General features: G+C 38.5%; 53 protein-coding genes and 1 rRNA gene (1 of these 54 running past the window's edge). 13 read left to right on the forward strand and 41 right to left on the reverse strand.

Going from position 1 to position 57671, the window contains the following annotated elements:
- The 6 genes from ZA06_RS15455 to ZA06_RS15480 form a co-directional block, all read right to left on the reverse strand.
- Positions 1-110 (reverse strand): 16S ribosomal RNA (locus ZA06_RS15455); the annotation flags it as partial.
- 616 nt (positions 111-726) lie between these two features.
- Complete coding sequence (locus tag ZA06_RS15460; RefSeq protein WP_053978404.1) at positions 727-2694, reverse strand: putative porin; 1968 nt, start codon at positions 2692-2694, stop codon at positions 727-729.
- A 212-nt stretch (positions 2695-2906) separates the two neighbouring features.
- Positions 2907-4802, reverse strand: coding sequence for a S8 family serine peptidase (locus ZA06_RS15465; RefSeq protein WP_053978405.1), 1896 nt, complete (start codon positions 4800-4802; stop codon positions 2907-2909).
- Positions 4803-5026: 224 nt separating this feature from the next.
- On the reverse strand, positions 5027-5830 hold the full coding sequence (locus ZA06_RS15470) for a hypothetical protein (protein WP_053978406.1): 804 nt from the start codon (positions 5828-5830) through the stop codon (positions 5027-5029).
- 17 nt (positions 5831-5847) lie between these two features.
- Positions 5848-7251 carry a RagB/SusD family nutrient uptake outer membrane protein gene (locus tag ZA06_RS15475; protein WP_053978407.1) on the reverse strand — a complete coding sequence of 468 codons (1404 nt, stop codon included), beginning with the start codon at positions 7249-7251 and terminating at the stop codon, positions 5848-5850.
- Between the two features lie 11 nt (positions 7252-7262).
- Positions 7263-10217 (reverse strand): SusC/RagA family TonB-linked outer membrane protein, encoded by a 2955-nt coding sequence (locus tag ZA06_RS15480; RefSeq protein WP_053978408.1) that lies wholly within the window; start codon positions 10215-10217, stop codon positions 7263-7265.
- Positions 10218-10419: 202 nt separating this feature from the next.
- On the opposite strand from ZA06_RS15480, the gene ZA06_RS15485 reads away from it, so the two are divergent.
- From ZA06_RS15485 to ZA06_RS15500, 4 genes are all read left to right on the forward strand, one after another.
- The gene (locus ZA06_RS15485; RefSeq protein ID WP_053978409.1) at positions 10420-11022 is read left to right on the forward strand and encodes a ribonuclease HII; all 603 of its coding nucleotides are present in this window, start codon (positions 10420-10422) and stop codon (positions 11020-11022) included.
- 118 nt (positions 11023-11140) lie between these two features.
- The gene (locus ZA06_RS15490) at positions 11141-13567 is read left to right on the forward strand and encodes a DUF3352 domain-containing protein (RefSeq protein WP_053978410.1); all 2427 of its coding nucleotides are present in this window, start codon (positions 11141-11143) and stop codon (positions 13565-13567) included.
- A gap of 241 nt (positions 13568-13808) precedes the next feature.
- Positions 13809-14858, forward strand: a complete 1050-nt coding sequence (locus ZA06_RS15495; RefSeq protein ID WP_053978528.1) for a nucleoid-associated protein — start codon at positions 13809-13811, stop codon at positions 14856-14858.
- A 52-nt stretch (positions 14859-14910) separates the two neighbouring features.
- Positions 14911-15279, forward strand: coding sequence for a hypothetical protein (locus ZA06_RS15500; protein ID WP_053978411.1), 369 nt, complete (start codon positions 14911-14913; stop codon positions 15277-15279).
- 90 nt (positions 15280-15369) lie between these two features.
- Here the strand turns inward: ZA06_RS15500 and lipB are convergent, their stop codons facing one another.
- The 3 genes from lipB to ZA06_RS16825 all read right to left on the reverse strand — a co-directional run bounded on the left by lipB (position 15370) and on the right by ZA06_RS16825 (position 17069).
- Positions 15370-16086, reverse strand: coding sequence for a lipoyl(octanoyl) transferase LipB (gene lipB / locus ZA06_RS15505; RefSeq protein WP_053978529.1), 717 nt, complete (start codon positions 16084-16086; stop codon positions 15370-15372).
- Between the two features lie 2 nt (positions 16087-16088).
- Positions 16089-16832: a hypothetical protein gene (locus ZA06_RS15510; protein WP_053978412.1), complete on the reverse strand. Its 744-nt coding sequence runs from the start codon at positions 16830-16832 to the stop codon at positions 16089-16091.
- A 78-nt stretch (positions 16833-16910) separates the two neighbouring features.
- Positions 16911-17069 (reverse strand): YqaE/Pmp3 family membrane protein, encoded by a 159-nt coding sequence (locus tag ZA06_RS16825; RefSeq protein ID WP_076663302.1) that lies wholly within the window; start codon positions 17067-17069, stop codon positions 16911-16913.
- Between the two features lie 176 nt (positions 17070-17245).
- On the opposite strand from ZA06_RS16825, the gene lysS reads away from it, so the two are divergent.
- On the forward strand, positions 17246-18937 hold the full coding sequence (gene lysS, locus ZA06_RS15520) for a lysine--tRNA ligase (protein WP_053978414.1): 1692 nt from the start codon (positions 17246-17248) through the stop codon (positions 18935-18937).
- 307 nt (positions 18938-19244) lie between these two features.
- Here lysS and ZA06_RS17205 read toward each other — a convergent pair whose 3' ends face one another.
- Positions 19245-19376 (reverse strand): hypothetical protein, encoded by a 132-nt coding sequence (locus ZA06_RS17205; RefSeq protein ID WP_262493456.1) that lies wholly within the window; start codon positions 19374-19376, stop codon positions 19245-19247.
- Here ZA06_RS17205 and ZA06_RS15525 point away from each other — a divergent pair.
- Positions 19375-21729: a zinc-dependent metalloprotease gene (locus tag ZA06_RS15525; RefSeq protein ID WP_240472320.1), complete on the forward strand. Its 2355-nt coding sequence runs from the start codon at positions 19375-19377 to the stop codon at positions 21727-21729. The genes ZA06_RS17205 and ZA06_RS15525 overlap by 2 nt on opposite strands.
- Before the next feature lie 75 nt (positions 21730-21804).
- Here ZA06_RS15525 and ZA06_RS15530 read toward each other — a convergent pair whose 3' ends face one another.
- On the reverse strand, positions 21805-23457 hold the full coding sequence (locus tag ZA06_RS15530; protein WP_053978416.1) for a dipeptidyl-peptidase 3 family protein: 1653 nt from the start codon (positions 23455-23457) through the stop codon (positions 21805-21807).
- Positions 23458-23679: 222 nt separating this feature from the next.
- On the opposite strand from ZA06_RS15530, the gene ZA06_RS15535 reads away from it, so the two are divergent.
- Positions 23680-24132: a hypothetical protein gene (locus ZA06_RS15535; protein WP_082332055.1), complete on the forward strand. Its 453-nt coding sequence runs from the start codon at positions 23680-23682 to the stop codon at positions 24130-24132.
- A 127-nt stretch (positions 24133-24259) separates the two neighbouring features.
- Positions 24260-24586: a hypothetical protein gene (locus ZA06_RS15540; protein WP_053978418.1), complete on the forward strand. Its 327-nt coding sequence runs from the start codon at positions 24260-24262 to the stop codon at positions 24584-24586.
- 61 nt (positions 24587-24647) lie between these two features.
- Here the strand turns inward: ZA06_RS15540 and hemL are convergent, their stop codons facing one another.
- The 4 genes from hemL to ZA06_RS15560 are packed head-to-tail and all read right to left on the reverse strand — an operon-like array spanning position 24648 to position 28020.
- The gene (gene hemL, locus ZA06_RS15545; RefSeq protein ID WP_053978419.1) at positions 24648-25937 is read right to left on the reverse strand and encodes a glutamate-1-semialdehyde 2,1-aminomutase; all 1290 of its coding nucleotides are present in this window, start codon (positions 25935-25937) and stop codon (positions 24648-24650) included.
- 2 nt (positions 25938-25939) lie between these two features.
- A complete protein-coding gene (locus ZA06_RS15550; RefSeq protein WP_053978420.1) occupies positions 25940-26770 on the reverse strand; it encodes a glucosaminidase domain-containing protein in 831 nt (276 codons plus the stop codon).
- Positions 26771-26777: 7 nt separating this feature from the next.
- On the reverse strand, positions 26778-27692 hold the full coding sequence (locus tag ZA06_RS15555) for a 1-aminocyclopropane-1-carboxylate deaminase/D-cysteine desulfhydrase (RefSeq protein ID WP_082332056.1): 915 nt from the start codon (positions 27690-27692) through the stop codon (positions 26778-26780).
- Positions 27682-28020 (reverse strand): hypothetical protein, encoded by a 339-nt coding sequence (locus tag ZA06_RS15560; protein WP_053978421.1) that lies wholly within the window; start codon positions 28018-28020, stop codon positions 27682-27684. The genes ZA06_RS15555 and ZA06_RS15560 overlap by 11 nt, the downstream gene beginning before the upstream one ends.
- 48 nt (positions 28021-28068) lie before the next feature.
- On the opposite strand from ZA06_RS15560, the gene ZA06_RS17030 reads away from it, so the two are divergent.
- The 3 genes from ZA06_RS17030 to ZA06_RS15570 all read left to right on the forward strand — a co-directional run bounded on the left by ZA06_RS17030 (position 28069) and on the right by ZA06_RS15570 (position 30749).
- Positions 28069-28233, forward strand: coding sequence for a DUF5522 domain-containing protein (locus ZA06_RS17030; protein WP_168155238.1), 165 nt, complete (start codon positions 28069-28071; stop codon positions 28231-28233).
- A gap of 165 nt (positions 28234-28398) precedes the next feature.
- The gene (locus tag ZA06_RS15565) at positions 28399-28938 is read left to right on the forward strand and encodes a DUF4136 domain-containing protein (RefSeq protein ID WP_053978422.1); all 540 of its coding nucleotides are present in this window, start codon (positions 28399-28401) and stop codon (positions 28936-28938) included.
- 158 nt (positions 28939-29096) lie between these two features.
- Positions 29097-30749 carry a SulP family inorganic anion transporter gene (locus ZA06_RS15570; protein ID WP_053978423.1) on the forward strand — a complete coding sequence of 551 codons (1653 nt, stop codon included), beginning with the start codon at positions 29097-29099 and terminating at the stop codon, positions 30747-30749.
- A 34-nt stretch (positions 30750-30783) separates the two neighbouring features.
- Here ZA06_RS15570 and ZA06_RS15575 read toward each other — a convergent pair whose 3' ends face one another.
- The 20 genes from ZA06_RS15575 to gldB form a co-directional block, all read right to left on the reverse strand.
- Positions 30784-32853: an alpha-ketoacid dehydrogenase subunit alpha/beta gene (locus ZA06_RS15575; RefSeq protein WP_053978424.1), complete on the reverse strand. Its 2070-nt coding sequence runs from the start codon at positions 32851-32853 to the stop codon at positions 30784-30786.
- Positions 32853-33920 (reverse strand): branched-chain amino acid aminotransferase, encoded by a 1068-nt coding sequence (locus tag ZA06_RS15580; protein ID WP_053978425.1) that lies wholly within the window; start codon positions 33918-33920, stop codon positions 32853-32855. The genes ZA06_RS15575 and ZA06_RS15580 overlap by 1 nt, the downstream gene beginning before the upstream one ends.
- Positions 33921-33923: 3 nt before the next feature.
- Entirely contained in the window at positions 33924-35207 is a 1284-nt protein-coding gene (locus ZA06_RS15585; protein WP_240472321.1) for a dihydrolipoamide acetyltransferase family protein, read from the reverse strand.
- Between the two features lie 66 nt (positions 35208-35273).
- Complete coding sequence (locus tag ZA06_RS15590; protein WP_053978427.1) at positions 35274-35867, reverse strand: acyltransferase; 594 nt, start codon at positions 35865-35867, stop codon at positions 35274-35276.
- 3 nt (positions 35868-35870) lie between these two features.
- Positions 35871-36626 (reverse strand): enoyl-CoA hydratase/isomerase family protein, encoded by a 756-nt coding sequence (locus ZA06_RS15595; RefSeq protein ID WP_053978428.1) that lies wholly within the window; start codon positions 36624-36626, stop codon positions 35871-35873.
- A gap of 18 nt (positions 36627-36644) precedes the next feature.
- Positions 36645-39146: a phenylacetic acid degradation bifunctional protein PaaZ gene (gene paaZ, locus ZA06_RS15600; RefSeq protein WP_053978429.1), complete on the reverse strand. Its 2502-nt coding sequence runs from the start codon at positions 39144-39146 to the stop codon at positions 36645-36647.
- A gap of 1 nt (position 39147) precedes the next feature.
- A complete protein-coding gene (gene pcaF / locus ZA06_RS15605) occupies positions 39148-40353 on the reverse strand; it encodes a 3-oxoadipyl-CoA thiolase (RefSeq protein ID WP_053978430.1) in 1206 nt (401 codons plus the stop codon).
- Positions 40354-40508: 155 nt separating this feature from the next.
- The gene (locus tag ZA06_RS15610) at positions 40509-40913 is read right to left on the reverse strand and encodes a PaaI family thioesterase (RefSeq protein ID WP_053978431.1); all 405 of its coding nucleotides are present in this window, start codon (positions 40911-40913) and stop codon (positions 40509-40511) included.
- The gene (locus ZA06_RS15615; RefSeq protein ID WP_053978432.1) at positions 40913-42067 is read right to left on the reverse strand and encodes a 3-hydroxyacyl-CoA dehydrogenase NAD-binding domain-containing protein; all 1155 of its coding nucleotides are present in this window, start codon (positions 42065-42067) and stop codon (positions 40913-40915) included. The genes ZA06_RS15610 and ZA06_RS15615 overlap by 1 nt, the downstream gene beginning before the upstream one ends.
- Complete coding sequence (locus ZA06_RS15620) at positions 42068-42847, reverse strand: enoyl-CoA hydratase-related protein (RefSeq protein ID WP_205625722.1); 780 nt, start codon at positions 42845-42847, stop codon at positions 42068-42070.
- Between the two features lie 2 nt (positions 42848-42849).
- A complete protein-coding gene (locus tag ZA06_RS15625) occupies positions 42850-43236 on the reverse strand; it encodes a VOC family protein (protein WP_053978434.1) in 387 nt (128 codons plus the stop codon).
- Positions 43237-43245: 9 nt separating this feature from the next.
- Entirely contained in the window at positions 43246-43746 is a 501-nt protein-coding gene (gene paaD / locus ZA06_RS15630; protein WP_053978435.1) for a 1,2-phenylacetyl-CoA epoxidase subunit PaaD, read from the reverse strand.
- A gap of 63 nt (positions 43747-43809) precedes the next feature.
- Positions 43810-44562 carry a 1,2-phenylacetyl-CoA epoxidase subunit PaaC gene (gene paaC / locus ZA06_RS15635; protein ID WP_053978436.1) on the reverse strand — a complete coding sequence of 251 codons (753 nt, stop codon included), beginning with the start codon at positions 44560-44562 and terminating at the stop codon, positions 43810-43812.
- 121 nt (positions 44563-44683) lie between these two features.
- The gene (gene paaB, locus ZA06_RS15640) at positions 44684-44971 is read right to left on the reverse strand and encodes a 1,2-phenylacetyl-CoA epoxidase subunit PaaB (protein WP_053978437.1); all 288 of its coding nucleotides are present in this window, start codon (positions 44969-44971) and stop codon (positions 44684-44686) included.
- 10 nt (positions 44972-44981) lie between these two features.
- Positions 44982-45938, reverse strand: coding sequence for a 1,2-phenylacetyl-CoA epoxidase subunit PaaA (paaA, locus tag ZA06_RS15645; RefSeq protein WP_053978438.1), 957 nt, complete (start codon positions 45936-45938; stop codon positions 44982-44984).
- Positions 45939-46013: 75 nt separating this feature from the next.
- On the reverse strand, positions 46014-47087 hold the full coding sequence (gene paaE / locus ZA06_RS15650) for a 1,2-phenylacetyl-CoA epoxidase subunit PaaE (protein WP_053978439.1): 1074 nt from the start codon (positions 47085-47087) through the stop codon (positions 46014-46016).
- A 160-nt stretch (positions 47088-47247) separates the two neighbouring features.
- Positions 47248-47820, reverse strand: a complete 573-nt coding sequence (locus tag ZA06_RS15655; protein WP_053978440.1) for a TetR/AcrR family transcriptional regulator — start codon at positions 47818-47820, stop codon at positions 47248-47250.
- Between the two features lie 34 nt (positions 47821-47854).
- Positions 47855-48475, reverse strand: coding sequence for a DUF4230 domain-containing protein (locus ZA06_RS15660; protein WP_053978441.1), 621 nt, complete (start codon positions 48473-48475; stop codon positions 47855-47857).
- A gap of 158 nt (positions 48476-48633) precedes the next feature.
- Positions 48634-48972, reverse strand: coding sequence for a gliding motility protein GldC (gldC, locus tag ZA06_RS15665; RefSeq protein WP_053978442.1), 339 nt, complete (start codon positions 48970-48972; stop codon positions 48634-48636).
- Positions 48972-49931: a gliding motility lipoprotein GldB gene (gldB, locus tag ZA06_RS15670; protein WP_053978443.1), complete on the reverse strand. Its 960-nt coding sequence runs from the start codon at positions 49929-49931 to the stop codon at positions 48972-48974. The genes gldC and gldB overlap by 1 nt, the downstream gene beginning before the upstream one ends.
- A 91-nt stretch (positions 49932-50022) precedes the next feature.
- On the opposite strand from gldB, the gene nadE reads away from it, so the two are divergent.
- Positions 50023-50811: an NAD(+) synthase gene (gene nadE, locus ZA06_RS15675; RefSeq protein WP_053978444.1), complete on the forward strand. Its 789-nt coding sequence runs from the start codon at positions 50023-50025 to the stop codon at positions 50809-50811.
- Between the two features lie 149 nt (positions 50812-50960).
- A complete protein-coding gene (locus tag ZA06_RS15680; RefSeq protein ID WP_053978445.1) occupies positions 50961-51596 on the forward strand; it encodes a response regulator in 636 nt (211 codons plus the stop codon).
- Here ZA06_RS15680 and dnaG read toward each other — a convergent pair.
- From dnaG to rlmN, 6 genes are all read right to left on the reverse strand, one after another.
- Positions 51593-53554, reverse strand: a complete 1962-nt coding sequence (dnaG, locus tag ZA06_RS15685) for a DNA primase (RefSeq protein WP_053978446.1) — start codon at positions 53552-53554, stop codon at positions 51593-51595. The genes ZA06_RS15680 and dnaG overlap by 4 nt on opposite strands.
- Before the next feature lie 98 nt (positions 53555-53652).
- On the reverse strand, positions 53653-54747 hold the full coding sequence (locus tag ZA06_RS15690; RefSeq protein WP_053978447.1) for a hypothetical protein: 1095 nt from the start codon (positions 54745-54747) through the stop codon (positions 53653-53655).
- Positions 54748-54838: 91 nt separating this feature from the next.
- Positions 54839-55639 (reverse strand): ABC transporter permease family protein, encoded by an 801-nt coding sequence (locus ZA06_RS15695; protein ID WP_053978448.1) that lies wholly within the window; start codon positions 55637-55639, stop codon positions 54839-54841.
- Positions 55626-56189: an RNA polymerase sigma factor gene (locus tag ZA06_RS15700; RefSeq protein WP_053978449.1), complete on the reverse strand. Its 564-nt coding sequence runs from the start codon at positions 56187-56189 to the stop codon at positions 55626-55628. The genes ZA06_RS15695 and ZA06_RS15700 overlap by 14 nt, the downstream gene beginning before the upstream one ends.
- Positions 56190-56263: 74 nt before the next feature.
- Positions 56264-57241: a polyprenyl synthetase family protein gene (locus tag ZA06_RS15705; RefSeq protein ID WP_053978450.1), complete on the reverse strand. Its 978-nt coding sequence runs from the start codon at positions 57239-57241 to the stop codon at positions 56264-56266.
- A gap of 88 nt (positions 57242-57329) precedes the next feature.
- Positions 57330-57671 carry the 3' end of a 23S rRNA (adenine(2503)-C(2))-methyltransferase RlmN gene (gene rlmN, locus ZA06_RS15710; RefSeq protein WP_053978451.1) on the reverse strand. The gene runs 699 nt beyond the window's last position, so only the last 342 of its 1041 coding nucleotides appear in the window; the start codon falls outside the window, past its right edge; it ends in the stop codon at positions 57330-57332.

The following is a 57671-nucleotide window of genomic DNA, read 5'->3' on the forward strand; positions in this document are numbered from 1 at the left end:
ACGCACCCGTGCGCCACTCGTCAGCCACCGAAGTGCTGTTACCGTTCGACTTGCATGTGTTAGGCCTGCCGCTAGCGTTCATCCTGAGCCAGGATCAAACTCTTCATCGTTAAATCTTAAATATTATATAGACTTTCGAAACGGAATTTTCTGGTTCTCAAAATGGCTTGTTCTTTGTTCGACCGGATCTCATAAAAAGGTCCAATCTTACGCTGTCAATTCAATATGTTAATGAACTTGTCTTCTTTGTTTTCCCTAAGCTTATCGCTTAAGCGGGTGCAAATATAGAACCCTTTTTTGAAGCTCGCAACAGTTTCGGTTATTTTTTTAAAAGTTTTTTTTTCGTGGCGCAATCACCTCTCAAAACACTTATAACCGATACTCTCAATGAACTCCTCTCGCCTTCGCAGCACTCGCTGTTTTTGCGGCTGCAAATATACCGCCTTTTTGGATATCTGCAAGCCTTTTTTGAGGTTTTTGGAAAATATTTTGAAGCAAGGAGTTTAGAGGGCTGGAATTGAGGTGTTTGGATGTGGAAATATTTTATGGCTTATAGGAAGTAGCGTGTTGACCTTTTCCTATATGCATATGCATGCTACTATTATATATAGGGTATACCACAGGAATAAATTCAAAAGATCCCTTTGTCTTATATATAAAGGATGTCCTAAACAAAAAAGACATACCATATGGCATGTCTTTTAAATATTTCATAAATCACTTTTGCTATAAAAAGAAGTTCCAGACCAGACCAAAGCGAACAATAAAATCTCGATATGGATAATTGGGAGCGGAATAGAACTTATACCCAGTCCATGCTGAGTTGAAATGTTCTGCCTTCAAATATATCCTCATTGTTCTCACTTTTGCATTCACGAAAAAGTCAAGCATTGGAAAGTTTCCAATTTTAGTATCATTTTGAACATAGAATTCGGCAAGTAATGGATCGTAACCATTCATATTATATTCAGTGAAATACTTAAAGGTAATTCCGGTTTGTAAAAAGAGGGCTTTCTTTTTAAAGAAATGGTTGGAATAGTAAAAGGTATTTCTTGTGATGAATTGGGGTACGTTAAAAATATTATCACCATTCAATACATTTTGGTACATAAAGGTGTTGTCTAAGGCAAATTTTCCAAATCGAATTTCCCTATTGAGCTTCAATCTCAAATAATTTACTGTATTGTCAGTCTGGAATGGTTTAACGCCTTCAGTTACTTCATCCTTTGCGAAATAAGTATAATTCGTAATATTTGAATAATCAAAAGAGATATTAGCCAATTTTTCAGACTGCAATTCCACTGCTAATTGCTGTGTTTGCACATTGTCGAATGTACTGGAATTATCCCAATTGTAATTGAGATAGTCACTGTGATATAGCAAATAATTATAGTTAGGCGCCTTGGAACTAGAATTAAAAGAAGCACTAAACTTGATATCATCTGTAAAACTATAGTTTGCGGAACCCTTAAAGAAATTGCCATCTAAATCTCCTGAAACATTTATACCAAATTCCCCTAAAAAATTAAATTTACCAAAACTATTAGCGTAACTTCCTCCTGCCTCTAAAACATCACCCTTTAAACGATTGGTAATTGCATTGCCTTCCAAAATTACCAAAGCATCATATCCGTAATTATAATTGTAATAATCTACATTTACCTTAATATTACCCAATGTTTTCTCTTTGAAATGAACATAAAATCGATTTCTAAAATCTTCCAAGGTCACTTTGTCATTTATTTTGTTTGTCAAAAATGCTTCGCCAAAAAAATCGTTTCTGGAGCTTTGCACAAATTGATAATACTTATCCTCAAAGGAAATAAAATGCCCAACATAAAAGTTTGGCTTTTGAAGTGAATCATGAGCTTTCGTAATTTGATATTGGTGCTCTAGATGAAAACGCTTTCCTTCCAAAATATTTTCGGCATTTTCAAAAACAGGATCAAATACGGACCTATCCTTAAATTCCTTATTCCCCGATTCAAAATTAACCAAATCTATATCCCTTAAACCACCGTTTTCCTCATTCATTAAATCCTGCATGACAATATGCCCTCTCATTTTATAACGATTATTCTTGGTGGAATAATTGGTAACAAACCTAAAATTACCAGTGCTTGTAAGTTGATGCTGGTATTTCCCTAAAGAGCGTAAACCTTTATAGGCTAAAGTGAAGTTAAGCTGTTTAGAAGTGTTAACACTGAATAAGGCGTCCAACAAATGGCCTTGCTCAAAGACCGTTTTATAACATAACTCTGTAAATGGTGTGGCAACTTCGTAATAATAAATATCTTCAATTTCCATATAATTGAAATGTCTTGCCCTAGCTCCAAATACAGGCATCACATCTGTATTTGAAACATTATAACTTAGAGAATTGAATGTTTGCCCAGTATTCAAGAAATTGATACGTTCAAAATTATCCTTTCTTAGGTAATTAAACTTGTAGTCTTTTTTAATGGTAAGTGAGGTATCTACAAAAGTGGTGTCATTTTTATAGGACACCATTTTGTACATGTCGATGGTGGCAGATTTATCTTTTGACTTACTTTTTTTGTCTCCGTTTATATTGGCCTTTGTTGTATCAATAGATGTCCTTCCTTCATTAGCTAATGGCTTCTCAAATTTCTTGACCTGAGCACTCATTAAAGTCGTTACCAAAACAAAAACACTGAAAAGTAATTTCCTCATACCTGTAGTAAAATATGGAGCAAAAATAAGTATTTAAAACGAAAATAAAGTTAGAATATTATAGGCAAAACCAAGAGAACAATGTCTTGATATTCCTTCAAAATGATGTATCTCATGGAGTCAACAATAAAAAAACCGCAATAAGGAATTCCCTATTGCGGTTTTTTTTACTTAAAACTCAACTCTAAGTTAAGTTCTATTGCAACTAAAAATTATTCAATAACAATTTTCTTGTTAAAGGTTTGTGTACCATTTTCAACGTTCAAGAAATAAACACCAGTAGAAAACTCCTTAACATTAATAGTATGCAACAAACTAGAAGATTTTAAGCCTCCATGATAAACCATACGTCCATGAATATCATATAAACTAACTTTAGAATTGTTTTCTACAGAAGTTAATTTTAAATTGATAAAATCTTTAGCTGGGTTTGGCCAAACAGCGACATTTTGAATTTCGTTATCCTCAACCCCCAAAGTAGCATCTATTCCTGTTACGATTAAAGAAAAGTTTTGTAAACCTCCTTGCAAGGTTCCTTTATGAGAAACTGTGATAGTATACTCTCCACTTGCATTTGAAACTTCCACTTTTTCTACATTATCTACACTATTATCAGCTTTAGTGGCAGCATTTCCAGGAGATGCCACATTTAATTTCCAAGGATAATTAACTTCTGATCCTTTAGTTACTCTAACATCCAAATCATTTATCAACATTGCAATAGGATTATCTAACATCTCAGCTTGAGTCCCACTGAAAACATTTCCTTTAGGATCCGTCCAACAAACCGTTACTACCAAAGCCTCCCCTCCTAATGCAGTAACACTTGTAGAAAAAGTTTCGCCATTAGCAATTGATGTTTCAGATATTATTGAAGAGGCTCCCTCATTTGTAATAGCGTTTGCAGCTGCCTCTGCATTTAATAGTCCCCAACCAAATCTGTAATCAGGCCCATTTCCAAACCCTGCCTCATTAGCTGTGTGAATAGCCAAACCTTTAGCTGTAGCAGCCAACATATAATTATCGTTCAAGTTATGATAATGCTCCTGCAACAAAGCCAATGTTCCTGTAACACTTGGGGTAGCCATTGAAGTACCTTGAAAACTAGAATAGGCAGTATTACTTGTAGCTACAGAGGATAGCACAGCTACACCTTTAGCAACAATGTCCGGTTTAATTCTTCCATCATCAGTCGGCCCCCAGTTACTAAAATTACTCATGCTAACACTTAAAGAACTTGTATAATTGTTAACCTGATTAACAGCCCCAACAAGTAAGGCATTTTTAGACATGGTATGACCACATAACATATCATACCCTCCTTTATTGGTTGCCAATGCACTTGATGCTCTATCATTTCCTGCCGCAATAACCGGTAAATAATGAGGTGCATTATAAAGCAAATTATCCATATCCCTAGAATTACTATCATATTTACCAAACCAATATACAGGTACTTGTAACTCTCCAGCTTTATTAAATACAGCTGTTCCATAAGAGTGATTTGATAAAATCATTCCAGAAGCTGCTTCATTGGTCATTTCGGACAAATCATCCGCCCAATCATAAGCTATAATTGAAGCTTCATAGGCCATTCCTTTTGCGTCAGAATTAACTCCAGAAGCAATCATGGTACCCGCCACGTGAGTTGCATGGTTTGTTTCATCATTAGCCTGAGTAAACAATAAAAAATCCTTTTGATCAATTCTCCCAGTTAATTCCTGATGAGTTTTTCTTACAGCATCCCCTTCCCACAAGCCTAAGGTTAATCCATTACCTGAAAGATCTAAACCAAGTGAACCTCCTTCGTATAATTCATCTGCTTTAACTGTAGTAGCAGCGCCAGCATTAAAACTAGTAATATAGATAGGACTTCCATCAATACGTACACCTTTTAAAGTAGCATGTTTCCCATTAATGGATATAGTATCCGCATACTTTTTCCTAGCTTCCTTTAAAGATCTATCAGAAGAGATTTTAATTTTTTCTGATAATTCGATTAATTTTACCTTATCCTCTTGCTTTAGATATTTCTCTATACTCTTTGCATCTTGTGCCATCACACTAACTTGTGCTAAGATTAGAGCAATCAATGTAATTTTTTTCATTTTGTAGGTGTTTTTTTAAACCGGCCAAATATAACCTTATAGATCAGATAAAACAAAAAAGGAAGCCTTTTTAACGCTTCCTTTTTTGTTTCCAAATCTTTTAACAATAAATGTTACTAAACCGTTAATTACATCCTATAGTAAATTTTATAAACTTAATTTTAAACATAAAAAAGCCAGAAAATCTATCAACTTTCTGGCTTTTCATTATCTGTATCTTGATTTTAATAAAGAGCTAATTCAACCTCTACATTAAAAGGCTGGGTGAATAAGCCTTGTGTCAAACTTAGATAAATAGTTCCTGTAGCTTGATTATACTCACCAGTACTATCTTCATCACCAGCAACTGCATTCGTAGTTGTAGGCGTTACATCCACACTAAAATCACAACCTATTTGGATAACAACAGGATAATAATACTGCCCTAAGTAATCATCAGACCCTGTGGCCGCAGCTACAAACTCTCCCCAAGCATTATCAACAGCATACTCATTCAATCCGCCTGTTGGCACTAACTCTCCTTCAAAGTTATTAACCAACGATGTACCAATATAAGCAGAGCCATTAAATGATGTTCCAGGGATATCAATCAAACAATATTGATTTAAGCTTAAAAGATAGGTATTGTCAAAACCAGCAACTTCACCTTCCTGCATATCAACTAAATCTATCGCTAATGTTGACCCATCTGTTGAGATGGCATCAAAATTTCCATAAACTTCAATATAGCCAAGATATTCATTTGCAGGAATAGTAAATGTATATGACTTAAACTCATATTGATCAGGTGTTGCAGTAGTTAAACCTTCATTCACAGCCACTGTAAATGTTCTATCTGAAGAAGAAGCTTTTGTAACCCCAACAACTATCTGAGTACTTGATTCAGCAGTATCTTCAACAAAAAACTTACTGGAAGTACTTTCGGTAAAATATAATAAACTGTTACCATTATATACTTCCGCCTCTTGCTCCTCACACGAAGTCAAGAAAAGCGAAAATATAGACAGTATAAATAAATACTTTTTCATTTTTTTATTCTTAAAAATTAATATTGATTGTTTTGTTGAATAACATCATTGGCAAAAATTTCCGCTGACGGAATAGGCAATGCCATTCTGTAATCAGTAGCATCTAATGCACAAGGGTCAGCAGCTTGAGAACAATCGTCAGCATTTCTGTTTACACCCAATCCATATCTTCTTAAATCAAAAGATCTATGCCCTTCGAATGCCAATTCAAAACGTCTTTCTCCTAAAATGTCATTAACTGCGTTACTTACATTAGTATAAGATACAGTTACTGCTTCCCCTCCAGGTACTACACGAGCATTTCTTAAAGTTTGTACATCTGCCGCAGCTAAATCTAAAGATCCAGTTCTAGCATAAGCCTCTGCTCTAATTAAATATTGCTCACCAGTTCTGAAAACTTTAATATCGTTAAGACCAAAATTAGCATCTGAACCTAGATATTTACCAACCATAAGGTTATTTTCATCAAAATTAGCAACATCAATATTTACATAAGTTCTAATATCATTTGTGAAACCATTTTGAGCCATATGATAGTACAAGCCATAAGATAAGTTAAAAAACACATCTCCGTTAGTATCTGTAAACAAAGTTCCTACAGAACCATCACCAGTAGTTCTAGCTAATTTAAAAACAACTTCCGTTTCCACTTGATCTGTAAAAACTCCCTGAAACTCAGACGATGTAGCCAAAGGGGATGCATTAATTACTTGAGTCGCAAAGCTAATAGCCGAAGCATAATCCTTTTCATATAAAGCAACTCTTGCTCTTAAAGCAGCAATACCAGTTTTAGTGAATCTTGTATTATCTGTATAAGATGCACTCAACAAATTATAGGCTTCTGCTAAGTCAGTTTTTACAAAACCAAACACCTCGCCTACAGTATTTCTAGGGAATTGCTCAAAAACATAAACACCATCAATGATTGGCACAGCTAAAGAAGCTGATTCGTAATCTTGCGCATACAATCTCATCAAATCAAAATGTTGCATTGCTCTAATAGCCAAACATTCAGCTTTAATTCTTTGCATTGTAGCTTCTTCCTCTTCATTTAAAGGAGAAATTTTATCAATTGCCTCCAATAACCTGTTCGTTCTTGCAATAACGTTGTACATATTACCCCATAAACTTCCTACTTCATCAGTCCCTGGGTTGATAGACCATCTATGTACCTGAATTCCTTGTCCTCTATTTGTTTCACCAATTCTACAGTCATCTGAAAAACGTGATGACCAACCAATGATATTAGAACCAGATATACCAGCATAAACACCGTATACACCTCTTTCTAAATCGTCAACATTCGTAAAAGAATTTTCCTCTAAAATTTCATCATCTGGATCTACATTGTATGCATTCTCACAAGAATAAGCAAAGCCAAGGAGTAGAGCCAACAATAGATATTTTGATATTTTTTTCATATTATTTTTTTTTAAAATTTAAGATCCAATCCAACTGTAAAAATTCTTGGTGTTGGATACTCATACTGTGCAATATTGTTACTATCCTCTGGATCGAAACCAGTAAACTTAGTCCAAGTATATAAGTTTTGACCTTGAGCGTACACTCTTAATCCAGTGATATATCCAATGCTATCAATATATCTTTGTGGTAAATTATAAGCTACCGTTAAATTTCTCCACTTTGTAAATGAAGCGTCTTCAATATCCTTAGAAGAGAATTCTCTATTATACAAGTAACTTTGTACTTCTGTAATATCTCCAGGTTGTTGCCACATATCTAACATGATTGTTGACAAGTTATACTGAGCAAAGTTAGGGTTTTCTTGGAAGAATGTTTGGTTGTTAAATCTATAATAATCAGCGGCAAAACTAAACAAAGTAGATACCTCAAATGCTTTGTACTTCAATTTAGCACCAAAACCACCAGTCCAAACTGGGTTATAACTTCCAAAGTCAGCTACTGAGTTAGCTTCACTATATACATTGGTTACATTTCCATCAATATCATAATACAATGGCTCACCATTTGCTGGGTTAACTCCTGCCCATTTTACAATATAATGAGAACCTAAAGGTAAACCTTCTCTAATAATTGAAGTTCCTTGTTCAAATTGGCTAACTTGTCCTAAATCCAAGATTTCGTTCTTGTTATAGTTGAAGTTACCATTTACCTCAAACTCAAAATCATTAGTTCTAACAAGAACCCCAGTTAAACTTACATCAACACCTGCATTTCTCATAGAACCTGCATTAGCTTGGATACTAGATACTCCAGAAGAAGCTTGAGACAAGTTATAAGTTACAAATAAGTCTGTAGTTTTATTATTATAGTACTCAACTGTACCAGACAATCTGTAATCAAATAAATCATAATCAATACCAACGTTAAATTGGTTAGAAGTTTCCCATTTCAAATCCTCATTTCCAATTCTTCCAAAAGCAATACCTGTATTTCCATTATAAGAAGTTTGACCATATTCGGTAGCATAAGCAAAATCAGCTACTGCGTTTTGGTTACCTGAAGTACCATAACTTGCTCTAAGTTTTAAATTGTTGATTGTTCTATTACCTGACAAGAAGGCTTCATTAGAAATATTCCATCTACCAGCAACAGAATAAAATGTCCCCCATTGATTCTCATCTGAAAATTTAGAAGAAGCATCTCTTCTCAAAGAAACATCTAAACCAAAACGACCATCATAATCATAATTTGCAACACCAAAATATGAAAATAAACCACGCTCAGTTACAGAACCACCTACTGAAGGAATTAACTCATTTTCAGGAGTACCTTCACTAATACCTGCTGGAACTCCTGGCAAGGTAGGGTTGATACCATAACCAGTAAAACTACTAGATCTAGCATGTGTTTTTACGTACTCCATAAATACCCCTGCAGTAAAATTGTGCTTGTTTGCGAAAGTATTTTCATACATCAATCTTGTTGTAGATGTAATATTTGCATAATAACTATTAGCCTCTGTATAGAATCCTGCAAATCCAGGCTCAGTAATACTACCATAATAAGTTGAAGGGTCAGCAAATCTAAAAGTATTATCTTGACTATAATCAACCCCCAAATCTGTACGCGCACTAATATTCTTAAACAATTCTCTTTCTGCAAAACCAGAACCTACAAATCTGATCTGCTTGTTCTCTCTCCCGTTTACATGAAGATTCTCCAAGGCATTAGCACCTACATTACCATTACTTGTGTTATAACTTCCATCTTCTTTGTAAGGAGTATAGTAAGGAGAAGCCAAGTATACAGCTGCATAAGGGTTTTGCAATGTAATTGAGCTTTCTGAGTCAATCAAATCTGATATAGCATAAGCCACTAATGTATTCAAACCAATCTTAGTTTTGTCATTAGGTCTTACTTCATAGTTGTTACGTAAAGTAAAGCGTTTCAGGTTTGATCTATCAGCTATACCTTCTTGATCGAAGTAACTAATGCTGCTATAAAAACGAGATTTTTCAGAACCTCCAGTCATCGCTAATTCATGACTTACAGTTTGACCTGTTCTAAAAAAGTAATCTTCCCAATTAGTATTGGTTTGAGATAACTCAGCAATTTCTGCATCAGACAAGCTTGCCCCCGTACCTCTACCCACTAACTTTTGAAAGTTAAGCAATTGAGAAGAATTCATTAAATCAAAACGAGAGTTCCCAACATGAGAAACCCCGTACTGAGTTCTATATGTAAAACGTGTCTTTTCACCAAAAGCTCCTTTTTTAGTAGTAACAACAATTACCCCATTAGCTCCTCTAGAACCATAAGGTGCTGTTGCACTAGCATCTTTAAGAATAGAAATGTTTTCAAAATCATTAGGGTTGATAGCGGCAAAATCTCCTGCAGAAACTTGAATACCATCTATAATATACAACGGATCATTACTTCCATTGATAGACCCATTACCTCTAATTCTTACTCTAGCAGATGCTCCTGGTTGACCAGAACCAGCAGAAATCTGAACCCCTGGCGCCTGACCTTGTAGAATTTGATCAAAAGAAGCCAACGGTACTTGTTCAATAGCCTCTGCATTTACAACAGAAACCGCCCCAGACACTTTAGTTTTGTCTTGGGAAGAATACCCTACTACCACAACTTCTTCTAACGCAGCAATATCTTCCTGCATTGAAACATTTATAGAATTACTTGTGCCTACTACAATTTCAACAGCTTTCATACTAACAAATGAAAACACCAAAGTTTCACCTACATTTGCGGTAATAGTATAATTACCATCAAAGTCAGTTTGAACACCTCTAGTAGTTCCTTTTACAATTACATTTACACCAGGCAATGGCAAGCCATCTGCTTCTGATATAACTGTTCCAGTGACCGTTTTTTCTTGCGCGAAAGAAAACTGCATCACTAACGCCATAAATAGCGTCATTAACCATGTTAACTTTAATTTCATAAAACAATTATTTGAGTTAGTCTTGCGCAAACATCATAATTAAATATTAAATAAACAAGTTATTTTATTAAAATAATGTTAACACTCAACACTCTCAAAACCAGCATAAACACTGGTCCTATTAAAATAATTATTCATAAAAATTTAAATTATAATTACATTTATTCAGAACAAAATATAATATCATTAAAATTTTAACATTTTGACTCTTAAATCTAATTTTTCAAAATTCTCAATAGAATGTGGAACCGATGAAGCTGGCCGTGGTTGTTTGGCAGGACCTGTAACAGCCGCTGCCGTTATTTTACCTTCTAACTTAAAAAACGATTTGATAAATGATTCAAAAACTCTTACAGAGCACAAACGACTGCTTCTTAAACCTGTTATAGAAGAAAAGGCTGAAGCATTTGCCTTTTCCCATATTTGGCCCGACGAGATAGACAGCATCAATATTCTGAACGCCTCCATATTGGCGATGCACAAAGCAATTGAGCAATTGCATACTCAACCAGAATTCATCATAGTGGATGGCAACAGATTCAAACCTTTTAAGGATATTCCTTTTGAAACAATTATCAAGGGAGATGGTAAATACCTAAGTATCGCAGCTGCTTCAATTATTGCCAAAACGGAACGCGACGCCTATATGGATAAAATCCATGAAGAATTCCCAATGTACAATTGGAAAAAAAACAAAGGTTATCCCACCAAAGAACACAGAGAAGCCATTAGAAAATATGGCATTACCAAATACCACAGAAAATCTTTTAGGCTACTGCCTGAACAATTAAAATTTGAACTATAACTGAAAAAATTAACCTTACCTATATATAATGGTATACACCTAAAACGGTGAATCACTTTTTTTGATTCTGTTTCAGTATATTTGCCTTGAAAAGTCCATTTTCTCAAAACCCCTCTTAATGAAATACGTTTTTGCAAGTCTCCTGATCCTGCTTTTTTTTAGCTGCGATTCAAACTATACCAAGCAGACCAAATTAAGCCACCTAATTCCCGAAAACACCAGTGTTGTTCTAAAAACATCAAACCTTGGCAATCTGAGAAGCAATTTTAAAAACAATGATTTAATTGAAGCACTTTCAGAAAACAAAAATACCAAGAGCTCTTTCAAACACCTTGAATTTTTAAAACACCTCAACACAGACAACCCTGTATTAATTTGTTTCAGCTCCAACCCTAAAGACAGTTTAGGCGTTACGTTAATCACCAAAAACACCCCTACCTTAATAAAATTCGATTCCCTAACAAAACATAAAGACGAGGTTCTCAAAACCAAAAATAGAACCATCCATAAAACCACGGTAGAAGATCAGATATTTTACAGCACCATTATTGACAGCATATTGTTTGCTTCCAATTCTAAAGAAACCGTTGAATTGGCCACCCCAAAACCAATCACCGATTTAGAATTTCAAAAAGCGTTAAATGCTTCATCAAACGACAAAACGGTTTCTGCTATTTTCACATCCAACAAGCAATTCCCTACTATTTTTCAATCGGAAGAATTGTCTAAAGCAAAACTCTCAGACTACCTCATGGTAGACCTAACCATGTCCCAAGACGACGTTAACTTAAACGGAATCACCAAAGCTCTGGATTCTACCAAAAGTTTGATTAACATTTTCAAAAATACCATTCCCCAAGAAAACAAAATAAGCCACGTATGCCCGCCTGGAACAGAGGCTTTTTTGAGTTTCACCTTCAATAACTATAAAACTTTTCACGAACAACTAGAGCTGTTTTCTAAAAGAGATTCCATAACAATACAAAATCCTCTTTTTGAAAACATCAATGAAGTTGGTGCTATTGACGAAAATGGCTCTAAAGCAATATTCTTAAACTCTATAGACCCAACTTCCACTTTGGAACATTTAAAAGAAAATACCTTAGTAGAAACCTATAGAAACATTTCCATTTACACATTTGGGCAACCGGATGTATTCAAAAAAGAATTTTACCCTCTTATTACTTTTGACACAGCAAGCAACTTCATCAATTTGGATGACTATTTTGTGTTTAGCGACAGCATCGAATTACTAAAAGAGTTTATTGCCAATTACCAAAACGACCATACCCTTTCCTCTGAAAGTTATTACCAAAACCTTACAACACAACTAAGCGATGAATCATCCTTACTATTATATGGTAACAACAAAGCATTGCTTTCAGTTTTAAAACAAAACTTTTCCGAAGATTTAGCTATAGATGCAGACAACTATAAAGCCTCTGCCCTACAATTTATTTATGACACGGATTTTGCCCACGTAAATGCTGTCATAAAAAAGCACAAAGCCAAACAAAGCTCCAACGACATTTCAGAGGAGTTCACCATTACCTTAGACAACGACCTTTTAACCACACCACAATTTATCACCAACCACATTACCAAACAAAAGGACATTGTGGTACAGGATATCAAAAACAATCTATACCTCATTTCCAACGAAGGAAAGATCTATTGGAAGAAACAACTTCAGGCTAAGATCCTAGGTAAAATAGAACAGATTGACATGTACAAAAATGGGCGTCTTCAACTGGCGTTTGCCACACCAAACAGAATTTATGTAATAGCCAGAAACGGTAAGGATGTATCGCCATTTCCATTAAATTTTAAAGACAAAATCACCCAACCTCTATCGGTTTTTGATTACGACAAAAAGAAAAACTATAGATTGATGGTGACTCAAGGAAAAGAGGTATTGATGTACGACCAAAAGGGAAAAACTGTTAACGGCTTTACATTCAATAAGGCCAAGAATACCATCTCTTCGCAACCACAACACTTTAGAATAGGAAGAAAAGACTACATTGTGTTTGCTGAAGGAACTACTCTAAAAATTTTGGACCGTGTTGGAAAAACCAGAATTAAAGTGAACGATGCCATCAATTTTTCCGATAACAGCATTTACTTATACGAAGATAAATTCACCACAACCTCCACTAATGGAGCCTTGGTACAGGTAAATCAAAGCGGTAAAATGAACAGTGCCAACCTCAACCTGAATGAGTCGCACAAAATTGACGCCACCAGCAAAACCTTTGTGACACTTTCTGAAAACAAACTGAACATCAAATCACATCCTATTGAATTGGATTACGGCGAATATACGGCTCCCAAAATCTTTTATGTAAATGACAAGATTTACGTCTCCGTAACCGATTTGCAGTCCAAAAAAGTATACCTGTTTGACAGCCAAGGAAAGGCCATCCCTAACTTTCCAATTTATGGAAATTCAGCAATAGATCTAGATTCAATTGATAAAGACAAAAATGTTGAAATAGTCACCAAAGGAGACTCCAACAGTTTGATTATCTACAAAATAAATTAAAGACATTAAGGATTATATTATAAAACAAGTAAAAGTTCTATTTGCAATCACGGCCAAAATTTTGTATATTTCACTTTATTACAATTAGTTATACAAACACCAAAAGTATAATCTTATACGCCAAGACAGCCGAATTATAGTCCCCTCGGATTAAACGCCAAAGTTTTCTTTGGCGTTTTTTATGATCTAATCTCTTCAATTTTTAGTAGTATTGCAGCTTGAAAATTCAGAGTTCCAAATCATGATCAAACGCACAAAAGCTTCTATATCAAAATGCATCATCCACAAGGTGGGCAATAAATTCAACAGCACCAAAAATGCTTTTTCAGAAAACCTTTTAGACTTTGACGAAGTTAGCTACGAACTACTGCTCCCCTATTTACTTCGCCCTTTTGGATCTATTGCAGAGACCTATCGTTTCAATCACCATTCCAATATAGAATTGAATGAAATAAACAGTTACGCTTCTCAACTTTTGGCAGACGACACAGATTTTATTGACGTTTCAAAACATGTAGTCAACCATTTGTTTGAGCAATCCAATTCGGCACAAATAAAAACTGGAGATGTCATTGTTTGCATGTTTCACGACATCCAGTACGAAGACTATACAACAGACGCCGTGGGAATTTTCAAAATTGAAAACAAAACCAACTTTTTCCAGACCTATATGGAAAATGGCAGCTACGACATTTATGTACAGTCTGGGATTCAAACTAAAAAAGTAGACAAAGGTTGTTTGATCCTGAACGCTGCAGACGCCGAAGGTAAAATTGTGCTGAGTGTAGACCATAACAACTACGACACCCAATATTGGATCAAGAGTTTTTTAAATGTAAAATACCCTGATGATTCCAATGAACACACCAAAAACTACATCGAGATGTGCCGTGAATTTTCAAAGGAAGTGGTACAGCCTAATTTTGGAGGACAGGAACACAGTAATTTCTTGGCCAAAACAGTAGATTTCTTTAAGGAACGTGAAATCGTAAATGTTGAAAATTTTAAGGAAGAAGTCTTTGAAGAAGAAAAACATAGAACTTTGTTTGACGACTTTAAAAAGGACTACGAAACCGATCACAACATCGTAATCCGTAACCAATTCGACATTTCCGAAGTGGTCCTTAAAAAGCAAAAGCAAAAAATTAAAAGCGAAATCAAACTAGATACCAACATTCAAATTAAACTGGATATTGATGCGCCCGATGCTTCAGAGGATTATTTAGAACGCGGTTATGACGAAGCCAAAAAAATGCACTATTACAAGGTATTTTTTAACAAAGAATTCTGATTTTATTCTATGTATATTCTGTAAATTTGCACCCGATTTTAATACTATAATTATGAAAAATGCAGTTTACACCTTAATTTTTGCGTTATTTTTAAATTTTAACAGTTTTAGCGCAACGTCTAACATTCAAGATTCAGTAGTGATAGGAGATGTTCTAACCATCAACACTCCCGAAAGTCAAACTTTTAAAGATATTGATTTTCCAAAACTTAATCTCGTTGTCAAACGTGGTGGAGTTGCCTCTTACAATAGTGTAGATAACGTTCCCGTAGTAGTGTCTGAAATTAAGGCAGATAAAAACGGAAACACCATTGTGGTACTGAAAAGACAAGATGGCAAAAAATTCTTCAACCAATACAAAGAAGTATCGGCCAATTTACAAGATGCTTTGGCTTCTGGAGAATTGAGCGTAATTAAATAAGCTTATAATTTAGGCCCCTTATCTATAAAAAACCCCAAAGGACTCTTGAGGACTTTGGGGTTTTCTATTTTAAAAATATATTATTAAGATTTACAACGTAAAGGGCATCGTACTCAATTCCGCCTCAAAAAGCTGTTGAAAATGTTTCAGAAGCTTTTCCTTGACTTCATTTTCATCGACTTCTTTAAGGCCTAATTCAACATTTAATGAGGTTACTGCTTTCCCTTTGATACCGCAAGGGATGATATTATCAAAATACCCCAAATCTACATTCACATTCAAAGCAAATCCATGCATTGTCACCCAACGGCTAGCCCTTACTCCCATAGCACAAATTTTTCTGGCAAACGGAGTTCCTACATCCAACCAAACACCTGTTTCGCCTTCGCTTCGTTCTGCCTTTAAGCCATACTCATCTAAGGTAAGGATTACCATTTCTTCAAGGAATCTAAGATACTTATGGATATCTGTAAAGAAATTGTCCAAATCCAAAATAGGGTATCCTACAATTTGTCCTGGTCCATGGTAGGTAATATCGCCTCCTCTATTGATTTTATAAAATGTAGCTCCTTTAGCCCTTAACTGCTCCTCATTTAACAAAAGATTGGCCAAGTCACCACTTTTCCCCAAAGTATACACATGCGGATGCTCTACTAACAATAAATAATTGGGAGTAGGCTCATTGCTTGCCTCCCGCCTATTTTTAATTTTTAAATCGAGAATACTTTTAAAAAGTGACTCTTGATAATCCCAAGTGTCATTATAATCCTTTAATCCTAAATCCTGTATTTGTACTACTTTGTTCAAACTCATTTCTCTAATATCACTTCTAGATTCAACGCTTCTGGGTTCTTTAGATATTCCATAAATCGAAACTCTACCGTTACAGTTTTTCGGTCGTCGCTAAACAAGGCCGCTTCATTGGAAACAGATTTGATGGGACGTGGAAAATGATAGTTCAACTTATAGGTTGAAGACTCATACACCATGGCCATTTCACTCAAGCTATCCACCATTTGTTGATGCAATTCTTGATTGATAATCTTGGATTTCCTAGTAAATTTTCTACCATTATAACTGTATTTCAATTCCGAAGTTTCTTGTTCTAAAGAAGAAAACTTATTGTTTCCACCAGCTCCCTTTTCGTCTCCCATTGCCTGCATTTTGGTCATGGCTGCAAACATGTCCTGTAATTCGTCTACATCCTTAAAATTGGTAAACAGATCGAACTTCATGGTTTTTGAAGAGGGATCCATAAGCATGTGCATAGAATAGTTTTCCAAACCCTTCAACACCTCTTGCTGTTCCTTGGACAATTTGGAAATGCTGTCCTTCCTCTCTTCCAAAAGCTCTTTAAACGTAAAGGTAGAATCTACTTTTTCCTCGCTTTCTTTGGTCAATTCATCCCCTGTCATTTTCATCATTTCAGAAGCATCAAAGGTAAATTCCATTTTTCCAGAACCATTTTCGTAGATATAGATGTTCTCGGAAAATTCGCAACTCGTTGCAGTAGTCAATAGAATCCCCAAAAGGACCCAAATAATTTTGTTCATTGGTAAAAGTTTAGATTGCCCTACAAAGATACATTATAAAAGGCACAAACCTTTACATCAAAGCCCTACAATCTACTCCTACCTTTTTGGATTGTTAACAATTACCAAGGCGGCAATCACTCCAGGGACCCAACCGCACAACCACAATAAAAACACGATTAAAACAGAACCACAGCCTTTATCCAAAACAGCCAAAGGTGGGCAAATTATGGATATCAAAACTCTCCAAATACTCATTTAAAAAAATTATAATTATTACACCCTATCTGTCTTGCAAGACTATGCATTCGTTACACGTCCTTTTCCTTTTATTTCTTAATATTTCGCTAAATTTTTCTATCCAAAAATTCAAACTGAAAGTTGTATGCTAATTTTGGCAAATAATGTAATTTTGCAGTTCAAAATTTATTAGCATGCAACTTTCAGAACAAGAACTCGTAAGAAGAGAGAAATTAACCAAACTTCGTGAATTGGGAATCAATCCCTATCCTGCCAACCTCTACCCTGTAGACCACACGTCTAAACAGGTGAAGGAGAATTTTGAAGAAGGCAAAAAAGTGGTGGTAGCTGGTCGATTAATGTCCATGAGAGTTCAAGGAAAAGCATCCTTTGCACAGCTTCAGGATTCTGAAGGAAAAATACAAGTGTACTTCAACAGAGACGAAATCTGTCCAGGTGAAGACAAAACCAAATACAACGAAGTCTTTAAAAAATTATTGGATTTTGGAGATTTTATAGGAATTGAAGGTAAATTGTTCCTTACACAAGTAGGCGAAAAAACCATTATGGTAAAAGACTTTACCGTATTGAGCAAGTCCTTAAAACCATTACCACTTCCTAAAGAAAAAGATGGTGTGGTATATGATGCCTTTACAGATCCGGAACAACGTTACAGACAACGTTACGCCGATTTAGTGGTAAATCCACAAGTGAAAGAAGTGTTTGTAAAGCGCACCAAACTCTTCAATGCCATGCGTCAGTTTTTTAACGACTCTGGCTATTTTGAGGTAGAAACTCCTGTATTGCAACCTATTCCGGGTGGTGCAGCAGCGAGACCGTTTATCACGCACCACAACTCTTTGGACATTCCATTGTACATGCGAATCGCCAACGAGCTTTACCTAAAACGTCTGATTGTTGGTGGGTTTGATGGTGTATATGAATTCTCCAAAAACTTCCGTAACGAAGGAATGGACAGAACCCACAACCCAGAATTTACGGCTATGGAAATTTATGTAGCCTATAAAGATTATAACTGGATGATGGATTTCTGTGAACAACTGTTGGAGCACTGCGCCATCGCCGTAAACGGAACTACAGAAGCTACCTTTGGAGAGCACAAAATAAACTTCAAGGCACCGTACAAACGCGTAACCATGGCCGATTCCATTAAGGAATTTACAGGCTTTGACATCACAGGAAAATCTGAAGATGAAATACGAGCTGCCGCCAAAGGCATGGGTATTGAAGTAGATGATACCATGGGTAAAGGAAAATTGATCGATGAGATTTTTGGTGAGAAATGTGAAGGTAACTACATTCAGCCAACCTTCATTACAGACTACCCAAAAGAGATGAGCCCATTGTGCAAAGAGCATAGAGAAAATCCTGAGTTGACAGAGCGTTTTGAATTGATGGTATGTGGTAAGGAAATTGCCAATGCCTATTCAGAGTTGAACGACCCTATCGACCAAAGAGAACGTTTCGAACACCAATTGAAATTGGCCGAAAAAGGAGACGACGAAGCAACGCAGTTTATCGACTTCGACTTCCTAAGAGCTTTGGAATACGGAATGCCTCCTACATCTGGAATGGGAATTGGAATGGACCGTTTGATCATGTTCTTGACCAACAACCAATCCATCCAAGAAGTACTGTTCTTCCCGCAAATGAAACCGGAAAGAAAAGGACCAGAAATGAACGAGGAGGAAAAAGCTCTGTTCGAACTTTTAAAAGCAGAATCTCCTATAGACTTAAACACCTTAAAAGTGAAGTCTGGATTGAGCAATAAAAAATGGGACAAAACCATTAAAGGTCTTACCAAACATGGTGTGGCCAAAGTAAACAAAACTGAAGAAGGACTTTTTGTAGAAGCCGTTAGCTAACATCCGGCCTCAACATCAAATTGTCCACGAAAAAGAACCGTTCCCCAATGCGGTTCTTTTTTTATGCCTATACGTCAGGCCTTATCTCCCTGAAACCAATCATGCTTTAGCGTTACACTCTAATATTTCAAATAAAAAATTAAGATAATTCTGATAAATCCTCCCTGAAAAGCACATTTTAATTACATTAGTAACAGTTATTTATCTTAGTTAAAAAAATATTAAAACCCAATTGGTATTTAACACTTTATACGCTAAACCTTATTTTCACGCAATCAATTTAAAACAGCTATATTTTGAGAAATTTTTACCTTAAACTACTTCCAGTGATGTCGGCCTTCATGGTCATGACATGTTCCTCCACAAAAGAAGTTAGCAAATCTAAGGCTACAGTATCTTCTGGGCCAGTATCGTCTCCAGAGAAATCTAATGGAGACATGAAACCTTATGATAAAGTAATTACAAGCAGTGCAAAAACTGACAAAGGTCTTTTTACTGTCCATAAAATAGACGAAAACTATTTTTATGAAATTCCAGATTCCCTTTTCGAACGCGAAATGCTTATGGTAACCCGTATTGCAAAAACAGCCAGCGGACTAGGCTTTGGTGGTGGCAAGCAAAATGAGCAGGTGTTACGCTGGCAAAAAAAGGACAAAAAAGTATTGCTCCGCGTGGTTTCCTATAACGTGGTAGCAGCTGATTCGTTACCAGTACACGAAGCGGTAGTAAATTCCAATTTCGAACCGGTTCTTTACACCTTTCCTATAAAAACGATCGGTAAGGATTCTACCTCAACCGTGATTGATGTTACTGATCTATTTGAAAAAGATGTAAAAGCCATCGGACTTCCTGAAGGCACTAGAAAACGTTATAAGGTCACAAGATTGGAAAGTGACAAATCCTATATTGAAAGCGTTAAAAGTTACCCTAAAAACCTAGAGGTAAGACATGTAAAAACCTATAACGCCGGAAACCCTCCTTCCAACTCAAGTACAGGAACCATTTCTATTGAATTGAGCAATTCGATGATTTTGTTACCTGAAATCCCAATGAAACGTCGCTATTTCGACGAGCGCGTTGGTTGGTTTACCACCTCGCAAACCGATTACGGCCTGGAAGCTCAAAGAAGTAAAGATGTGGAGTTTTTGGATCGTTGGAGATTGGAAGTAAAAGATGAAGACATCGAAAAATTCAACCGTGGTGAATTAGTGGAGCCTAAAAAGCAAATTGTATACTATATCGATCGTGCCACTCCAGAAAAATGGAGAAAATACATTAAGCAAGGGATTGAAGATTGGCAAGTAGCCTTTGAAGCCGCCGGTTTTAAAAATGCTATCATTGCCAAAGACCCTCCAACTCCAGAAGAAGACCCAGAGTGGAGCCCTGAGGACGTTCGTTATTCTGTAGTGCGTTACTTGGCCTCCCCTATTCCAAATGCCAACGGACCACACGTAAGTGACCCAAGAACCGGTGAAATTTTGGAAAGCGACATTAACTGGTACCACAACGTAATGTCCTTATTGCGAGGTTGGTTTTTTGTTCAAACAGCTGCCATCAATCCAGACGCCCAATCACCTGAGTTTAAGGATGAAGTCATGGGGCGCTTGATTCGTTTTGTATCTTCTCACGAAGTTGGGCACACCTTAGGATTGCCTCACAACTGGGCCAGCAGCGTTGCCTATCCGGTTGAAAAACTGAGAGATCCAGAATTCACAAAAAAATACAGCACTGCTCCTTCCATTATGGATTATGCGCGTTTCAATTATGTAGCACAACCTGAAGATGGCGATGTAGCCTTGATGCCTAATATTGGAATCTATGATAAATACGCTATTTCTTGGGGATACCGCCCAATCTTAGGTAAAACCGCTGAGGAAGAAAAAGCAACTTTAGACCAATGGATTTTGGAGCACGCAGGAGATCCTTTATACCGTTTCGGTCACCAACAAGTGGGTGACATCGTGGACCCAAGTTCCCAAAGAGAAGATTTGGGAGACGATGCAATTTTAGCTAGTGAATATGGAATTAAAAACTTAAAAAGAATTGTTCCTAACTTAATTAAATGGACTTCAGAACCAGGTGAGGATTATTCCGATTTGGATGAAATGTACGGTCATGTGGTATCGCAGTATAAGCGTTACATGGGCCATGTGTCTGTTAATATTGGAGGTGTTTATGAATACTACAAAACTTCAGAACAAGAAGGTCCCGTGTACATACCAGTTCCTAAGGAACACCAAAAGAACGCCCTTAAATTTGTAAACGAGCAATTGTTTGCAACTCCTGAATGGCTAATTGACAAAGATATCTTTGGTAGAATAGAATATTCTGGAGCTGTGGAGCGTATCAGAAAACTGCAATCTGATATCTTGGACGACATTTTAAGTTTGGGTAGAATGCAACGCTTGATTGAAACACAAACGCTATATGGAAATTCTGCCTATGCCTTAACCGATATGATGAAAGACTTGAGAAATGGTGTTTGGAGCGAATTGAAAAGTGGAAAGTCCATTGAAACCTACCGACGCAACTTACAACGTGCACACATTGATAGATTAGCCTATTTAATGACGGCCGACAGTCAAAAGAAAGCACCTACCTTTGGAGGCTATCAAAAATCGACGGCTGTCACTACAAGTCAATCGGATATTAGAGCGGTTGTAAGAGCAGAATTGAAGTCTTTGGAAAGTGCCATTAAATCTGGTTTAAACAGAACCAACGACCAATTGAGCAGAATTCATTTGCAAGATGCCCTAGAGCGTATCGATGCTATTTTGAATCCTAAATCGTAAACAAAGAACATATTCAAAATAAAAAAGCTTCAGAAGTAACTCTGAAGCTTTTTTTGTGTTTATATAAATTGTATGCTACAATCCTAAAACCTCTGTTCCTTGCTCGTAAATAACATCCACAGGGATATTGGAAGCACTCAATCTATCCAAATCACTTTGAAGCTCATTTGAAATAGCAGCCTTTTCAGCCACCAATGCTTCTACTCCAGCATAATCACCGTCACCTTGAAGTTTCAAAATCAGACCTGACAAATCTTTCATGGCTACAATCATGTTATCGTAGTTCACTTTATAAGTTCCATCTTCAGATCGAGAGAAAGCTCCTTTTTCCTTAAAGAAATTGAAACGGATCATGTTTGCTTTTCCATGGGCCGAGGATGCACCAAAACGCACCGAACGGAAAATACTCGCCATAAACGTGGTCATATAATCCTTCATATCCCCATCAATTTCACCTTTCTCATGCAATTGCTGAACCATATACAATCCTAATACATCCGCCTTCCCTTCTTCCAAAGCACTAGACAATTCCTTAAGCGACTCTCTAACGGTTCCTTTTCCATTAATAGTATTTTTAACACCCAAACCATGAGCCACTTCATGGAACATAGTATTGGCAAAAAAGGCATCAAACGTGATGTGGCCACGTTGACTTTCATCAATCAAAACTTCTGAAATAGGCACTAAAATCTTATCAAATTTAGCTCGCATAGCATTTTTCAACTGTAAGCGTCTTGTTCCCTTTTTCAATTGTACTTCTTCATCATTTGGTAAGTTGATGGCAATAGTTTTACTACCGGCATTACAATCTCCAGCATAATAAACCACGTCATAAGCATTCAGGTCACTAGCGGTTCCTGGAGTTTCTGTTTTATAAGCTTCTTCCACCGGCAAGTTCTTTTGAAGTTCTGGCAAAAAGCTTGCAAAACGTGCCAATTTAGCACTCCAATCTTGATCTTTAATCAATACATAAGCTTCGTGTGATGCCTTGTTTCCAAACATCTGATCTTCATAAGTTTCGATTGGACCAATCACGATATCCAAAGTATTTGATTTCATATCCATCCAAGCCAAATCACTTGGTTGGTAGTTATCCGTTAAAAGGGCATTTGCTCTCAACTCTAAATAAGCCTTCAAACCGGCATCTTCCGCCAAAGTAGAGGCTTCCATCAATAAAGCGGCCACTTCCTTAACTTCCGTTTCAAATTGTTGGTGGTAAGGAATGGAATATAGTTTTCCGTTCTCATCACGACGTACAAAATTGTAAATACTGTTTTTATCTTCAATCTCAGCAGCTTTAAACTCTTCTGCCGTCATATCCTTAGGATAATAATTAGCGCCTAAAGGCTTCTCCCAAACACCTTTTACAAACGGTTTGTTACCATCCAAACGGTCCCATGGTCCATAATTGATAATAGTAAAGGTTTTAGTGTCTGGATCTGAAATAGAATTCAGCAAAGCGTCCTTGTCTCCATAAGCTTCATACCAAAACAAATCATTCATCTTTTCAGCTGCCTGAATTAAAATAGGTAACATTTTACGTTCGTTTTCGGTAAGCTTGGAAATATCGGAAGTAAGTTTTACCGAAACATATTTGTTCAACTTTTTGGTCATGTCTACCTGAGAGGTTTCCTGAGGTTCTTCTGAGATTACCTCTTCTTTAGTTTTTTCATTTTTACATGAGGTTGCCAACACTATTAGTGCCAACATTGCAACAATGTTTTTCATATAGTTTAGAGAATTTATTTACTGCCAAAGTTAGCTATTTACACATTAGTTTTCAACATAATTGGCAATTGGCTCTTCATTGATAATAACATTGTCTAAAAAAACCCCACTATACTTTGTGATAGGCCCAAAATGTTAACAACTAGTTAAAATTCAAACCTTTATTAAACCATTTTTCAAATGAACAGTCTTAGAAGCAGAGTAACGTAAAATCAAAATACCATGAAAAAAATAATTTTAATGATGGCCATAGCACTAATTGCTTTTCAGGCCAACGCACAACAAGGCCCTAGAGACTTCCAAAAAGGAAATAGAGGAGACCGCATGGGAATGCTACAAGATTTAACGCCCGAGCAGGCTTCAGAAATACACACCAAAAGAATGACGTTGAATCTTGATTTAACAGAGGCCCAACAAAAACAAATACAGGTTATCAACCTTGAAGAAGCCACATATAGAAAGACTCAAATGGAGGCTAGACAAAACATGACCCAGAAGCCTACCAGTGATGAAATGGCTGCGAGAATGAATGCTAGATTGGACCATCAAATTGCGTATAAGAAAAAAGTAAAAAACATTTTGACTGAGGAGCAATACCAAAAATGGGAAGAAACAAGGGCTCAGTATCAAAAACAAATGAAAGGACAAAAAGGGAAATCCCCTAGAAATAGATAGATTTTTGGTTGGTTAGTTAGTTTTAGTTAGTGGAGAAAGCATTGGTTGTAAAAATCAATGCTTTTTTTATTCTTCCGTTTTTAAATTTATTACTTTAGAGTTTAATTTAAAACCTAAACACCTACTTATGAAAAAAATAATTACACTTTGCCTCTTTGTAGGAGCCCTATTTTTTGGAGCTGAAAACTTAACCGCTCAAAACACTATTGAAATTAATAAAGTAGCTTCTGAAAAAGCTGAAAACCTAAGAAAGGTCATCAAATTCGACACGAATACTCTTGAGGAAGTATATGAAGCTTACAAAGCTTACGAAACAAAATATCAAGTTATCAGTAAAGACCTAAATGCTAATTGGGAGTCTAAGGTGAAACTTGATAAAGAATTGGATCAATCCATGAAAAGCATTTTAACTGAAGACCAGTATTTCCAATACAAAAATCTTTCGGCCAATTAATTTTCAGATAAAAAATACATATAAAAAAAAGCGATTCTAACTGAATCGCTTTTTTTATACTTTATTTTAATGTTGCGGCTACTTTATCCACCGCTTTTATAGTGGCATCCAAATCTTCATAAGAAAGTGCATCACTTATAAACCATGTTTCAAAGGCACTAGGGGCAATATACACCCCTTCATTAAGCATTCCATGGAAAAAGGCCTTAAACGTATCGTTATTTCCCTTAGCAGAGGATTCAAAATCCACTACAGCATCTTCCGCAAAATGTACCGAAATCATAGACCCCACTCTATTGATGGTATGCACGATTTCGTGTTGCTCCAACACTTCGGCTATTCCTTTATGTAAATAGGCCGTCTTTTCTTCTAGTCTAGTGAATATTTCTGGGGTTCCATTCAATTCCGATAGCATAGCCAAACCAGCAGCCATTGCCAGCGGGTTTCCGCTCAAGGTCCCTGCCTGATAAACGGTTCCCAACGGTGCCAAGTAATTCATGATTTCGTTTCTCGCTGCAAAAGCTCCTACAGGCAAACCACCTCCAATTACTTTCCCAAAACACACGATATCAGCATCTACATTGAATAATTCCTGAGCACCTCCCTTGGCCAATCTAAAACCAGTCATGACCTCATCAAAAATCAATAGAATGCTATGTTCATGACAAAGTGCTCTCAACTTCTGGAGGAAATTATCTCTTGGTGGCACACAGCCCATATTTCCAGCCACAGGCTCCAAAATAATACAGGCTATTTCCCCTGCATTGGCCTCAATAAGCGCTTTTACATTCTCAATGTCATTATATTTAGCCAGCAAAGTATCTTTTGCCGTTCCTTGCGTTACCCCTGGACTGTTAGGACTCCCGAAAGTTACGGCACCACTTCCTGCTTGGATCAAGAATGAATCACTATGTCCGTGATAGCAACCTGCAAACTTTATAATTTTATCTTTTCCTGTAAACCCTCTCGCCAAACGCACGGCACTCATACAAGCTTCGGTTCCAGAATTCACAAAACGGATTTTATCAATATTAGGCACCATAGAAACTGCCAATTCAGCAATCGTGGTTTCTATCTCTGTTGGCATCCCAAAAGAAGTGCCTTTTTTAGCTTTTTCAATAACCGCTTCAACTACGGGAGGGTGTGCATGACCTAAAATCATAGGTCCCCAAGAGTTGATATAATCTATATAGCGATTGTCATCTTCATCATATACATAAGCACCTTTGGCCGATTTGGCAAAAATTGGTGTTCCTCCTACCGCTTTAAAAGCCCTTACTGGGGAATTCACCCCACCAGGAATCACTTCCTCCGCCAATTTGAACAGTGCACTACTTCGTTGATATAACATCTTTAGTTATTTTTAATAATTAACATTTGACCAATACTTAAATCGTTGCTTCTCATACCATTCAATTCCCTAATCGATTCCACCGATGTATTATAACGCTTGGAAATTGAATACAAGGTATCTCCTTTTACCACTTCATGAGTAGTAACATTATCATTGCTTGCTACAACATCTTTGGTTGGAGGGGTATAACTTTCCCTTTTCCCTAGAACTTGTTCATCATATTTGTACAATTGGTACCGTTCAATCAAACTGATCAGTTTCTCTGGATATTTTCTATCGGTAGCATAGCCTGCTGCTCTCAATCCTCTTGCCCAAGATTTATAATCGTCCTGCTTGTAATCGAACAATTTGGCATAACGGCTTCTCGAAGTCAAAAACGCAGAATGGTCTTCAAAAGAAGATACCGCATGTGTATATTTTCTAAAACATTCCTGAGAGGCATCATCATCATGATAAATTTTCGGGCCCGTCCATCCATGGCATTTGATACCGAAATGGTTATTGGCCTCAACTGCCAATCGTGCTTGACCGGAACCAGATTCCAAAATACCTTGTGCCAAAGTGATACTTGCTGGAATTTTATACTTACGCATTTCTTCCATGGCAATGGCATTGAAATTAGCTATGTACGCTTCGGTAGCACTGGCATAGGTTTTAGGAGGTGTAGTGCTACTGGTTTCTTGAGAACTTTTAGGCTCTTCAGGTTTCACATCCACCTGAACGGAAACGGTTCTTCGGGGTACATCTTTCTTTTTGGTAACCACAGTCCTTTTGGACCCACATCCTACTAAAAACATTCCTGTTAAGGCTACTAAAACTATGCGCTTCATATGCTATTTAATCTATTATCGGTAATTGCTTTCGCTTTAAATTAATGTTCATTCCTGCAATGCCTTGTAAACCGCCCGTATGGATGGCCAATATTTTGGATTGCTTTGGAAAATACCCTTTTTTGATCAAATCCAAAATACCATACATCATTTTTCCCGTGTAAACAGGATCTAAAGGAATTTGATATTGTTTCTTAAACTGATTAATAAAACTGATTAAATCTTCATTTATTTTGGCGTATCCTCCAAAATGGTAATCCTCAATCAACGACCAGTTTGTATTTCTTGCAAACTTACTAATATCCTTGGACAAAAAACCACCTTTCAAGGCGGGAAATCCGAGAATCTTTTGGGCTGAACTACTGCCATTAATCAGCCCTGAAATAGTGCCTCCTGTGCCCACGGCACAACAGATATAATCAAAATCATCTTGGACGTCCTTTAAAATTTCTTCGCAGCCTTTCACCGCCAATTCATTGGTACCTCCCTCTGGAACCAAATAGAACGATCCAAATCTGGTTTCTAATTGCTCAATAAACTCAGGGGAAGTTTTGTATCGATAATCCTCCCTGGTGACAAACTGAAATTGCATGCCACATTCCTTGGCAAATTTTAAGGTGGGGTTATCGGCAACTTTATAGGTCAGCTCTTCTCCCCTAATCACCCCTATGGTTTTAAATCCTTGTGCTTGACCAGCAGCAGCTACTGCCGCAATATGGTTGGAAAAGGCACCTCCAAAGGTGAGCAAGGTATCAAATCCCCCATCCTTGGCCGCTTTTAAGTTATATAGAAGTTTACGGTATTTATTGCCAGAAACATGCTCGTGAATTCTATCTTCACGCTTTACAAACAATTGAACAGAACCGAATTCGGGTGGCAACAGCACCTCTTGAATGACGGCATCTTCCAGTTTAAATTTCATGTTTGCAAAGGTACCTCAAAAAGGCGAAAAAAGGTCTTGTCTTCAGGTATTCCATATTGCTTTCCTGCAAAAAAGCTTCGCGTTCAAAAGAAATATTTCGGTAGGCTCTTCTGTGGTTTCTGTATTTCATCAATCCGAACAAATACTCCAAAAAATACCACACATAAAAAGGTAGGATCAACAATTCCAATTGCTGTTTTAAATGAATGTATTCATGGTTGATCAAAACAACATCAGACTTCAACTCCTTCTCCTTCAAAAATACAAAAGGGTACATTGTCATCCCTGTGTAACCCTTCGGCACTAAATATTTGGAAATAAAAATCATAGAAATTACCCTTTCAAAAATCACTCCAAATTACATTATCTTTGCCACATGAAGAAAATAATTCCTATTGAAGAAGGAGATTACTACCTCACCCCCGAAGGATACCGTTGCTTTACAGAACAATACCATCTAAAACGCGGCTATTGCTGCCAAAGTGGCTGTAGACACTGCCCCTATGGCTACAATAAAAATACGGGATCCACTAAAAAATAACCCCTTTTATTTCGTAATTTTAGTTTTACAATTAGCTAACCCTTCAATATTTGAGTCAAAAATATTGGTATGATTATTGATTACTTTTATGTTGAACAAAAAATGGACTAACTTAATTTTTGGCACTTTCAACAAACCAAACACCAAATTAAAATTGAAAACACGATGAAAAGATTCTTAACTACGCTCACACTGGCCATTGTAATAGTAACAGGGACTTCCTGTAGTTCTGTACAGGTAGCTTCCGATTACGATAAAAAGGTAGATTTCACGCAATACAAAACCTTTGCCTTTTTCAAAACAGGGATTGATAAAGCCGAAATTAGCGATTTGGACAAAAAACGTATCCTAAGAGCCATTGAAGCAGAACTTTTGGCCAAAGGCTATACAAAATCCGAGAATCCAGATATGTTGGTAAGCATTTTTACCAAATCCAGAGAAAAGGTGAATGTCTATAACAATGGCTATGGTCCTTATGGCTATGGCTGGGGCTGGAGCCCTTACTACTGGAACAATTACAATACAGTTTCTGTAGATACCGAGGGGGTTTTATACATAGACCTTATAGATAATGCCAAAAAAGAATTGGTTTGGCAAGGACAAGGCACTGGTTACTTAAGTAAAAATATGGACAAGAAAGAAGAACGTATCAATGAGTTTGTTTCCAAAATCATGGAGAAATACCCACCGGAAATGATCAAGTAAGATAACCTCACACTAAAACTCAAAGGCGCTGACATTTATAATCAGCGCCTTTTTTATCACTTATAAATCAGGATGCTCCAAGCTATTTTAGTCTTCGTTTATAAAACCCTATCTTTGCCGCCTTTTAGTAGAAACAAATCAAGAAACTCGGTTTAAAGATGTTCAAGAACTTTACCCAAAACCCTAAAAACGACATTTTCGCTGGTATTACAGTATCATTGGCGATGATTCCCGAAGTGGTTGCCTTTGCCTTCCTGGCACAGATAGACCCCTTGGTAGCATTGTCCGGTGCCTTCATTATTGGATTGATCACCGCAATTTTTGGTGGAAGACCAGGATTGATCTCTGGCGCGGCGGGAGCTGTTGCCGTTATTTTTGTTCATCTTATTTCTGAAGGACATGCCAAAGGGATGTTATTTGATACGCCTGTTGAAAACATGGGCTATTTCTACCTGTTAGCGGCTGTTATTTTAATGGGGATTATCCAAATAGCTGCTGGTGTGTTTAAATTGGGGCGTTTTGTACGCTTGATACCGCATCCCGTAATGATGGGATTTGTAAACGGTTTAGCCATCGTAATTTTTTTGGCGCAAGTCCGTATGTTCTCCCACAAGCAATTGGAAATTAGGGCCGATGGCTTAAAAAAATATATCGACATCCCAATGCAAGGCATGGAACTTTACACCATGCTAGGCCTTGTCGGACTTACGATGGCCATTATTTGGTTGTTGCCTAAAGTGACCTCCAAAATCCCAGCTGCCTTAACCGCAATTCTTGTTACCACAGGTATTGTTGTGTTCTTCAACCTGGACGTCAGCACTGTTGGTTCTTATATTGTAGAAGGCGGAGGAGAAGGTCTAAAAGGCGAGTTCCCTACTCCAAACATTGAACTTTGGCAAAATCTACCTTTCAATTTAGACACTCTTAAATTCATTCTTCCATATGCCTTTTTAGCGGCATCTGTGGGGCTTATTGAATCTTTAATGACCATGAACTTGGTGGATGAACTTACAGAAACCAGAGGAAACGGGAACCGTGAATGTGTAGCTCAAGGAGCAGGGAATATTGTAAGTGGTCTGTTTGGAGGTACCGGCGGTTGCGGTATGATTGGCCAAACGGTGATTAACATTAATGCTGGCGGTAGAGGGCGCCTTTCAGGAGTTATGATGGCCTTAACCTTGTTGACCTTCATCCTATTCACTGCGCAATATATTGAGCAAGTTCCTATTGCCGCCTTGGTAGGTGTCATGTTTATGATGGTTATTGAAACTTTTGCTTGGTCCAGTTTTAGAATTATCAGAAAAATCCCTGTGGCAGATGCCACTGTATTGATTATTGTATCGGCTGTAACCGTTATTTTTGATTTGGCAATTGCGGTATTTATTGGGGTTATTTTATCGGCTTTGGTATTTGCGTGGAAAAACGCCACCATGATTAGAGCTCGTAAACGCATGCAACCGGACGGTACCAAAACCTATGAAATCTGGGGGCCTTTATTCTTTGGATCTGTTCAAAATTTCAACGAGAAGTTTGATATAAAAAATGACCCTGATAAAGTAGAAATTGATTTTGTGGAATCTCGAGTAAGCGACCACTCTGCTTTGGAAGCCATCACAAATTTGGTGAACAAATATGAAGCCGAAGGGAAATCCATCAAACTAAAACACTTAAGCGAAGATTGCAAAACCTTGCTGTATAAAGCCAATCCTAAATTTAAAGATGTGGTGATTGAAGACATCGACGATCCTAGATATTATCTGGCCGCCGATCCAGAGAAATTTACTAAACCTCTTTCTGAATACAACCTATAAAAGAAAAGCGACTCAATCGAGTCGCTTTTTTATTTTAATATTCCAATAACTGAATAATTTTCTCTTTCACTTTTTCTGTAGACGGAATCATGGTCTGCTCTAAAGTGCTGTTCAATGGAATGGCAGGCATGTTTTCACTACCAATGGTCATCACAGGCCCATCCAAAAATTTAAAACATTCCTCCTGAATTTTCCCTGATAAAGCCCTAGCAAAACTATTATTGGAAGGCTCCTCAGTCACTACCAAACACTTCCCGGTCTTCTTCACCGATTTCATGATGGTCTCTTCATCCAGAGGATATAGCGTACGCAAATCAATCACTTCAATTTGGTCTTGCATCCCCAATTCCTCCGATGCATTCATCGCCCAATGCACTCCCATTCCATAGGACACAATTGTTAAGGTTTCAACCTCCTCCTGTTTCCATATTTCCTGAAGTACCCAAGCTTGCCCGAATGGCAACACATAATCCTCGGCAGGCTCCACCGAAGTAGCGCCTTGGGTTCCTTTCACCTTACTCCAGTACAATCCTTTGTGCTCAAAAATAACTACTGGATTTGGATCGTGATAGGCTGCCTTCATCAATCCTTTTAAATCGGCACCATTGCTTGGATATGCAATTTTAATCCCACGGATATTGGTTACCACACTCTCCACAGAAGATGAGTGGTAAGGTCCTCCACTACCATAAGCGCCAATAGGCACGCGCAAAATCATGCTTACCGGCCATTTTCCATTGGACAGATAACAGCTTCTACTAACCTCCGTAAACAACTGGTTCAATCCTGGCCAGATATAATCGGCAAACTGAACCTCAACAATAGGTTTTAAACCTACGGCGCTCATTCCAACTGTAGACCCAACAATAAAGGCCTCCTGTATAGGCGTATTGAACACACGATCGTCTCCAAACTTTTGAGCCAAGGTAGCGGCTTCACGGAACACTCCTCCCAATCTTCCTCCAACATCCTGTCCGTACAACAAACACTCCTTGTACTGTTTCATCAATTCTTCCACCGCAAACAACGCACAGTCTACCATCACGACCTTTTCGGCCCCTTTTGGTGTACGCTCTCCCTTTTCTTCGGTGATTGGCGTAAGTGCAAAATCGTTTGTAAACAAGTCTTCCGGTTGTGGGTCTTCGGCCTGTAAAGCTCTTTCATAATCGGCCTCCACTTTTGCTTTCGCAGAAGCTTCTATTTCCTCAATTTCTTCCGCAGAGAATCCATGATTCAACAATTGCTGTTTCAAAACAGGGTATGGATCTCTTGTTTTGGCCTCTTCCAAATCATCGCGATACCATTCCATTCTCACCCCAGATGTATGGTGATTCAACAATGGCACCTTAGCATGAACCAAGAAAGGTCTACGCTCCTTACGAATGGTAGCAATTACCTTTTCAATAGCCTCGTAGCTCTCAATAAAATTAGCGCCGTCAATAGAAATGGCTTCCAATCCATTAAACCCTTGGGCATATTCAAAAGCACTTTGGGCACGGGTCTCCGCTTCATTGGCAGAAATATCCCAACCATTGTCCTGTACCAAATACAGAATTGGCATTTGCTTTAAAGCAGCCATTTGAAAGGCTTCGGCAATCTCACCCTCAGTAACAGAAGCATCTCCCAAACTACATACAGAAATAGGTGCGTCATCTGTCAATTCTACATCCCCAAGAACAGGGTTTTTCAATCCTTGCTTTTCCAAATATTGCATCCCCATGGCAACGCCTGTTGCAGGAATGGCCTGCATGCCCGTAGCCGAAGACTGGTGAGGAATTTTAGGCTTATCCAAATCCTTTAAACTAGGGTGCGAATAATAAGTTCTTCCTCCTGAAAACGGATCGTCCTTTTTGGCCAACACCTGTAGCATTAAATCGTACGGCTGTAATCCAAACGAAAGCAACATGGCGTCATCTCGGTAATATGGAAAGGCATAATCCTGCGGCAATAACTGCATCCCCAAAGCCGTCTGCACCGCCTCATGACCTCTTGAAGTGGCATGTACATATTTGGAAACTACCTTAAAATTAGCTTCGTATAATTCGGCCATGGCTTTGGCCGTACATAAATTTGAAAATCCTCTTTCTAAAATGTCCTTCTTCATTAAACTAATTCCTTTTCAATTTTAATGATCCAGTTAAAAGGATCTTCAATCTTTCCTGTTTTGATAGCATTAAGGGTATCGTTCACATCCAAACCAACAGGGCTATCATCGGAAACATGGATTACCTCATCTCCCATTCCAATCTCTTGGATGTAGGCAATTCCTACAGCCGTTCCAGTTCCAAAAGCTTCCTCCAAAGTTCCTAATTTCGCAGCTTCCTTGATTTCATCTATCGTTATTGGATGCTCCACCACTTCAAAACCTTTGGCTTTTAAAACATCCATCACACTCATTCTAGTGATACCGTCCAAAATGGCACCATCCCGCTTTGGTGTGATAAACTTCCCATCTATTTTAAAGAAGATGTTCATGGTACCCACCTCCTGAATATATCTGTGCTCAACTGCATCCAACCAAAGTACTTGATCGTAACCTTTTGCCTTCGCAAGTTCTGTTGGCCTGATGGCCGCAGCATAATTACCAGCGGCTTTGGCTTCTCCCGTTCCTCCCTCAACTGCTCTCACGTACTTTTTCTCTGCCCACAACTTGATACGTTTACTAAAAAATGGACCCGAAGGAGATGCCATGATAATGAACTTGTAATGGTTTGCGGCACGCATTCCTATAAAAGGTTCATCGGCGTACATAAAAGGGCGTAAATACAACGCACTTCCTTCTGCAGGTGGAATCCAATTATGTTCCAAAGCGACCAACTGCTTCAAACCTTCAACAAATAAATCTTCAGGGAAATGAGGCATTCCCATTCTATCGGCGCTGGTATTTAAACGGGCGGCATTCTTTTCGGCACGGAATAATCTTGGGCAGCCATCGGCGCCCACCGTTGCCTTCATACCTTCAAAAATGGCCTGTCCATAATGCAAGGCCATGGCTGCTGGATGGGTTGCTATGGGAGCCAAAGGCTCTATCCTTGGGTTAACCCACTGTCCATTTTCATAATCACAAATAAACATGTGATCGGTAAAAGTAGTTCCCAAAGGGATATTGTTAAAGTCTACCGTATCAACTTTCGACTTTTCTACTGTTTTTATATTGATGTTATAAGACATGACTTATATTTTTCTATTCGTATCAAACTGTTCAAAATAATCGGCTACGCGACGCACAAAACTACCTCCCAGATGGCCATCAACCACGCGGTGGTCAAAAGACAGGGACAGGTACATCATGCTTCTAATAGCAATCACATCGCCATTTTCGGTTTCGATAACTTCAGGACGTTTTTTAATAATCCCCAAAGCTAAAATGGCCACTTCTGGTTGGTTGATAATCGGCGTTCCCATAACGCTTCCAAAGGTCCCCACGTTGGAAATGGTAAAGGTGCTTCCTTTAATATCGTCACCACCCAGCTTATTATCTCTAGCCTTGCCTGCCATTTCATTGACGTTTTGAGCCAACGTTTGCAAATCCTTGGTATCGGCATTTTTCACTACGGGAACAATTAAATTTCCTGAAGGCAATGCAGTTGCCATCCCAATATTGATATCCTCCTTAACAATGATGTTTTTACCATCCACCGAAGCGTTGATATTTGGAAAATCCTTAACAGCCTTGGCAACGGCTTCCACAAACAAAGGTGTAAAGGTTAAACGCTCTCCGTACTTTTCCTCGAAAGCCTTTTTATTGTCATTACGCCATTTCACCATATTAGTCAAATCGGCCTCTACGTAAGCAGTCACATGTGGGGACGTATGCTTTGAATACACCATATGGTCGGCAATCATTTGACGCATGCGATCCATTTCAACAACCTTTCCTTTTCCTTTGTCAAAACTTAACTGCGGAATGCGATAAGCTGTTGGATCTTGAACTACAGGCTGGGCAAACTTATAAGGTCGGCCCTCTTGGATATAATTGAAAACATCGCTTTTTCGCAACCTGCCTTCATGCCCAGTAGCAGGAATTCTTGAGAGTTCCTCAAAACTGATATGATGTTCCCTTGCAATTTTTTCAACCAAAGGCGAAAAAAATGTATTAGTATTATTCACCGAAAAACTCGCCGTATCAATTACTGATGGCTGTATATTCTTTACTTTTTTAGGTTGAGAATTCGTCTCCTTTTTGGATGTAACGGTCTTTGTCTTATCAGATGTATTCTTACCATCTTGAGAAGAATTCAACGTTTCCGAAACTTCCAAAACAGCAATCACCTCTCCAACGGGCACCACATCTTTAGCTTGGAACATGGTTTTCACCAAAGTCCCCGAACTCGTTGCCGGCACTTCATTATCAACCTTATCTGTAGCAACTTCTAAAAGAATATCCCCTTCCTCAAAACTATCCCCTTCATTCACCAACCAATTGATAATGGTTCCCTCTGTTATACTTTCGCCCATTTTGGGCATTTTCAATTCGAATTTCGACATTCTTATGAACTAATGTTTGTTAGTTTATTAAACTTACTATTTCATAAAATCACGAAGCGTGTCATAGGCACCCTCCTGAACTTTCATGTTTTCCGGAATCTCTCTTAAAGGTGCAACCTCCTTCAAACTCTCGTGGCAATCTGCAGGTAATTGCTGATACAATTGCGTCCCTTTGGTCTTCCATGCAATCATTTCATCGGAAACTTCCTTGACAACTTTGGCTGGGTTTCCAACAACAAGACTTCGGTTTGGAATGATGGTTTCTGCCTTTACAAAGGCCATAGCACCAACGATGCATTCATCCCCTATTTGGGCATCGTCCATAATGACACTGTTCATCCCAATCAAGCAATTTCGTCCCAAATTAGCACCATGAATCACGGCTCCATGACCAACATGGGCACTTTCTTTAAGCGTGATTGATTTCCCCGGAAACATGTGCACCGTACAGTTTTCCTGAACGTTCACTCCATCTTCCAAAATGATTTGTCCCCAATCGCCACGAATGGCAGCTCCAGGACCTATATAGCAGTTTTTTCCGATGATAACGTTTCCGGTTACGGCCGCCAAAGGGTGCACAAAACTACTTTCGTGTACTACTGGCGTATATCCTTTAAAACTGTAAATCATGGGTTACTTAAAACGTTTCAAAATTTCCTTTGTAAACTCGCCCAACACCAAACGTCCACTAATCGCAGCACGTTCCGAAAGCAATTCATCCCAATGCTCGGTTCCTTGCCAGAACATAGTTTTCATTTCTTTCATGGCCTCTGGATTGTAAGTACACAAATTTTCAGCCATAGCTTTTATCGCTTCATCCATATCTTGGGTAGTATCAAAAACCTGAGTAAACAGACCTTTGTCTGTAGCCCATTCTGGAGAATAAAAACTATTGGCATCCATTGCAATTTGCGACATGGCACTCACGCCCATTTTGCGTTCAATGGCAGGACCAACCACAAACGGACCAATCCCGATATTAAGTTCGCTTAGTTTGATTTCGGCGAATTTGGTCGCCATACAATAATCAGTTGCTGCTGCTAAACCAACACCGCCACCAACGGTTTTCCCTTGAATACGTCCAATGACAAACTTCGGACATTTGCGCATGGCATTGATCACATTGGCAAAGCCTGAAAAGAATACCTTTCCTGTGGCATCGTCATTGATATTGATCAACTCCTTAAAGCTTGCTCCAGCACAAAAGGTTCTATCGCCTCCACTTTTAAGAACGATGACCTTTACATCTTCATTGTTTCCTGCATCTGTAATGGTTTGGGCTAAATCGGCCAATACATTTCCTGGCAACGAATTATGTTCTGGGTGAAAAAACTCCACATACCCTACATGATTCTCGATGCTTAACTTTACGTATGGACTATTTTCCATCTTCAATTTCTTTTATAATTATATCAATCCGAATTGCTCGAAATGATGATTTAAATGTTTTCTCTCCAATAAATACCACTCGTATCTATTCAACTCTCCAAAAACCACATTTTTGGTTTTGGCTTCTGGATGTTCCTGAAAATAGGCCAAATAGGCTTCGCGAGCTTCTTTCATTTTTTCTTTAGCCTCTTCTAAACTGGCATGTTTTAACTCGGTAATTCGAGATCTTTCTGCCAAAGGAAAATCATAACCACTTGGCATTTTATCATAGTTATATAGCGTGGCATGTACTTTTTCCAAAATCTTTTCAGGTGTCGCTATATTAAAATCCTGAATTTCCCCAGAAGCAATTCTGTAGGTATATTCCAAATGTTCCAACATTAGTTGAGGGGTTAGATTCCCCCACTTTGCTTTATCCTCCTCGGTAAGCTTGTTGACACATTCGGCAATTTTAGCTTCGGTCATTTCCACCAAAGTTTCTTGTTTCTTCTGAACCATGGTCAAAATGGTTGCAAAAGCTACCATTTCATCATTATTGGCATCAAATACCTCTACAAACCATTTTACAATCCCACTAGGATGTTCGGCTCCTGCCACATCGCGATCCACTTTTTGCTTACAAGTCAAGCGAACATATACCGTATCGTTATGGTACAAGGGGCGTAGGAAGCGACATTCTTCCAAACCGTAGTTTGCTGCCACAGGGCCTTTGTTTGGATATACAAACAATCCCGCTGCTGCGGAAATGATAAAGTATCCATGGGCCGTGCGTTTTTCAAAAATGCTCCCATCAAGCGATGTGATGTCTGTATGGGCATAAAAATGGTCCCAAGTCAAATTCGAAAAATTGATAATATCCGTATCTGTAAAGGTTCGCTTATGGGTTTTAAGTGACATTCCTGGTTGGATGTCTTCCCAATGGTATTTAAATGGATGCTGCTCTGCTTCCTTATAAGCCGCTTTTTGCTGATATATCCCTGTTATTTCGGTCAAAGTAGTTGGTGAGCCCTGAATTGCAGTACGCTGTAAATAATGTTTAATACCTCGCATACCTCCCATTTCTTCTCCACCTCCGGCACGTCCTGGACCACCGTGAACCAAATATGGTAATGGAGAACCGTGTCCCGTACTTTGTTTGGCACTTTCACGATTCAATACTAGAATTCGGCCATGATGCGAGGCTGCATTTATCACATATTCCTTCGCAATCTTATCATCGTTAGTCGCTATGGAAGACACAAGAGATCCTTTCCCCATTTGGGCCAAAGTAACCGCTTCGTCCATAATTTTATATGGCATTATGGTACTTACCGGACCAAAAGCCTCGCGTTCGTGAACCACCGTGTTTTGCAACGGATTATCCGTACGGAACAATACTGGGCTAATAAACGCTCCTTTCTGGGCATCGGCTCCTATGGTATCCAATGTATCTAAATTCCCATATACCATTTCGGCTTCTTTGGCAATATCTGAAATGGAATTCTTCACGGCTTCCACCTGTTGTTTGCTTACCAAAGATCCCATTCTCACTTCTTTCAACCTAGGGTCTCCTATGGTAACTTTATCCAGCGCTTTTCCTAAGGCAATCTGCACATCCTCCACAATACCTTCAGGCACAATGATACGACGGATTGCCGTACACTTCTGCCCTGCTTTCACCGTCATTTCATTTCGAACTTCCTTTATGAACAGATCAAATTCTGGAGTCCCTGGCACAGCATCTTCCCCAAGAATAGAAGCATTCAAAGAATCTGCTTCCATAGTAAATGGCACAGCCTCCTGTATTAATCTAGGATGCGCTTTTAACAAACGTCCCGTTGCTGCAGACCCTGTAAACGTCACCACATCTTGAGACTCTACCGTATCCAATATGGATTTTACGGTTCCGTTAATAATTTGTAAGGCTCCCTCTGGTAAAACTCCTGAGGCTATAATTTCTCTAGCTACGGCCTCTGCCAAATAAGATGATGATGGTGCCGGCAACACGACGGCAGGAACCCCTGCCATCCAATTTACCGCACACTTTTCCAACATTCCCCAAACCGGGAAATTAAAGGCGTTGATATGTACCGCCACCCCTTTTTTAGGAACCATAATGTGGTGTGCCATAAAACGGCCTCCACGAGATAAATCGATTGGATCTCCCTCAACATGATAAGGTTGATTAGGAAATAATTTTCTTAAGGACGCATTGGCAAAAAGGTTTCCAAAACCTCCTTCAATGTCTATCCAACTATCTATTCTAGTAGCTCCTGTACGGTAACTTAATTCGTAAAATTGCTCTTTGCGTTTGGTAAGATACAAGGCCAACTTTTTAAGCATGTTACCTCGCTCCTGAAATGTCATTTTCCTAAGAATCTCCCCTCCCTTGGTTCTTCCGTAGTTTAATATTTCTGGAATGTCCAAACCTTCAATGGCCACACTGGTAAAAGCTTCCCCAGTAATAGCATCTAAAACCGGAATTCCTTCTTCTTTACCTTCGGTCCATTGACCTTGAACGTAATGTTGTATTTTTTTCATATTACACTCTTTCAATAATTGCCGCGTAACCTTGACCTACACCAATACACATGGTCACCAAAGCGTAACGCTTATTTTGTTCCTGTAATTCCAATGCTGCCGAATAAGCAATACGTGCGCCTGTCACTCCCAGTGGATGCCCAATAGCAATGGAGCCTCCATTTGGGTTCAATCTAGGGTCGTCGTCAGCCAATCCCCAAGCACGCGTACATGCCAATGCTTGGGCTGCAAACGCTTCGTTAAGTTCAATAATATCCATATCGTCCATGGTCAAACCTGCCTTTGCCAAAGCTTTATTGGAAGCCTCTACAGGGCCAATCCCCATAATGCGAGGCTCAACGCCAACCACCGCGGAACTAACAATTCTAGCCAATGGCTTAAGGTTATATTTTTCAACTGCTTCTGAAGATGCGATGATGGTCGCAGCTGCGCCATCATTCAATCCCGAGGAATTTCCTGCTGTGACGCTTCCATCCTTTTTAAAGGCCGGACGCAATTTCCCCAACACTTCCATAGTGGTTGTTGGTTTTACAAATTCATCTTTTGAAAACAGAATCGGGTCCTTTTTACGCTGTGGAATTTCAACCGTCATTATTTCTTTTGCCAATCTCCCATTTTCTTGGGCTTTGGTCGCCTTAATTTGGCTCCAGTTGGCAAACTTATCTTGATCCTCACGAGAAATATCGTGCAACTCTACCAAGTTTTCAGCGGTATTCCCCATACCATCTGTTCCATACATTTCGTGCATTTTTGGATTTACAAAACGCCATCCGAAACTGGAATCGTACATTTTGGAATCCGTTCCAAAACCTGATGACGGCTTTGAAACCACCAAAGGTCCACGTGTCATATTTTCAACACCGCCTGCAATAAAAATGTCTCCATCGCCAGCTTTTATTGCTCTATTGGCATGAATAATCGCCGACAATCCTGAACTGCACAATCGGTTCACCGTTTCTCCCGGAACGGTATATGGCAAGCCAGCCAACAGCAAAGACATCCTAGCTACGTTACGATTGTCTTCCCCGGCTTGGTTAGCACAGCCCAAAATCACATCATCGTAAGCTTCTTTTGGAATGTTTGGATTTCTTTTGACTATTTCTTCAATTACCAAAGCTCCTAAATCGTCCGTTCTCACAGCCGACAAAGTGCCTTTGTAACTTCCTATTGGAGTACGAACTCCATCTATGATATATGCTTCTTTCATATTTATGTCCACGAAAGTGGGTATCTTTTCAGTTTAATTCTCACGAAAGTGTGAATCCTATTTACTATTATATTTTTACGCATTCCTAAACAATACTGTTCTGTTTAGGTTTCGATATTTCTTTTGAATTAAGAGATTCCTGCCTTCGTAGGAATTCATTCCCATTCTTTTTGAGTTCGATATACCACACCTTTGAACAGTGCTACCAATTCATCACCTCGCTTTACTTCAACAATATTGAAGCCTAATTTGTTATTTACTTTTTCTATCACGGACTCCGCTACCAAGTAATCGCCTTCGTTTAAGGCCTCAATATGATTGATACTGGTTTCTATGGAAACCGAAAATCTACCGTGGGTATTTGCTGCAAAACCAAAGGCTGTATCCGCTAGGGAATAACTAATGCCTCCATGTGCTTTGCCCATGCTGTTGAGCATTTCCTTTCTAACGGTCATCCCTACTTTACAGCGACCAATTTCGCATTCCAAAATTTCTATGCCCAACCAAGTACTAAACGGGTCTTGGTGTAACATTTTGTGCGGTATTTGTTCGCCCTGCATTAAAAAAAGCTTTTGTTTTCTTTATTCATTTTACGCAATAACGGACTACATCTATAACGATCTTCATGATACTCGTTATAAAGCTCATCCAACTTGGCCTCACACCAATCAATTCCTTTTTCATCTGCCCATGCCAACAAACCTTTAGGATAATTTACCCCTTTGGTCATGGCATTGTCAATATCTTCTGCAGAGGCTATGTTTAAAAACAAAGCATCTGCCGCTTCGTTGATCAACATCACCAAGACACGGTCAAAAATTTGTTGGGCCAATTCTTTATTCTCTGTTGGATTAGGCATTTCAACTCCTTCGGAATAATCGTAATATCCCTTCCCGGTTTTTCTGCCTAAATATCCTGCTTCGCTCAAACGCTTTTGGGTAAAAGATGGTTTGTATCTAGGGTCGAAATAGAAGGATGTAAATACTGTTTCGGTTACGGTATAATTCACATCATTCCCTATGAAATCCATCAACTCAAAAGGTCCCATACGGAAACCTCCAATGGTTTTCAAGCTCCAATCAATGGTTGCAAAATCGGCAATCCCTTCCTCATAAATTCGCAACGCCTCCCCATAAAATGGACGGGCTACACGATTCACAATAAATCCTGGGGTATCTTTAGCAACCGCCACGGTTTTATTCCAATCGGAAATGGTTTTTACCGCCAAATCCAAAACGTTCTTGGAAGTCTGCACGGCAGGAATCACCTCCACCAACTGCATTAAAGGCGCTGGGTTAAAAAAGTGAATTCCAATGCAACGCTCTGGCTTTTGAAGCGAGGCCGCAATGGAAGCAATGGATAAGGAAGAGGTGTTTGAAGCAATGATACAGTCATCTGCCACATAGCTTTCCAATTCTGAAAACACCTTTTTCTTGATGTCCAAATTCTCAACAATAGCTTCAATGGTAAGGTTGGAATCTGCCAATTCCTTTAAGGTATCCACATATTGAATATTGCTTTGAATCCTCAATTTTTCATGAGTATCAATGCGTCCCTTTTCAACCAATCGGGCCAATATTTTCTCCAATGACAATCTTGCTTTTTCCAAAGCGGCTTCATTGGTATCATATAATTTAACGGTACATCCTGCAGTGGCTGCCACTTGTGCAATGCCACTTCCCATGGTGCCGCTTCCTATGATTCCTACGTTCATTTACTTTCCTTTAAAAGTTGGTTTTCTTTTCTCTACAAAGGCCGAAACCCCTTCAGCATAATCCTCGGTTCCTGCAGCTTCAATTTGATATTTTGATTCCAAAGCCAACTGCTCTTCCAAGTTGTTGGTCAAGGATTGATTCAAACTTTTCTTGATCAATCCTAATGCCTTGGTTGGCATGTTTGCCATTTTTAAGGCTAGTTTAGATACTTCTTCCTCAAAATTTTCCAATGGCAATACTTTATAAATCATTCCCAATCGCTCGGCTTCTTCTGCAGATACTTTATCTCCCAACATGGCCAAGGCAGACGCCTTTTGGAAGCCAATCAATCTTGGTAAAAAGAAAGTCCCGGCGCTATCAGGAATCAAGCCAATCAAACTAAAAGCCTGAATAAAGCTTACCTGCTCATGGGCTACTACCACGTCACAAGCTAAAGCTATATTGGCACCTGCTCCAGCAGCTACGCCATTTACAGCACCTATAATCGGTTTTTCTATATGTCGAATTTTAGTAATAATTGGATTGTAGTGTTCTTCCAATATTTTCTTGAAGCCAGGGTTCAATTCTGGTGAAATAACTTCCTTTAAATCCTGTCCCGCACAAAATGCCTTTCCGTTTCCAGTCAACACAATGGCTCTTACGTCTTCATTTGTTTCACAAGCATCCAGAGTCTCTTGAAGTTTCAAGGCCATTTCGCGATTGATACTATTGAATACCTCCGGACGGTTAAGCGTGATATAGGCTATATTATTTTCAATTTTCAATTCAATTGAACTCATATCTATTTTGGTAGTTTAAATTCTGGATTATAAATAATTCCAATGATATTTTTCCAAGGATCATACACGCTCGCTACGGCTATGTCACCTCCAACATTATTAGGCGCTTCATGCTTGGCGGCTCCCATTTCAATTAGGGAATCGTACACCTTTTGGATATCCTCCACACCCCAATAGGTTTGCACAGTACCATTATCGGTGCCCTGTACCTTTTCTTTGGGATGCAAGCCCAATTCGTAGCCTCCAATATTAAATCCCACATAATAAGGGGTATCGTAATATGGCTGCGCATTGAAGGCCTTGGCATACCACGCTTTGGCTTTCTCAAGGTCCTCCACCATGTATACAACCGTACGAAGACCCAACATTGGTGATTGTTTATTTTCCATTGTATTTTATTATTTCAAGCATTTAAAATAATCGAAAGGTTCATGGCAATCATCACATTGAAACTGGGCCTTACAGGCCGTAGAACCAAATTGGCTTACCAACCGTGTATTGGTTGAACCACATTGAGGACACTTCACAATTCGCTTGCCATGAAGAAGCACATCTTTATCGGCTTCAGCTTCCAATGGAGCCGCAATGCCATAGGCTTCCAAAGCCTTTCTTCCTCTAGGAGTAATCCAATCGGTTGTCCAAGCTGGTGCCAGGATCAATTCTATTTCCGATTCATAACCAGCCTTTTTTAATGCCGCTTTGATATCGTCCCCAATAACATCCATAGCAGGACAACCACTATAGGTAGGGGTGATTTTCACCTTGACAAGATTATTTTCAATAATGGCAGAACGTACAACTCCCATATCCATAATGGACAACACTGGAATTTCAGGATCTGAGACCTGTTCCAGAATTGGGATAAGAATTTCGTCTATATGTTGTTGTTCTTCTACCATTTTAAACCTCTCGATTTCTCTCGAAACCACAGTTAATTTTAGATTCCTGCTTTCGCAGGAATTTTACCACTCCATATTTGGGTAGGCGCGTTGCATGTATTGCATATCGGCCAACAAATAGCCCATGTGCTCTGTGTGAATTCCTTGTTTTCCTCCTTTTTGGAAATACTTTGATTCTGGAATTTCTATCCTTGCTTCTTCCAACACTTCAGAAACCGTCTTGTAATAAGCGTCCTTAAGTGTCGCCACATCCACTCCAATGCCTTCTTCAACCATCGCCTTATCTGCATCTGTTAGATAAAACAACTCATCGGTATAGGTCCAAAGGTCATTGATAGCGGTTTGAATGCGTGTATTGCTCTCTTCGGTTCCATCGCCCAAACGTTTGATCCAATCGGAAGAAAAACGTTGGTGATAGCTTACTTCCTTGATGGATTTTGTCGCAATGGCCGACAGGGTTAAATCGCTACTTTTTTGCAATTCGGTCAGGAACAACAAATGATACACATCAAACAAAAATTGACGTGCCATAGTGTATCCAAAATCTGTATTAGGCTGCTCCACCAAGAGTACATTGTAATATTCACGTTCCTTTCGAAGGAATGCGATACTATCTTCGGAAGCGCCTTCTCCTTTTATTTTTGCGGCATATTGATAATAACTGCGTACTTGCCCCAACAAATCCAAGGACATATTGGTACAGGCAATATCGGTTTCCAAATTTGGCCCGTGTCCACACAGTTCCCCCAACCTTTGACCCAAAATCAAAGAGTTATCGGCAATGCCTAGTATATATCTATATAAATTGTGTTTCATATCTCTTTCCCACAAAAGTGGGAATCTGTTTAATTACTTATCGATACAATTTGTTACTATCGTACAAATTACTCGAAGTGACATTTGTTTTACTTACGAATTTCCCGTTTTCAGGAAACCACTACATATGTTTTACTTCGTCCGGCAAGTCATAAAAGGTAGGATGACGATACACCTTATCCTGCGCCGGCTCAAACATTTCACCATTATGTTCTGGGTTTGAAGCAGTGATATACTTTGATTCTACCACCCAAATGCTCACACCTTCATTTCTTCTTGTGTAGACATCACGTGCATTTTCCAATGCCATTTCGGCATCGGCCGCGTGTAAGCTACCAAAATGTCTGTGTTCCAATCCGTTTTTACTTCTTACAAAGACTTCCCAAAGAGGCCAGTTTTTTGTTGACATAATATTATTTTTAAACTGCTTGTTTTTCTTTTCTTTCTTGTTGCTTTTCGGCATGCGCCATGGCAGCATCACGCACCCATTCGCCACGCTCCCATGCTCCCACACGGGCTTTCATACGTTCCTTGTTCATTGGTCCGTGGCCTTTTACCACTTGCCAAAACTCATCCCAATTGATTTCACCAAAGTCATAGCTTCCACGTTCTTCATTCCATTTTAAATCTGGATCTGGAATGGTTAAACCTAGAATTTCTGCCTGAGGCACTGTTTGATCAATAAACTGCTGACGCAACTCGTCATTGGTTTTACGTTTCAACTTCCATTTCATGGATTGTTCAGTATGGGTTGATTCTGCATCGGTAGGACCAAACATCATCAAACTAGGCCACCACCAACGGTTTAAAGCATCCTGAGCCATTTCTTTTTGTTCCGGAGCTCCTTGACAAAGCTTCAACATGATTTCATATCCTTGACGCTGGTGGAAACTTTCTTCCTTACACACTCTCACCATAGCTCTAGCATAAGGTCCAAATGAGGTATTACACAAGGGCACTTGGTTAATAATGGCAGCGCCATCTACCAACCAACCAATGGCTCCCATATCGGCCCAAGTAACGGTTGGATAATTGAATATCGAGGAATATTTAGCCTTACCGGAATGCAACTGCTCATACAATTCGTCACGAGAAATCCCTAAAGTTTCACATGCTGAATACAGATACAAACCATGGCCAGCCTCATCCTGAACCTTGGCCAATAACGCCACTTTTCTTCTTAACGAAGGCGCTCTGGTAATCCAGTTTCCTTCTGGCAACATCCCAACAATTTCTGAATGGGCGTGTTGTGATATTTGCCTAATATGGGTTTGGCGGTATTTCTCCGGCATCCAATCTTTAGGCTCTATTTTCTCGTCACGTGCAATACGTGCTTCGAATTGTTCTTCTAAATTTTTAATTTGTTCTTCACTCATAATTTATGCCTGCCCAAACAGGTATGTTTAAATTAATTGTTTCAATACTTTAAAGAATTCGCTCCTTAGGAATTCTTACACATCAAAGTCAACCACCACTTTATCCGTCGTTGGCACCGCTTGGCAACTTAACACATAGTTTTGCGCCACTTCTTTTTCTTCCAAAGCATAGTTGATTTTCATTTTAACCGAACCTTCCTTCACTTGACATTTACAAGTAGAGCAAACCCCTCCTTTACAAGCAAAAGGTAAATCGGCTCCTGCGGCTAAAGCACCATCCAAAATGTTGTCGAAATCGTCATCCATGATGAAATGGAATTCTTTTCCACCATCGATAATAGTCACTTCGGTACCATCTACTTTCTCTTCCAAAACTTCTGCGATGTGCTTATTTTCTTCTTCGGAACTTCCAGAGAAAAACAATTCATAATGAATGTTCTCTTTAGGCAATCCTGCCGCCTGAAGTTCATCACGAATCAAAAAGATCATGTCTTGGGGTCCGCAGATAAAGGCATGTGCCGTATCTGGAATATCAATAAAGGTCTTGGTTAAAATCTCTAGTTTTTCGTGGTCAAAACGTCCATTTAAAAATGGAATATCGCGTTGCTCTTTGGTTAAAAAGTAGAACACTTGAAAGCGTCCAAAGAACTCGTTTTTAAGCTGCTCTATTTCTTCTTTAAAGATAATGGATTTCACGGTGCGATTCAAGTAAAACAACTTGAATGTACTCTTTGGTTCCTTGTGCAAATGGGTCTTGATAATGGATAGCATTGGGGTAATTCCGCTACCTGCAGCAAAGGCGATATAATTTTTGGAACTTTCGGGCTCGCATTTCACGAAGAACTCCCCGTGTGGCGGCATTACCTCTAACTCATCTCCCGCCTTTAATTCGTTAAAAGCATAGTTGGAAAACAGCCCTCCTCTAATGGTCTTGATGGCCACTTTCCACTCATTTTCCAACGGACTAGAGCAAAGCGAATAATTTCTTCGCACGTCCTGCCCATTTATTTCTTTTCGCAAGGTTAAATGTTGCCCTTGCTTAAACTTGAATACTTCTTTTAACTCTTCAGGAATCTCAAAGGACACCACTACGGTATCTTTGGTTTCCTTGTATATATCTGAAACTTTTATTCGATAAAACTCTGCCATATTTTGTTCGATGCATTTTAACTAACACTTGTTAGTTTGATAGCAAATTTACAAAATATTTCGAGATACAAATGTTAATTTCCAAAGCTTAACGCTTTATAATTGTAGATATCGAAATTTAGCTGCCAAAAAATTGCAGCCAAGTGCATAAAATTCAACTTTAAACAATGCCGTTAATAAGTACGTTGCTCAAGTTTTCGGAGAGTTCTTCGGGGTTCAAATCCTCCTTTTTCGGGATCCAGATATAAAGGGAACGTAATGTGGACAACATAGAAAACAACATGACATCGACATTGGAATCTTCAATTTCCCCTGCATTGATACCCTCAATTAAAATATCACGAAACTCCTCCTCATAATCTGTGCGTAAGGTTAAATAATACTCCAACTTTTCCTCCAAATGCATCCAGTCGTTGTTCAAGGATGCCATCCCGGAGGTATTGTTTGACGTGATATCCACATGCAATTTGACAATTTTCCGAAGTTTTTCGATACTGGAAATTTCGGCAGACTTGATCTCTCTCATCCCTTCCGTAAAAGTCTCCGCCAAGGAAATAATAATATCCTTGAGGATTTCCTGCTTGGAACTAATATGGTTGTACAAGCTTGCCGCCTTAATACCCATAGTCCCAGCCAAATCCCGCATGGTTACAGCACTATAGCCCTTTTCCTTAAAAAGTTTGGCTGCGGTTTTTATAATTTCGTCTTTACGGGTATTAGCAGGAGTACTCAATTTTTCAGAAGTTTAAATTGCCTAGCGAAGGCTGTTAATTTTGAAGATTTATTTGTTGCAACTCGTCCAGCACATAAATAGGCGTTTCGTTGTATTCCAGAGTCCAACCCAATGAATTGGTCAGGATATAAAATTTGGACAGTTCACTTATCAATCGATCTTTGGCATTGGCCTTCATTTGTGAAGCTTCCAACTTTTTAGCCAAGGATGCCTTTACTTTTTGATTGATGATGTTATAGTCTTTAGCTTCGAATGGATTGAAGAAATCGGATTGTACATCATAGTATTCCAAATCTGGGCTTATCTTAATTTCTTCTTTGGGAATGCTCTTTATTCTCAGGATTTTGTTGGTTTCATCCACTTCGTATTCAATCTTGCTTAAATCGTATGAAATGGTCACTTCTGCATTCACCACTACCAAAGCCTTTTTATCTGAAGTAAAGTAAGAACCGAAGAGCTCTTTGGAATTTTTATAGTTGAACACTTCGCTGAAATGCCCCTCGGTTACCACCAATTTTCCAACATTCCGAATCTGCTCCTGAATTAATGCAGAACTTTCCAAAAGCACCGCTTCGTCTTTCTTTTGATCAGCACAATATTTGAAAACAAAAAGTGCCGCAAGGGTTATTAAAATTCCTAAGAGGATTTTTCGCATAAGGCTAATTTAAACAAAAAAAACATTAGTTGCCTTCTCCTGTGAAAGCCTAACTAATGTTTTTAAATAATTGATTAATAGCCTTGTAAAAATAAAAATAACCCGAACTAGATGTGTTACTAAAAAGTTACCGAATTATTAAGCTAAAAATCAAGTGATTATTTCTTTTTCAACTCCAACTTCTCTGCAAAATAATCACAGAAATCCTTCATAGTTGCCGTCATCTTTTCATCTTGAGTGGCACGGTGAAAAGTGTCGCTCATAGCCACTAAGGTTTGATGGAAAAAAAGTTTCATTTCATCAACCGGCATATCTTTGGTCCATAAATCGATACGCAAAGTTTCCTGTGCTTTACTGTCCCAAACCGACAATAACATAGCCTTTGCCTCTTCATTTTCAATACCGCCATCCTGCGCCGTCCAGCTTAAGTTTTCAGGAATGCGGTTTTCGTCCAATTCTACATTTAATGTAATTGTTGATTTTATATTCTCTGCCATTATTTACGTGGTTTATATTTTGAATTATTAAAAATTTCGGACGCTTCCATTTGAAGCATATCCATAAAATCCATTTCGTTGTGCTCCATATAGGAACGCACAATTTGCCAGCCAATGAATTGTCCCAATCGTCCAGGGGATTCCCTATCCAATTCCAGATAAAATTTTGAAAACGGTGCAGGCGCAATAAACCTACCTGCCAAACCTGTATCGGTGCTGTACAGCATTTCCTTGTCGATAAAGTACCTCCAGATATAGCTTTCGTTCTCTTGGGACCAAGCCAATTGCTCCGGCAAGTACCCAATTTTTTCCGAATCCGTTTTAAACGGAATCATCTTATCCTTAAAATACAGCAACTTCCCATAGTAAACCATTTCGTCCAACAAGGTTTTACGCTGCGATTGGAAACTGTATTTTTCAGCATAATTAGTTGCCAAATCCGGTACAATTTGTGATTTGGTCATATTCTGAACAATGTACTTTTGGATTCCAGAATAGAATTCATGGTCTGCCCCCAAATAAGTATCTAGAGCTATCAATGCAATGGTATCGGTTACAATAGTTTTGTTTCGGTAATCTACATCCGAAGTCAAGGTAATCACCCTTGGAGCAGCAAAAGTTTTATCGTAATATTTTAAGTGTTGAAATAGTTTTTCGATATCCAATTCCACATCATCAAAATCGTGGTATACTTTATCTACTTCTTCAAACAACTGTTCCTGTAAAGTGTCCTGCATGCGGTTGATCCACACAGAATCACTAATTCTTTTTGAAAACAAAAACGGATAACTTGCTTTTAACTTTGGTAAATCTTCTGGCGTAGCTTTGGCAAAGGCTTCATCAAAGCGCTCTACCTTAAAAGGAATGTCTATTTTTGAAATTTCCTGTTCTGTTTTTGAGGTTTTATCACATGATAACGCAGTGACAAGAACAGTAAAAAGTAAAATTATTTTCTTCATAAAACTTAAACTGTGTTTATTTTTATTCCTAACCCGTTTAGTTTATTTTTGTTTGCAAAGGTACTATTCTTAGATTTAAATCGTAACTAAAATGCAAACAGAAAAAATTGTTGACCACATCGTAAATTGGCTAAAAGACTACGCAACCAATGCTAAAGTAAATGGTTTTGTAATAGGAGTTTCCGGAGGAATTGACTCAGCCGTAACCTCTACCTTATGCGCCATGACAGGCTTGGAACTACTATGCTTGGAAATGCCCATACATCAAGCCCCTTCACAAGTAAGCCGTGCCTTAAATCATATAAAATGGATGCAATCCAAATTTGATAAAGTGAGCATGACGCAAGTGAATCTAACTCCAGTTTTTGATAGTTTGGTAGCTGCTTTACCTCCTGTAGACAATGAAGCTGATCGTTTTATGTCGTTGGCCAATACCAGAGCAAGGCTAAGAATGACTTCACTGTACTACTTTGCTGCCCTTGATAAATTGCTCGTAGCGGGAACAGGAAACAAAGTAGAAGACTTTGGAGTAGGCTTTTACACCAAATATGGAGATGGCGGCGTTGATTTAAGCCCGATTGCCGATTTATTGAAAACCGAAGTCTACGAAATCGCTAAATATTTAGGGGTTAACCAAGAAATTATTGAAGCTGCACCAACCGATGGTCTATGGGGAGATGACAGAACAGACGAAGACCAAATAGGCGCTTCATACCCTGAATTGGAATGGGCTATGAAGATGAAAGACGAAGGAAAAACAGCCAATGATTTTGAAGGCCGCGAAAAGGAGGTTTTTGAAATCTTTATGCGCTTCAACAAAGCTAACCAACACAAGATGAACCCTATACCCGTATGCACTATTCCGGATAGTTTAAGATAATTCTTATTAATTTTCGAACACAAATCTTTAAACCTGTTATTTTTTTCATTACATTTACAAAAAGAACTACCCCATATACCTCTTAATCTTGTCTGAGTTTCATCTCTGATTAATAGCATATTAACTTAATTACTTAATTTTTTCCTATTATGATTAAAGTATTAGTCGTTGACAACCATCCGATTGTTAGAACAGGGTTACAGTTGCTATTTGAATCTAGCCCCGAAATACAGGTTATTGGCAGTGTAGGTAGCGGTATCGAAATTTTTGAATTCATCCGGCGACATTCTGTAGATGTTGTGGTTTCAGAGATTGATCTACCAGAATTGAACGGGATTACCGCCTTAAGAGCCATAAAGAAGGAACACCAAAACTTAAAGGTGCTCTTTTTTAGCCATCACCCAGAAGAAATCTATGCCATTAGCGTATTGAAAGCAGGAGCTTCTGGGTACCTTTCCAAAACCGAAGACACGGACACTATCAAAGAAGCTATTTTAAAGGTTTATAATGGCGGTATTTACTTAAGTAGTAACATGGCCAAACACCTTAACTATAACGACACCAAAAAGTCTCCGAGCAAGATGTACAAGCGTCTATCCACTCGTGAAGTTGAAGTGTTAAAACTATTGTCGTCTGGTAAGAAGAATAAGGAAATTGCCCAAGAATTGGATATCAACGAAAAAACTGTGAGTACCTATAAAGCAAGGTTATTCAAAAAATTACACGTTACCAATCTTGTAGATTTAATCCATCAGGCGAAACATTTGGAGTTGACCAACGGTTAACCCACCACTTTACCAAGTTTTCTAGATAACAACATTTTTAGACCCAGGTAGTCTTTGACGTCCTCTATGATGGCCATTCTATCGACATCTTCACGTAAGGTGTCGTTCTTGTATTCTGCTACTTTTTTATCAATCAAAAAGCAACGCAGACTTAAAATAGTTTGGTTTACCAACTGTGCTATCGATTCGCTCTTTTGTTTAGGCACAATCAAATTGCGTTCCCAATCGTGAAGCGTATAGCGCTCGTCTTCCATAAGAATACTGGTAACTTCACTGGCCATATCCTGATCCAGCCTATTCACAAATTCCCTTGTGGAAAATGGCTTGTCGCTATGCAGTTCTTCCATCAAAGAATTATAAATATTATGAAAATTAGGATTAGCAAACTGCATTTCATCCTCCTGTAAATCAAGGAAAATTTTATCGAATACCTTGGTAGTATTAATAACTGGTTCCAGTTTTAAGTCGCCTGTTTTTTCGTCTTCTTTAAGAACCAAATCATCAAAATCTTCAGTTTCGCTACCATATAGGAGTAAAATTTCAATGATTTTTCGTTCCAATTCGTACTGCAAATCTATTTTCTGCTTGGGCTCTTCCCTCTTTACAACCTGAAAAGCTTGCTGCTCTGGGCGGTCATTTTTACTTGCCTCCTGAACCTCCTTTTTACCCATTTGAGCTAGAGTAGTAAACAGCACCTCTTCACTAATGTCCATAATTCGGGAACACTCTTGAATATACACCTCCCTTTTGATATTGTCAGGAATCTTTGCAATACTATTGACAATATCTCTAATGGTTTCCGCCTTTTTGATAGGATCATTATTGGCATCTTCCACCAAAACTGAGGCCTTAAACTGGATAAAGTCCTTAGCATTAGTATCCAAATACTCCTTAAGTTCCTCTAATGTATTTTGCCTTGCAAAACTATCCGGATCTTCTCCTACCGGGAAAGTACACACCCTAACGTTCATGCCCTGCTCCAGGATTAAGTCAATCCCTCTCAAAGAAGCTCTCATACCTGCCGCATCACCATCAAAGAGCACCGTAATGTTTTTAGAGAGACGATTGATTAGTCTAATCTGCTCAGAAGTTAAAGCGGTTCCAGATGAAGCCACCACGTTTTTAATTCCTCTTTGGTGAAATTGAATCACATCGGTATACCCTTCTACCAAATAGCAATTATCTTCCTTTGCAATGCTTTGCTTGGCGTGGTAAATACCATAGAGCACTTTACTTTTATGGTAGACCTCACTTTCTGGGGAATTTAAGTATTTGGCGGCCTTTTTATCGGTCACCAAAATCCTTCCTCCAAAACCCAAAACACGACCACTCATACTTTGTATTGGAAACATTACCCGACCTTTAAAACGATCGAAACGTTTGTCTTCCTTAACAATAGTCAACCCTGTTTTCTCCAAATAATCGATCTGATAGCCTTTTTTCAAAGCCTCATCGGTAAAGGCCTGCCACTCATCTAGGGAATATCCCAATTGAAAGGTCTTGATGGTATCATTGGTAAAACCACGCTCTTTAAAATAGCTTAAACCAATGGCCTGACCTTTATCGCTTTTAAAAAGAATTTTCTGAAAATAATCCTTGGCAAACTCATTAACCAAATACAAGCTCTCACGCTCATTGGCTTCCTGTTTCTGCTCATTGGTCTGCTCAGTTTCTTCAATTTCAATATTGTATTTTTTCGCCAAATATTTAATGGCTTCAGGATAGGTAAAATGCTCGTGCTCCATTAAAAAAGTGACAGCATTCCCTCCTTTTCCACTAGAAAAATCCTTCCAAATTTGCTTTACGGGAGAGACCATAAAACTAGGCGAGCGCTCATCACTGAACGGACTCAACCCTTTATAATTGGTTCCAGACTTTTTTAATTGCACAAAATCTCCAATAACCTCCTCTACGCGAGCGGTTTCAAAGACTTGTTCTATAGAGGCTTTTGAAATCAAATCAATACATTTTTGAAAAGGTAAATTTAGGACATTATTGGATACAAAAAAAGCTCCGACCAAAGCATGACCGAAGCTTTATTTTTAGTTGATTTTCATTAATCCATATCAAACCTAATACCCAAGGAAATATTGTTTTGATCTACTGGTTGGTCTTTAAAAATTGGTGATAAATCATACTTCGCATACAACCCAATACTACCAAAAGACAGGTAACCACTCACCCCATAGACCAACTCATTAACGTTATACCCTTTATATTTATCCTTTTCACGGTCTCCGTCCACTCTATATTTCACTTTTTGCTTAGACTCCAAATTAAAACCTGCGTAGCCTCCAATCCCAATTTTAAACTTTTTATAGGTAGAATATCTGAAATAAGTATCCCTTTCTATCTTTTTGGATGGCCCAAATTCAAAATGAACAGGAAACACTAAATTGGTTGTTCTAAATTTCGATTTTCTTACATCCTCAGGAAATTCCGTCAACATTACAATATCGTTAGTTTCTGTAAAATACATATTGTCTTTGATATCTAATTTATTCCATTGAAATGAAAACCCGTATTTAAGCCTTAGTGCATTAGAATTTTCAAAGACTCTTGTTTTCCATGCATACCCCAATTCTACAAAACCAGAGCCACCGAATTTATAGGGTGAGTCTCCAAAAGACTCGCCTTCAATAATAGCGTTGTTAAAACCTATGGCAAAAACTAAATCACCAGTTGTACGCTTATCATAAATAGTAGGCTTCAATTTATAATCTGCCCTTTCCCCGATATAAATTACACCTCGGTCATACTCGTCCGCCTCTTCACCCTTACCTAACTCCAAAACAAAAGTGGTGGACCTGTCTTCAGAAGACCACAACTCTTCATTTCTCTCTAAAAGGGCAATTTTATTGTCAATAATTGCCAAGCGATTTTCAATATTTAAAGCGTGTTTTTGAGCTGCTTCTTTCTTGAGTTGATCCGCTTCCTCCTGAGTAATTTCACCATTATCGAAACGTTGATTAATTCGTTCGACTTCGGCTTTCAAAAGTTCCTTTTCCTGGTTTTCAATTTCTGTTTTTTCTTTTTTTAGAGCTTCTATCTTAACGCTATTATTAGCTTTTGGAATGGTATCCTGGGCATAAACGTTGCTTAAACTTAGACATAGGATTAGCAGCACTACATGTTTTGTAATGGTATTCATAACTGTTTGTTTTTTTAATTGATTTTTAATTTATGTAATCTCCATATACTTGGCCTGGCATATTTCAATTTGAATTTCCTCACGGAACTATTTACTGATTACGTTGAGTGACTGCAGTTTTCACGGTTACGTAACTTTCTTTTAAGGTTTTAAAAACTTTATCTCTAAAGGAGTGTTCTATATCCACTTCCACACTCTCCAAGAGTGCATTGGCATCCACAGTTCTTGTGGACTCCTTATATAATCTTTTTTGCTGAATTTCCAATTCCGCCAGTTGTAACAAGGAGTCGATTTCTCGATCGGTTACCTCTGTATTTTGGGCTGCCAGTTCGGCAATTTGAGTCACGACATCCTGAACCTTTACATCCAGTGGTTCTAAATTTTCAGAAACTTCTTTATGGTCTTCCACTGCCACATTTTGTTCTATTGCCGATTCGTTTAGAGGTAAGGAATTATCCAATTTACTCTTTTCCGAAGAAGGCTCACTTTTCACAACCTTAGCCACAGTTTCTGATTTTGACATTTCGGATATAATCAAATCTCCATTAACTTCTTCCTCATTATTAACAGATACACTTTCCTTAACTTCAGGTTCTGTGACCGCAACCTTTGTTTCTCCCTTATACTTGGGTGCGATTTCTTCTTCAACATCAACAATCACTGGAGAATCTATATTTATACTATCCTTTTTAAAGAAAAGGCTGCTAACCAAAAGGACTCCAACCAAACTAGCGGCTATGCCCATCCACCAAAATCTTTTATTTCTGTGTTTATGTTTAGCTGTTTCTGCATCCAAACGGTTGGACAACTTGTCCCAAGACGCTGGCAACGGCTGAATGGCACGTTTCTCCAAGGTCTCCTTTATGTCATTTTCAAACTTAATTGGCGCCATAACTCGTGTTATTTAATCTGTTCAATTTTTCCTGAAGCATCTGTCTCGCCTTAAACAACTGCGATTTTGATGTCCCTTCAGAAATCTCCAATTCCTTAGCTATTTCGTGGTGCTTATACCCTTCAATAGCGTACATTACAAAGACCATTCTGTATCCTTCCGGAAGTTCATCTATGAGCTGCTGAATGTCATTTACTTCAAGTCCTGAAGTTGTACTATATACATGCTCTTGCGGCATGCTTTCCTCTTCTGTGGGAAACTCCAAGGGCTTTCGTTTTCTAAGAAAAGAAATGGCTTCCCTCACCATAATCCGCCGAAGCCAGCCTTCAAAACTCCCTTCATTCTTAAAGGAGGTAATGTTGGTGAAGGCTTTAAAAAACCCATTCAACATCACTTCTTCCGCATCCTGTACATCCTTGATGTAATACCTGCATACGCTCAACATCTTTGGCGCATGAATTTCATAAAGCACATGTTGCGCCTCGCGATTGTCCTTCGCCGCTTTTGTGATAAGCTCTTTGGTATTTTTATGCAGTTGAATGACTTTCAAAATCTACAAGGTGTTGGTCTTTATATACAAAGACGCAATTATTGAACCAATGGTTGCCTGTAGGTTGAAAAAAATTATTTTTTTCTGTCAATTACGTAGTTCACCATAAGTTTTAGTGAACTTTTGAATTCAGATTCGGGGTAAGTTTCCAACAAAGTAAGTGCTTCTATTTGAAACTCTTTCATTTTAGCAATGGCATAATCCAGGCCGCCATTATCTTTAACAAAATTAATGACTTCCTTAACCCGTTTTTTGTCCTTATTGTGATTTTTTATGGAATTGATCAACCACTTTTTGTCCTTCTTATCACATTTATTAAGTACATGAATCAACGGAAGGGTCATTTTTTGTTCTTTGATATCGATACCTGTAGGTTTGCCTATGGCATCTTCTCCATAATCAAACAAATCGTCCTTAATTTGGAAAGCCATCCCAATCAACTCTCCAAATTTACGCATGGTTTCAACCTCTGATGAATTTGGTTTTACCGAAGCAGCTCCCAAACTACAACAGGCCGCAATTAAGGTTGCTGTTTTCTGACGAATGATTTCATAATACACAGCTTCCGTAATGTCCAATCGGCGAGCTTTCTCAATTTGCAACAGCTCTCCTTCACTCATCTCCCGCACGGCCACGGAAATGATTTTCAACAAATCGAAATCATTGTTATCGATGGAAAGCAACAAACCTTTAGATAACAAAAAATCCCCAATCAACACAGCAATCTTGTTTTTCCAAAGAGCATTTACTGAGAAAAATCCGCGTCGTCTGTTACTATCGTCCACCACATCATCATGCACCAAAGTTGCGGTATGGATCAATTCAATAACCGAAGCACCACGATAAGTGCGCTCACTAATTTCGCCATTGTTGACCATTTTCGCCACCAAGAAGACGAACATTGGGCGCATTTGCTTCCCTTTTCTGTTAACAATATAAGTGGTAATTCTATTCAGCAATGCCACTTTAGAAGACATGGACAGTTGAAACTTTTGTTCAAAAAGGTCCATTTCGTAAGCGATGGGCTGCTTTATTTGCTCTACTATTTTCAACAGAAAAATTTAGTCATTTAAGGTAACGACAAACCTACTAAAAAAGCTTGTAAAATACTATTTCAAGTTTCTTTGGAAAGAAAAATCTTTAACTCTTATTTGCCAATTGTCCACAGGCCGCGTCAATATCCTTACCTCTAGAACGTCTCACAGTAACCGTTATATGATTAGCCTCCAATAGGGACACATACATATCAATTGCTTTCGGGTTCGCCTGTTGAAACTCTCCATCATCAATAGGATTATACTCAATTAGATTAACCTTACTTGGCGCGAACTTACAGAACTGCACCAAGGCCTCAGCATCCTTCCTGGTATCATTGATTCCTTCCCAGACCACATACTCATAGGTGATTCTGTTTTTTGTTTTGGCATACCAATATTCAAGGGCTTCACGTAAATCTTTTAAAGGAAAGGTAGCGTTAAAGGG

This window comes from Mangrovimonas xylaniphaga (assembly GCF_001280435.1).
Classification (GTDB): Bacteria; Bacteroidota; Bacteroidia; order Flavobacteriales; family Flavobacteriaceae; genus Mangrovimonas_A; species Mangrovimonas_A xylaniphaga.

What these genes read in the sequence shown, in the direction of transcription:
- ZA06_RS15595 (WP_053978428.1), bottom strand. Translation starts at nt 36,626, where the DNA reads ATGGAAAATAGTCCATACGTAAAGTTAAGCATCGAGAATCATGTAGGG.
- ZA06_RS15480 (WP_053978408.1), bottom strand. Translation starts at nt 10,217, where the DNA reads ATGAAATTAAAGTTAACATGGTTAATGACGCTATTTATGGCGTTAGTG.
- paaE (WP_053978439.1), bottom strand. Translation starts at nt 47,087, where the DNA reads ATGGCAGAGTTTTATCGAATAAAAGTTTCAGATATATACAAGGAAACC.
- paaA (WP_053978438.1), bottom strand. Translation starts at nt 45,938, where the DNA reads ATGAGTGAAGAACAAATTAAAAATTTAGAAGAACAATTCGAAGCACGT.
- ZA06_RS15560 (WP_053978421.1), bottom strand. Translation starts at nt 28,020, where the DNA reads ATGATTTTTATTTCCAAATATTTAGTGCCGAAGGGTTACACAGGGATG.
- ZA06_RS15690 (WP_053978447.1), bottom strand. Translation starts at nt 54,747, where the DNA reads ATGAATACCATTACAAAACATGTAGTGCTGCTAATCCTATGTCTAAGT.
- ZA06_RS17205 (WP_262493456.1), bottom strand. Translation starts at nt 19,376, where the DNA reads ATGTCTCCATTAGATTTCTCTGGAGACGATACTGGCCCAGAAGATACT.
- ZA06_RS16825 (WP_076663302.1), bottom strand. Translation starts at nt 17,069, where the DNA reads ATGAGTATTTGGAGAGTTTTGATATCCATAATTTGCCCACCTTTGGCT.
- ZA06_RS15540 (WP_053978418.1), top strand. Translation starts at nt 24,260, where the DNA reads ATGAAAAAAATAATTACACTTTGCCTCTTTGTAGGAGCCCTATTTTTT.
- ZA06_RS15475 (WP_053978407.1), bottom strand. Translation starts at nt 7,251, where the DNA reads ATGAAAAAAATATCAAAATATCTATTGTTGGCTCTACTCCTTGGCTTT.
- paaD (WP_053978435.1), bottom strand. Translation starts at nt 43,746, where the DNA reads ATGGTAGAAGAACAACAACATATAGACGAAATTCTTATCCCAATTCTG.
- ZA06_RS15680 (WP_053978445.1), top strand. Translation starts at nt 50,961, where the DNA reads ATGATTAAAGTATTAGTCGTTGACAACCATCCGATTGTTAGAACAGGG.
- ZA06_RS15465 (WP_053978405.1), bottom strand. Translation starts at nt 4,802, where the DNA reads ATGAAAAAAATTACATTGATTGCTCTAATCTTAGCACAAGTTAGTGTG.
- ZA06_RS15585 (WP_240472321.1), bottom strand. Translation starts at nt 35,207, where the DNA reads ATGGGCGAAAGTATAACAGAGGGAACCATTATCAATTGGTTGGTGAAT.
- gldB (WP_053978443.1), bottom strand. Translation starts at nt 49,931, where the DNA reads ATGAAGAAAATAATTTTACTTTTTACTGTTCTTGTCACTGCGTTATCA.
- ZA06_RS15615 (WP_053978432.1), bottom strand. Translation starts at nt 42,067, where the DNA reads ATGAACGTAGGAATCATAGGAAGCGGCACCATGGGAAGTGGCATTGCA.
- ZA06_RS15470 (WP_053978406.1), bottom strand. Translation starts at nt 5,830, where the DNA reads ATGAAAAAGTATTTATTTATACTGTCTATATTTTCGCTTTTCTTGACT.
- lysS (WP_053978414.1), top strand. Translation starts at nt 17,246, where the DNA reads ATGCAACTTTCAGAACAAGAACTCGTAAGAAGAGAGAAATTAACCAAA.
- ZA06_RS15550 (WP_053978420.1), bottom strand. Translation starts at nt 26,770, where the DNA reads ATGAAGCGCATAGTTTTAGTAGCCTTAACAGGAATGTTTTTAGTAGGA.
- ZA06_RS15660 (WP_053978441.1), bottom strand. Translation starts at nt 48,475, where the DNA reads ATGCGAAAAATCCTCTTAGGAATTTTAATAACCCTTGCGGCACTTTTT.
- ZA06_RS15625 (WP_053978434.1), bottom strand. Translation starts at nt 43,236, where the DNA reads ATGGAAAATAAACAATCACCAATGTTGGGTCTTCGTACGGTTGTATAC.
- ZA06_RS15570 (WP_053978423.1), top strand. Translation starts at nt 29,097, where the DNA reads ATGTTCAAGAACTTTACCCAAAACCCTAAAAACGACATTTTCGCTGGT.
- paaZ (WP_053978429.1), bottom strand. Translation starts at nt 39,146, where the DNA reads ATGAAAAAAATACAACATTACGTTCAAGGTCAATGGACCGAAGGTAAA.
- ZA06_RS15530 (WP_053978416.1), bottom strand. Translation starts at nt 23,457, where the DNA reads ATGAAAAACATTGTTGCAATGTTGGCACTAATAGTGTTGGCAACCTCA.
- ZA06_RS15590 (WP_053978427.1), bottom strand. Translation starts at nt 35,867, where the DNA reads ATGATTTACAGTTTTAAAGGATATACGCCAGTAGTACACGAAAGTAGT.
- ZA06_RS15535 (WP_082332055.1), top strand. Translation starts at nt 23,680, where the DNA reads ATGAAAAAAATAATTTTAATGATGGCCATAGCACTAATTGCTTTTCAG.
- ZA06_RS15495 (WP_053978528.1), top strand. Translation starts at nt 13,809, where the DNA reads ATGATCAAACGCACAAAAGCTTCTATATCAAAATGCATCATCCACAAG.
- paaB (WP_053978437.1), bottom strand. Translation starts at nt 44,971, where the DNA reads ATGTCAACAAAAAACTGGCCTCTTTGGGAAGTCTTTGTAAGAAGTAAA.
- ZA06_RS15610 (WP_053978431.1), bottom strand. Translation starts at nt 40,913, where the DNA reads ATGCAGGGCGAACAAATACCGCACAAAATGTTACACCAAGACCCGTTT.
- ZA06_RS17030 (WP_168155238.1), top strand. Translation starts at nt 28,069, where the DNA reads ATGAAGAAAATAATTCCTATTGAAGAAGGAGATTACTACCTCACCCCC.
- pcaF (WP_053978430.1), bottom strand. Translation starts at nt 40,353, where the DNA reads ATGAAAGAAGCATATATCATAGATGGAGTTCGTACTCCAATAGGAAGT.
- ZA06_RS15490 (WP_053978410.1), top strand. Translation starts at nt 11,141, where the DNA reads ATGAAATACGTTTTTGCAAGTCTCCTGATCCTGCTTTTTTTTAGCTGC.
- ZA06_RS15525 (WP_240472320.1), top strand. Translation starts at nt 19,375, where the DNA reads ATGAAACCTTATGATAAAGTAATTACAAGCAGTGCAAAAACTGACAAA.
- ZA06_RS15580 (WP_053978425.1), bottom strand. Translation starts at nt 33,920, where the DNA reads ATGTCTTATAACATCAATATAAAAACAGTAGAAAAGTCGAAAGTTGAT.
- hemL (WP_053978419.1), bottom strand. Translation starts at nt 25,937, where the DNA reads ATGTTATATCAACGAAGTAGTGCACTGTTCAAATTGGCGGAGGAAGTG.
- ZA06_RS15500 (WP_053978411.1), top strand. Translation starts at nt 14,911, where the DNA reads ATGAAAAATGCAGTTTACACCTTAATTTTTGCGTTATTTTTAAATTTT.
- ZA06_RS15620 (WP_205625722.1), bottom strand. Translation starts at nt 42,847, where the DNA reads ATGAGTTCAATTGAATTGAAAATTGAAAATAATATAGCCTATATCACG.
- ZA06_RS15575 (WP_053978424.1), bottom strand. Translation starts at nt 32,853, where the DNA reads ATGAAGAAGGACATTTTAGAAAGAGGATTTTCAAATTTATGTACGGCC.
- ZA06_RS15510 (WP_053978412.1), bottom strand. Translation starts at nt 16,832, where the DNA reads ATGAACAAAATTATTTGGGTCCTTTTGGGGATTCTATTGACTACTGCA.
- ZA06_RS15565 (WP_053978422.1), top strand. Translation starts at nt 28,399, where the DNA reads ATGAAAAGATTCTTAACTACGCTCACACTGGCCATTGTAATAGTAACA.
- ZA06_RS15460 (WP_053978404.1), bottom strand. Translation starts at nt 2,694, where the DNA reads ATGAGGAAATTACTTTTCAGTGTTTTTGTTTTGGTAACGACTTTAATG.
- ZA06_RS15555 (WP_082332056.1), bottom strand. Translation starts at nt 27,692, where the DNA reads ATGAAATTTAAACTGGAAGATGCCGTCATTCAAGAGGTGCTGTTGCCA.
- paaC (WP_053978436.1), bottom strand. Translation starts at nt 44,562, where the DNA reads ATGAAACACAATTTATATAGATATATACTAGGCATTGCCGATAACTCT.
- nadE (WP_053978444.1), top strand. Translation starts at nt 50,023, where the DNA reads ATGCAAACAGAAAAAATTGTTGACCACATCGTAAATTGGCTAAAAGAC.
- ZA06_RS15695 (WP_053978448.1), bottom strand. Translation starts at nt 55,639, where the DNA reads ATGGCGCCAATTAAGTTTGAAAATGACATAAAGGAGACCTTGGAGAAA.
- gldC (WP_053978442.1), bottom strand. Translation starts at nt 48,972, where the DNA reads ATGGCAGAGAATATAAAATCAACAATTACATTAAATGTAGAATTGGAC.